Annotated in this window: 51 protein-coding genes; 24 read left to right on the top strand and 27 right to left on the bottom strand. The window is 63.7% G+C overall.

The genetic code is table 11. The features are described 5' to 3' along the window. Positions 1–134 precede the first annotated feature (134 nt). The 3 genes from acs to GY937_24615 all read right to left on the bottom strand — a co-directional run bounded on the left by acs (position 135) and on the right by GY937_24615 (position 5,088). Positions 135–2,090, bottom strand: coding sequence for an acetate--CoA ligase (gene acs, locus GY937_24625; GenBank protein MCP5059901.1), 1,956 nt, complete (start codon positions 2,088–2,090; stop codon positions 135–137). 12 nt (positions 2,091–2,102) lie between these two features. Further along, the gene (locus tag GY937_24620; GenBank protein ID MCP5059900.1) at positions 2,103–3,491 is read right to left on the bottom strand and encodes a M24 family metallopeptidase; all 1,389 of its coding nucleotides are present in this window, start codon (positions 3,489–3,491) and stop codon (positions 2,103–2,105) included. Positions 3,492–3,900: 409 nt separating this feature from the next. Beyond that, positions 3,901–5,088 carry a ribonuclease D gene (locus GY937_24615; protein ID MCP5059899.1) on the bottom strand — a complete coding sequence of 396 codons (1,188 nt, stop codon included), beginning with the start codon at positions 5,086–5,088 and terminating at the stop codon, positions 3,901–3,903. Positions 5,089–5,253: 165 nt separating this feature from the next. Between GY937_24615 and GY937_24610 the strand changes: the two genes are divergently transcribed. The 6 genes from GY937_24610 to GY937_24585 all read left to right on the top strand — a co-directional run bounded on the left by GY937_24610 (position 5,254) and on the right by GY937_24585 (position 10,971). After that, positions 5,254–6,018, top strand: a complete 765-nt coding sequence (locus GY937_24610; protein ID MCP5059898.1) for an IclR family transcriptional regulator — start codon at positions 5,254–5,256, stop codon at positions 6,016–6,018. Continuing rightward, positions 6,015–6,884, top strand: coding sequence for a branched-chain-amino-acid transaminase (ilvE, locus tag GY937_24605; protein MCP5059897.1), 870 nt, complete (start codon positions 6,015–6,017; stop codon positions 6,882–6,884). The genes GY937_24610 and ilvE overlap by 4 nt, the downstream gene beginning before the upstream one ends. A gap of 32 nt (positions 6,885–6,916) precedes the next feature. Beyond that, complete coding sequence (locus tag GY937_24600; protein ID MCP5059896.1) at positions 6,917–8,623, top strand: proline--tRNA ligase; 1,707 nt, start codon at positions 6,917–6,919, stop codon at positions 8,621–8,623. Between the two features lie 15 nt (positions 8,624–8,638). Next, positions 8,639–9,529 carry a flap endonuclease gene (locus GY937_24595; protein ID MCP5059895.1) on the top strand — a complete coding sequence of 297 codons (891 nt, stop codon included), beginning with the start codon at positions 8,639–8,641 and terminating at the stop codon, positions 9,527–9,529. A gap of 75 nt (positions 9,530–9,604) precedes the next feature. Further along, positions 9,605–10,315 carry an antitermination protein NusG gene (locus tag GY937_24590; protein ID MCP5059894.1) on the top strand — a complete coding sequence of 237 codons (711 nt, stop codon included), beginning with the start codon at positions 9,605–9,607 and terminating at the stop codon, positions 10,313–10,315. Positions 10,316–10,374: 59 nt separating this feature from the next. Further along, on the top strand, positions 10,375–10,971 hold the full coding sequence (locus tag GY937_24585; protein ID MCP5059893.1) for a YkgJ family cysteine cluster protein: 597 nt from the start codon (positions 10,375–10,377) through the stop codon (positions 10,969–10,971). Here the strand turns inward: GY937_24585 and GY937_24580 are convergent. Further along, complete coding sequence (locus tag GY937_24580; GenBank protein MCP5059892.1) at positions 10,961–11,320, bottom strand: cytochrome c; 360 nt, start codon at positions 11,318–11,320, stop codon at positions 10,961–10,963. The genes GY937_24585 and GY937_24580 overlap by 11 nt on opposite strands. A 38-nt stretch (positions 11,321–11,358) precedes the next feature. On the opposite strand from GY937_24580, the gene GY937_24575 reads away from it, so the two are divergent. Genes GY937_24575 through GY937_24560 form a run of 4 tightly spaced genes read left to right on the top strand, consistent with a single transcriptional unit; the run spans position 11,359 to position 15,141 of the window. Then, positions 11,359–11,922 carry a CDP-alcohol phosphatidyltransferase family protein gene (locus GY937_24575; GenBank protein MCP5059891.1) on the top strand — a complete coding sequence of 188 codons (564 nt, stop codon included), beginning with the start codon at positions 11,359–11,361 and terminating at the stop codon, positions 11,920–11,922. Positions 11,923–11,941: 19 nt separating this feature from the next. Continuing rightward, positions 11,942–13,636 (top strand): M3 family oligoendopeptidase, encoded by a 1,695-nt coding sequence (locus GY937_24570; protein ID MCP5059890.1) that lies wholly within the window; start codon positions 11,942–11,944, stop codon positions 13,634–13,636. Between the two features lie 9 nt (positions 13,637–13,645). Beyond that, positions 13,646–14,038, top strand: a complete 393-nt coding sequence (locus GY937_24565) for a TM2 domain-containing protein (GenBank protein ID MCP5059889.1) — start codon at positions 13,646–13,648, stop codon at positions 14,036–14,038. A 35-nt stretch (positions 14,039–14,073) separates the two neighbouring features. Then, the gene (locus GY937_24560) at positions 14,074–15,141 is read left to right on the top strand and encodes a mechanosensitive ion channel (protein MCP5059888.1); all 1,068 of its coding nucleotides are present in this window, start codon (positions 14,074–14,076) and stop codon (positions 15,139–15,141) included. A gap of 29 nt (positions 15,142–15,170) precedes the next feature. Here the strand turns inward: GY937_24560 and GY937_24555 are convergent, their stop codons facing one another. From GY937_24555 to GY937_24545, 3 genes are all read right to left on the bottom strand, one after another. Further along, a complete protein-coding gene (locus tag GY937_24555; GenBank protein ID MCP5059887.1) occupies positions 15,171–15,425 on the bottom strand; it encodes a hypothetical protein in 255 nt (84 codons plus the stop codon). An 88-nt stretch (positions 15,426–15,513) separates the two neighbouring features. Next, on the bottom strand, positions 15,514–16,494 hold the full coding sequence (locus GY937_24550) for a hypothetical protein (GenBank protein MCP5059886.1): 981 nt from the start codon (positions 16,492–16,494) through the stop codon (positions 15,514–15,516). Beyond that, complete coding sequence (locus tag GY937_24545) at positions 16,491–17,417, bottom strand: NAD(P)H-binding protein (GenBank protein ID MCP5059885.1); 927 nt, start codon at positions 17,415–17,417, stop codon at positions 16,491–16,493. The genes GY937_24550 and GY937_24545 overlap by 4 nt, the downstream gene beginning before the upstream one ends. A 35-nt stretch (positions 17,418–17,452) precedes the next feature. On the opposite strand from GY937_24545, the gene GY937_24540 reads away from it, so the two are divergent. From GY937_24540 to GY937_24530, 3 genes are read left to right on the top strand one after another with little or no spacing between them, the layout of a single operon-like run. Further along, complete coding sequence (locus GY937_24540; GenBank protein MCP5059884.1) at positions 17,453–18,361, top strand: alpha/beta fold hydrolase; 909 nt, start codon at positions 17,453–17,455, stop codon at positions 18,359–18,361. Positions 18,362–18,391: 30 nt separating this feature from the next. Continuing rightward, positions 18,392–19,141 carry a rhomboid family intramembrane serine protease gene (locus GY937_24535; GenBank protein MCP5059883.1) on the top strand — a complete coding sequence of 250 codons (750 nt, stop codon included), beginning with the start codon at positions 18,392–18,394 and terminating at the stop codon, positions 19,139–19,141. 51 nt (positions 19,142–19,192) lie between these two features. Continuing rightward, positions 19,193–20,002: a mechanosensitive ion channel gene (locus GY937_24530; protein MCP5059882.1), complete on the top strand. Its 810-nt coding sequence runs from the start codon at positions 19,193–19,195 to the stop codon at positions 20,000–20,002. A gap of 22 nt (positions 20,003–20,024) precedes the next feature. On the opposite strand, the gene fdhD is transcribed toward GY937_24530, so the two are convergent. From fdhD to GY937_24460, 14 genes are all read right to left on the bottom strand, one after another. Further along, positions 20,025–20,855, bottom strand: coding sequence for a formate dehydrogenase accessory sulfurtransferase FdhD (gene fdhD, locus GY937_24525; GenBank protein MCP5059881.1), 831 nt, complete (start codon positions 20,853–20,855; stop codon positions 20,025–20,027). A gap of 49 nt (positions 20,856–20,904) precedes the next feature. Then, the gene (locus GY937_24520) at positions 20,905–21,180 is read right to left on the bottom strand and encodes a DUF59 domain-containing protein (protein MCP5059880.1); all 276 of its coding nucleotides are present in this window, start codon (positions 21,178–21,180) and stop codon (positions 20,905–20,907) included. A gap of 51 nt (positions 21,181–21,231) precedes the next feature. Beyond that, positions 21,232–21,684, bottom strand: a complete 453-nt coding sequence (locus tag GY937_24515; protein MCP5059879.1) for an SUF system NifU family Fe-S cluster assembly protein — start codon at positions 21,682–21,684, stop codon at positions 21,232–21,234. Then, a complete protein-coding gene (locus GY937_24510) occupies positions 21,684–22,904 on the bottom strand; it encodes a cysteine desulfurase (GenBank protein ID MCP5059878.1) in 1,221 nt (406 codons plus the stop codon). Before GY937_24510 ends, GY937_24515 begins: the two co-directional genes overlap by 1 nt. Next, on the bottom strand, positions 22,901–24,181 hold the full coding sequence (gene sufD / locus GY937_24505) for a Fe-S cluster assembly protein SufD (protein ID MCP5059877.1): 1,281 nt from the start codon (positions 24,179–24,181) through the stop codon (positions 22,901–22,903). The genes GY937_24510 and sufD overlap by 4 nt, the downstream gene beginning before the upstream one ends. Next, on the bottom strand, positions 24,178–24,927 hold the full coding sequence (sufC, locus tag GY937_24500; protein ID MCP5059876.1) for a Fe-S cluster assembly ATPase SufC: 750 nt from the start codon (positions 24,925–24,927) through the stop codon (positions 24,178–24,180). Before sufC ends, sufD begins: the two co-directional genes overlap by 4 nt. 5 nt (positions 24,928–24,932) lie before the next feature. After that, positions 24,933–26,381, bottom strand: coding sequence for a Fe-S cluster assembly protein SufB (gene sufB / locus GY937_24495; GenBank protein ID MCP5059875.1), 1,449 nt, complete (start codon positions 26,379–26,381; stop codon positions 24,933–24,935). 18 nt (positions 26,382–26,399) lie between these two features. Continuing rightward, entirely contained in the window at positions 26,400–26,840 is a 441-nt protein-coding gene (locus tag GY937_24490; protein MCP5059874.1) for an SUF system Fe-S cluster assembly regulator, read from the bottom strand. A 114-nt stretch (positions 26,841–26,954) separates the two neighbouring features. Then, positions 26,955–27,917, bottom strand: coding sequence for a sulfatase-like hydrolase/transferase (locus GY937_24485; protein ID MCP5059873.1), 963 nt, complete (start codon positions 27,915–27,917; stop codon positions 26,955–26,957). Beyond that, complete coding sequence (locus GY937_24480; GenBank protein MCP5059872.1) at positions 27,827–28,531, bottom strand: sulfatase-like hydrolase/transferase; 705 nt, start codon at positions 28,529–28,531, stop codon at positions 27,827–27,829. Before GY937_24480 ends, GY937_24485 begins: the two co-directional genes overlap by 91 nt. Positions 28,532–28,546: 15 nt before the next feature. Then, entirely contained in the window at positions 28,547–29,023 is a 477-nt protein-coding gene (locus GY937_24475; protein MCP5059871.1) for a hypothetical protein, read from the bottom strand. A gap of 13 nt (positions 29,024–29,036) precedes the next feature. After that, positions 29,037–30,278, bottom strand: a complete 1,242-nt coding sequence (locus GY937_24470) for a hypothetical protein (protein ID MCP5059870.1) — start codon at positions 30,276–30,278, stop codon at positions 29,037–29,039. Next, on the bottom strand, positions 30,262–31,353 hold the full coding sequence (locus tag GY937_24465) for a long-chain fatty acid--CoA ligase (GenBank protein ID MCP5059869.1): 1,092 nt from the start codon (positions 31,351–31,353) through the stop codon (positions 30,262–30,264). Before GY937_24465 ends, GY937_24470 begins: the two co-directional genes overlap by 17 nt. Then, complete coding sequence (locus GY937_24460) at positions 31,350–32,624, bottom strand: aspartate aminotransferase family protein (GenBank protein MCP5059868.1); 1,275 nt, start codon at positions 32,622–32,624, stop codon at positions 31,350–31,352. The genes GY937_24465 and GY937_24460 overlap by 4 nt, the downstream gene beginning before the upstream one ends. 23 nt (positions 32,625–32,647) lie before the next feature. Here GY937_24460 and folK point away from each other — a divergent pair, with 23 nt between their 5' ends. From folK to GY937_24445, 3 genes are all read left to right on the top strand, one after another. Beyond that, positions 32,648–33,160 (top strand): 2-amino-4-hydroxy-6-hydroxymethyldihydropteridine diphosphokinase, encoded by a 513-nt coding sequence (gene folK / locus GY937_24455; protein MCP5059867.1) that lies wholly within the window; start codon positions 32,648–32,650, stop codon positions 33,158–33,160. 116 nt (positions 33,161–33,276) lie between these two features. After that, on the top strand, positions 33,277–33,699 hold the full coding sequence (locus tag GY937_24450; protein ID MCP5059866.1) for a hypothetical protein: 423 nt from the start codon (positions 33,277–33,279) through the stop codon (positions 33,697–33,699). Positions 33,700–33,713: 14 nt separating this feature from the next. Then, positions 33,714–34,103, top strand: coding sequence for a hypothetical protein (locus GY937_24445; protein MCP5059865.1), 390 nt, complete (start codon positions 33,714–33,716; stop codon positions 34,101–34,103). On the opposite strand, the gene GY937_24440 is transcribed toward GY937_24445, so the two are convergent. After that, positions 34,081–34,782 (bottom strand): hypothetical protein, encoded by a 702-nt coding sequence (locus tag GY937_24440; protein ID MCP5059864.1) that lies wholly within the window; start codon positions 34,780–34,782, stop codon positions 34,081–34,083. The two genes, GY937_24445 and GY937_24440, sit on opposite strands and share 23 nt — an antisense overlap. A gap of 150 nt (positions 34,783–34,932) precedes the next feature. Next, positions 34,933–35,487 (bottom strand): PadR family transcriptional regulator, encoded by a 555-nt coding sequence (locus GY937_24435; protein MCP5059863.1) that lies wholly within the window; start codon positions 35,485–35,487, stop codon positions 34,933–34,935. Positions 35,488–35,678: 191 nt separating this feature from the next. Between GY937_24435 and GY937_24430 the strand changes: the two genes are divergently transcribed. The 4 genes from GY937_24430 to GY937_24415 all read left to right on the top strand — a co-directional run bounded on the left by GY937_24430 (position 35,679) and on the right by GY937_24415 (position 42,210). Next, positions 35,679–36,401: a phosphoadenylyl-sulfate reductase gene (locus GY937_24430; protein ID MCP5059862.1), complete on the top strand. Its 723-nt coding sequence runs from the start codon at positions 35,679–35,681 to the stop codon at positions 36,399–36,401. A 182-nt stretch (positions 36,402–36,583) separates the two neighbouring features. Next, positions 36,584–36,991, top strand: a complete 408-nt coding sequence (locus GY937_24425) for a hypothetical protein (protein ID MCP5059861.1) — start codon at positions 36,584–36,586, stop codon at positions 36,989–36,991. A 99-nt stretch (positions 36,992–37,090) separates the two neighbouring features. Then, positions 37,091–39,658: a GAF domain-containing protein gene (locus GY937_24420; protein ID MCP5059860.1), complete on the top strand. Its 2,568-nt coding sequence runs from the start codon at positions 37,091–37,093 to the stop codon at positions 39,656–39,658. Further along, a complete protein-coding gene (locus GY937_24415; GenBank protein ID MCP5059859.1) occupies positions 39,655–42,210 on the top strand; it encodes a GAF domain-containing protein in 2,556 nt (851 codons plus the stop codon). The genes GY937_24420 and GY937_24415 overlap by 4 nt, the downstream gene beginning before the upstream one ends. A gap of 479 nt (positions 42,211–42,689) precedes the next feature. Here GY937_24415 and GY937_24410 read toward each other — a convergent pair whose 3' ends face one another. Further along, positions 42,690–43,340: a carbonic anhydrase gene (locus GY937_24410; GenBank protein MCP5059858.1), complete on the bottom strand. Its 651-nt coding sequence runs from the start codon at positions 43,338–43,340 to the stop codon at positions 42,690–42,692. A gap of 85 nt (positions 43,341–43,425) precedes the next feature. Here GY937_24410 and GY937_24405 point away from each other — a divergent pair, with 85 nt between their 5' ends. After that, the gene (locus tag GY937_24405) at positions 43,426–44,043 is read left to right on the top strand and encodes a LysE family translocator (GenBank protein MCP5059857.1); all 618 of its coding nucleotides are present in this window, start codon (positions 43,426–43,428) and stop codon (positions 44,041–44,043) included. Between the two features lie 80 nt (positions 44,044–44,123). Here GY937_24405 and GY937_24400 read toward each other — a convergent pair whose 3' ends face one another. Then, positions 44,124–44,612 (bottom strand): hypothetical protein, encoded by a 489-nt coding sequence (locus GY937_24400; protein ID MCP5059856.1) that lies wholly within the window; start codon positions 44,610–44,612, stop codon positions 44,124–44,126. A 115-nt stretch (positions 44,613–44,727) separates the two neighbouring features. Here GY937_24400 and GY937_24395 point away from each other — a divergent pair, with 115 nt between their 5' ends. The 3 genes from GY937_24395 to GY937_24385 are packed head-to-tail and all read left to right on the top strand — an operon-like array spanning position 44,728 to position 48,014. Beyond that, complete coding sequence (locus GY937_24395) at positions 44,728–45,756, top strand: LLM class F420-dependent oxidoreductase (GenBank protein MCP5059855.1); 1,029 nt, start codon at positions 44,728–44,730, stop codon at positions 45,754–45,756. A gap of 36 nt (positions 45,757–45,792) precedes the next feature. Then, the gene (bioA, locus tag GY937_24390; GenBank protein MCP5059854.1) at positions 45,793–47,088 is read left to right on the top strand and encodes an adenosylmethionine--8-amino-7-oxononanoate transaminase; all 1,296 of its coding nucleotides are present in this window, start codon (positions 45,793–45,795) and stop codon (positions 47,086–47,088) included. Then, positions 47,085–48,014, top strand: coding sequence for a DUF3179 domain-containing protein (locus GY937_24385; GenBank protein MCP5059853.1), 930 nt, complete (start codon positions 47,085–47,087; stop codon positions 48,012–48,014). The genes bioA and GY937_24385 overlap by 4 nt, the downstream gene beginning before the upstream one ends. Positions 48,015–48,022: 8 nt before the next feature. On the opposite strand, the gene GY937_24380 is transcribed toward GY937_24385, so the two are convergent. Together GY937_24380 and GY937_24375 are read right to left on the bottom strand one after the other, a co-directional pair. Beyond that, positions 48,023–49,006 carry a ketopantoate reductase family protein gene (locus GY937_24380; GenBank protein MCP5059852.1) on the bottom strand — a complete coding sequence of 328 codons (984 nt, stop codon included), beginning with the start codon at positions 49,004–49,006 and terminating at the stop codon, positions 48,023–48,025. Further along, positions 49,003–50,781, bottom strand: coding sequence for a M20/M25/M40 family metallo-hydrolase (locus GY937_24375; protein MCP5059851.1), 1,779 nt, complete (start codon positions 50,779–50,781; stop codon positions 49,003–49,005). Before GY937_24375 ends, GY937_24380 begins: the two co-directional genes overlap by 4 nt. Between the last annotated feature and the right edge of the window lie 321 nt (positions 50,782–51,102).

Raw genomic sequence — 51,102 nt, 5'->3', positions numbered from 1 at the left:
GTCAAGTCAATCCGATACCGCTTCTTCGACATACGGGCCCCATGAATCGGCCCGCGACACGGCGAGAACCGATTGGCTGCGGGGGACGCAGTGCTTAGCATGACAACACTTCCGCCTTTGGTCGATACAAGGGACTAGTCTTCGTCGGACTCGCGGATCTTGGCGAGGACGCTGAAGTCTTCGAGGGTGGAGGTGTCGCCAACTCCTTCTTTGCCGGCGGCGATGTCGCGAAGCAGGCGTCGCATGATCTTGCCCGAACGGGTCTTCGGCAGGGCGTCCGTGAAGCGGATGTCCTTCGGTTTGGCGATTGCGCCGATCTCGCGCGTCACCTGCTTGCGCACCTTGTCGGCCAGGGCCGAGCCTGCTGTCACGTTTCCCTTGGGGGTGACGAATGCGACGATCGCGGTTCCGGTGATTTCGTCGGGGCGTCCGACGACGGCTGCTTCAGCAACGTCCGCATGGCTGACGATGGCGCTTTCCACCTCCATGGTGCCGATCCGGTGGCCGGAGATGTTCATCACGTCGTCGATGCGGCCCATGATCCAGTAGTAGGCGCCCTTGTCCTTGTGAGCGCCATCGCTGGGGAAGTAGACGTCCTTCCACTTGCTCCAGTAGGTCTCGCGGTAGCGCGCCGGATCTCCCCAGATGCCTCGCAGCATTCCAGGCCACGGGTGTGTGATGGCGAGGAAACCTCCGTTGGGCGGTTTCACCTTCTTCCCGTCGTCATCGAGGATTGCCGCGTGAATCCCAGGAAAGGGAAGGGTGCCCGAACCCGGCTTGGTGTCTACGGCACCAGGCAACGGGGTGATCATGATTCCGCCCGTCTCGGTTTGCCACCAGGTATCGACGATCGGGCATTTCTTGTTGCCGATCACCCGGTGATACCACATCCAGGCCTCAGGGTTGATGGGTTCGCCGACGCTGCCTAGCAATCGCAGGGATGAAAGATCGTGGCGTTTCGGGTGCTCGTCACCCAGGCGAATGAAGGTTCGGATGGCGGTGGGTGCGGTGTAGAAGATCGTGACCTTCCAGCGGTCGATCATCTCCCAGAAACGATCCGGGCCCGGATGGGTCGGTACGCCTTCGTACATGAAGGTCGTCGCCCCGTTGGCGAGGATGCCGTAGACCACATAGGAATGGCCCGTGATCCAGCCGATGTCTGCAGTACACCAGTAGGTGTCGGTCTCCTTCAGGTCGAAGATGGCCTTTGCGGTCGTCGTCACGTGGGTGAGGTAGCCGCCGGTCGTATGCAGGATTCCCTTGGGGCTTCCCGTGGTGCCACTCGTATACAGGATGAAGAGCGGGTGTTCGGCGTCTAGCCTCGCCGGCTTGCAATCGGCCGAGGCGTCGGCCATCAGCTCGTGCCACCACTGGTCCCGGCCCTTCTTCATGGCCGTCTTCTCGCCCGTTCGCTGCACGACCACGACGTGTTCGACGCATGCCGCGCCCTTGCAGGCTTCGTCCACTGCAGGCTTCAATTCGAAAGGTTCGCCGCGTCGGAAACCGCCATCCGAAGTGATCACCACTTTGGCACCGGCGTCGTTGATCCGATCTCGGAGGGCTTCCGCGGAGAATCCACCGAAGACGATCGAATGGGGTGCACCGATCCGCGTGCAGGCCAGCATCGCGATCGCGAGCTCCGGAACCATCGGCATGTAGAGGGCGACCCGCTCGCCCTTCTTCACGCCAAGCCCCTTCAGGACGTTCGCGAACTTGCAGACTTCGCGATGTAGCTGGCCGTAGGTGAGGGTCCGCGAATCCCCGGGCTCACCCTCCCAGATGATCGCCGCCTTGTTGCGCCGCCAGGCGTTCTCGCCCTCGAGGTGCCGGTCGAGGCAGTTGTAGGAGACATTCAGCTTGCCGCCTACGAACCATTTGGCGAACGGCGGCTTCCACTGGAGCGTCTTCTTCCAGGGCGTGAACCAGCTGACGTTTTCCTTGGCCATCTTTTCCCAGAAGCGTTCCGGGTTCTTCTCGCCCAGCTTCCGGAGCTCCGCGGCCTTCTTCTTGTTCCAGTTGGCCTGGCGGGAAAACTCCTTCGCCGGTTTGAAGACGCGCTTTTCCTTCAGCAGGGATTCGATATCGGTCATTCTGTCTCCTGGTCAGCTGGGGGTGCCGTCGCGGACCCAGGCCTCCATCTCTTCGGGGCTCTTGGGAATCGCGGCAGTGAGATTCTCGTGGCCATCGGCGGTGATGACCACGTTGTCTTCGATGCGTACGCCGATGCCGCGCAGCGGCTCCGGCGCCTGGTCGTCGTCAGGGGGAATGTAGATGCCCGGTTCCACGGTGAACGCCATGCCCGGGACGAGCGTTCGCGAATGGCCATCCACGGTGTAGTTGCCCACGTCATGCACGTCGAGGCCCAGCCAATGACTGGTGCCGTGCATGTAGTAGCGGCGGAAGCTCTCATCCTCGATGCGTGCGTCCACGTCGCCGTCGAGCAGGCCGAGCTCGATCATCCCGGCGGTAAGCCTTCGCACGGTCGCCTTGTGGATCTCGTCGAGGCAAGCCCCAGGCTTCGACGCCTCGAGACCGATGAGCTGCGCCTCGAGTACGATCTCGTAGACGTCTCGATGGGGTCCGCCAAACGTTCCCCCGATCGGGAAAGTACGCGTCACATCGGAGGCGTAGTTCTCGAGCTCGCAGCCTGCGTCGATCAGAAGCAGCTGGCCATCGACGAGCGACTGGTCGTTCTCCACGTAGTGAAGGATGGTCGCATTGGCGCCGCCACCAACGATGCTGCTGTAGGCCGGGCCCGAGCTGCCGCGACGTCGGAAGGTGAAATCGAGTACCGCCTCCAGCTCGTATTCGTTGCGTCCCCCATGAGCCAGGCGTGCCGCTTCCTGGTGGGCTTCGCGGCTGATGTCCGCGGCCCGCCGCATGATCTCGATCTCGTCCGCACCCTTGTGGAGCCGCATCTCGTGAAGCGCGCTTCGCGGGTCTACGATGTCGTCGGGCGGGTTGATGCCGCGGCGTGAACGCAATCGCATTTCGTGCAGGATCTGGAAGAGCTTCTCGTCGAGGGTCGTGTCCACGCCGGGGACATGGAAGATCCGGCGTGCGCCGCCGACCAACTCGGCGAGTTTGTCGTGGAAGCAATGGTTGGAGTGGGCTTCGTCTGCGGCGTAGTCAGCCAGCGCGCCTTCGGTACCAGGTCGAAAGCCGTTCCAGGTTTCCATTTCCCGATCCCGAGGCTCGACGAAGAGAGAGAAAGCCGGGCCGCCATCGGTGCGGAAGACCGCGATCGCATGGGGGTGATCGAAGCCCGTGAGGTACCAGAAATCGCTGTTCTGGCGGAACGGGTAGTCGGTGTCGTTGGATCGCTGGATCCGTCTCGCACCCTGGATGACCGCGACGCCGCCGTCGCCCATGGCTTCCAGAAACTTCTGACGTCGCTCAGCAAACACGAGGCGGCAGGATAACGCCTGAAGCCGCTGTGAGGGGGTCTGCGTCTGCAGGTTGCACTGCCAATTCAGGCGGCAGGCCCCCATATCGGTGCAACCCCCCGCCTGCGCACCCGTTTCGCCCCATTCGAGCACTCCGTGAGTTCCAGAGTGCATCCTCAGGTGGCACGACCCACGCTGGAACCAGATCGTGCGGGATTTCTGAGGAATGAAAAATCATAAGCAATTACAGCTACTTATGAATTTTTCCGCAGCCCCCGGCAGAGTTGGCACGCAACGTGAATAACCCCTGAGCGTGGAGCCAACTTGGAATGGGAATCGAACGGTCTCATCGGGCGCGCAGACCTTCGAAACCCGAGTTGAGGAGCTACTGAGTCACCAAGGCGCTTTCCCCCAGATTGCACCCCGCCTGGCTCGGTGAATCCAAAGCCCCAAGTTGATCGAAGGCCCTCCGGATGTTCCGGGGGGCCTTTTCCTTTGTTGGGGCGTCTCTGGCCTACTCGTCTCCGAGGGCCGCGACGATCTCGCTGCCGAAGTTGCGCGCGAACCACCCTTTGACGCCGGTGAGCCCCTCCAGATCAGAGCCCTCCTTGGGTTCTGCCCAGGCGATGTTCTCGAGAGTGGCGTTCGGGCACAGGACTCCCGGGTCCATCTCCAGCTCCTTCGCCCGGCCGGTCCGCCAGCGCTTCAATGCAGCAACACGCTTTTCGGTGGCACGGTCCATGCGGCGCCGGACCGGTCCGTTGGTTGCCGCCTTCTTCGGTACGGGGCCATGGTTCTTCTCGGCCCCGCGCGCCACCGCAGCGAGGATTTCCGGGCCGAAGCGGCGCAGGATGAGATCGGTCACGCCCTTCACCTTGCTCAGCGCGGCATCGGTCTTCGGCTTGCGCTCAGCGATCTCCAGCAGCGCCCGATTGCCGAGCACCTTGAAGGGCGGCCGGTCGATTTCGCGGGCGCGTTTGTCGCGCACCAGGAACATCTCGCGCAGCACCGAGAGCGATTTCGGATCGAGCGCCCGCGCACCCTTGATCCGCAGGTAACCGAGGCGATCGAATTCACGCTCGGGCCACTTGCGTTGGGTCAGGGTCTCGAATTCCTCATGGGCCCAGTCGAGCCGCCCGGCCTTCTTCAGTTCCTTCTCCAACAGCTTCGTGACCTGGATCAAATGGGTCACGTCGGCGGCGGCGTAGGTCAACTGGCTGTCCCGTAGAGGGCGAGCCGACCAATCCGAGCGCTGTTCATCCTTCGGCAGCTTGATGCCGAAGTGGCGCTCGATCAACGCGGACAGGCCGATGGCCGGGTAGCCGAGCAGCTGAGCGCTGATCATCGTGTCGAAGAGGTTTGCGAACACGAAGCCGCAGTCGCGTTTGAGTACGAACAGATCGTACTCGGCGGCGTGGAAGATCTTGCGGATGTCCGGTGAAGCCATCACCGGCGCAAGCGGCTGTAGCTCCGCGGGGCCACCGAGTGCCAGCGGATCGATCAATGCGATCCGCTTCTTCGTGGCGACCTGCACCAGGCAGGTCTTGTCGAAGTAGTGGTAGAAGCTGTCGGCCTCGGTGTCGAAAGCGACGACCTTCTGCTTCATCAAGTCCCGAGACAGCGCTTCGAGTTCGGATTGGGTCTCGATGCGCTCGAAGTCCGCCACGTACGCCTCGAATGGTTGGTGGGTCCGGGGGGACACGGTTGCCTGCCCGGGGGAGGAGCGCAGCGCCGGTCCGACGATCCTAGCCGAGGGGCCATTGGGGCGAAAGGATTGACCCGGAGACCGTGTCGGTTTAAGATATGTGCCATTATACGGAATACAGTTCCATATATTGGGATATATTGGATACTAGGTAGCAAACCATTGAATTCGCTGTCCACGGTCGACAAGGCCATCGATCTCCTCCTGGCGCTGAATGCCGCCTCGAAGCCCCAAGGCGTCACCGCGCTTTCAGGTGCCCTGGGCCTCGGCAAGTCGAGCACCCACCGGATACTGGCGTCCCTGGCCCGTCGAGGGCTCGTCGAGCAAGACGAGCGCCGCCGCTACCGGACGGGGCCCGCCCTCGTCGCCTTGGGTCTCGCCCAACTCGAGCGGGATCCCATCGTGACAGCGGCCCGTCCAGAACTGGAGGCGGCCGCCGCGGAGTTGGGGGAGACCGTCTTCCTTGCCGGTCCGAGAGCCGGACGCATTCTCGTCCTCGACCAGGCCCAGGGAGCGGGTTTCCTGCGCGCCGCGCCGCGGATCGGTGAGGCGATTCCGGTTCACGCCACGGCGATCGGCAAGCTCGTGCTGGCCCACGCGCCCGATACCGTTGGCCTCGGGGGCAGCGAGCTGGAAGCCTTCACCGAGCGCACTGCGACGAGCCATGCCGCGCTGGAAGATGAGGTGCGGCGTGCGCGCCTCCGCGGTTGGGCAGAGAACCGTGGTGAGTGGATCGCGGGACTGTCCGTCGTTGCGGTTCCGTTGTGGCGCGCCGAGCGGATGGAAGGCGCCTTGGCTGTCGCGGCGGCTTCCGAGCAGATCGAGAGACTTGGCGCGATGTCGCTCGTGCGCCGTCTGCGCGCAGCGGCAGGGCGCATCGAAGAGCGGCTCGCAGGAACGCGGATGCTCCGGGAGACGCAAGCATGAAGATCTGGCTCGACGGCGGCCTGGTGGAAGAAGCAGAGGCGCGGGTCCCCGTGACGGATCACGGCTTCCTGTACGGCGATGGAATCTTCGAGGGCATGCGGGTCTATCACCGGAAGCTCTTCCGTCTAGAAGATCACCTCAGCAGACTCGAGACGGCGGCGCGTGCGTTGGCACTGGAGATTCCCGGCGGCGTCGATGGCGCTCGCCAGGCCGCTCTCGAGACAGCCCGTGCTTTCGGTCGGGACGAGGCGTATCTGCGTCTGATCGTTTCCCGCGGCGAAGGTTCGCTCGGTGTCGATCCCACGACCTGTCCTCGTTCGAGATTGGTTTGCATTGCCGACGAGGTGCGCATCTACTCGGAGGAGAAGATGCGCGCGGGGATTTCGCTCATCACCTCCAGTTGGAGGCGCCCCGCGGCAGATGTCCTCGACCCGCGCGTCAAGAGCCTGAACTATCTCAACAATGCGATGGCCAAGCTGGAGGCCCGCCAGCATGGCGCCGACGAGGCACTCCTGTTGAACGCCCAAGGCCAGATCGCCGAAGCCTCCGTCGCGAACCTGTTTGCGGTGCGCGACGGCACGCTGCTCACGCCGCCGGCCGTCGACGGTGCACTCGAGGGGATCACCCGTCGGAGCGTCCTCGAGCTGGCCGCACAGGAGGGACTGCCGGCCGAGGAGCGAAGCCTCGGACGCTTCGATCTCTTCGCCTCCAGCGAGGCATTCCTGACAGGAAGCGGCGCTCGCATCGTGCCGGTCGGCTCCCTTGATGGCCGCCCGATCGGGGGCAGTTCGCGGCCCGTGATGGACCAGCTCTCCCTGGCCTTCGGCCGGCTCACGGAGGAGGCGGGGACGCCACTCGGCGGGTAGCTTCCGGCTCTCTCTCACCCAGGAGAAGCGCATTGCGCTGGAGCCAGGCATTCATACCGACCCTTCGCGACGACCCTGCCGATGCCGAGGCGGCGAGTCATCGCCTGCTCGTGCGCGGGGGCTTCGCTCGCCAGCTGATGGCGGGCGTCTATTCGATGCTGCCGCTCGGCAAGCGCGTGCACGACAAGATCGAGCGCATCATCCGGGAGGAGATGATCAAGATCGGTGGACAAGAGTTTTCGCTTCCCGCGCTGCTGCCCCAGGAGATCCTCGAGAAATCCGGACGGTGGGGCGTGGACGTCATGTTCAAGCTCGAAGATCGCCATGGTGCTGGAGCTTGCCTGGGCTTCACCCACGAGGAGATCTTCGCCTGGATCGCTCGGGAGCTTCGTTCCTACAAGCAACTCCCCCAGATCTGGTTCCAGTTCCAGACGAAGTTTCGCGACGAGGAGCGGCCCAAATCGGGCCTGTTGCGAGTGCGCGAGTTCACGATGAAGGATTCGTATTCCTTCGACGTGACACTCGAGGGACTCGACCACGCCTTCCAACAGCATTTCGAGGCCTACCGGCGGATCTTCGAGCGGCTGGGCCTCGATGTGGTAGCCGTCGAGGCTTCGTCGGGTGGAATGGGCGGGAGCGAATCGATCGAGTTCATGGTCGAGACGCCGGCCGGAGAAGACTGGATCGTCTCGTGTGCGGCCTGTGGATATGCAGCGAATGTGGAGAAAGCCACCTCACTTCTCGAACCAGCCGCCGACGAAGCCGGGCCTGCAACGCCCGAGAGATTTGCAACGCCGGATGTGCGAACGATCGAGGAGTTGGCCGCGTTCGAAGGCGGCGCCCCTGCCGACCGCCAGATCAAGACACTCGTCTACACGATCGACGACGCTCCGACCCTGTTGCTCTTGCGCGGCGACCATGCACTCGTCGAGCAGAAGCTGATCGACGGAACGACCGCCGAGACCTTGCGGCCCGCGACGGCCAATGAGATTCGTCAGGCACTCGGCGCTTCGGCGGGGAGCCTGGGCGCGGTTGGCGCCACGGACCTGCGTGTGATCGCCGACCCGGCTCTGCAGGGCCGGACGAACATGACGATGGGCGCCAACGAGGATGGCTTCCACCTGCGCGGTGTGTCCGTCGAACGGGATATCCAGGTGGGTGAATGGATGGACCTCCGCGAAGTCACGGAAGGCGAAGCCTGCCCGATGTGCGAGGCGGCTCTCGCAGTTCGCAAGACGGCCGAGGTCGGCCATATCTTCAAACTGGGCACGGTCTACACCGAGGCACTCGGAGCCGGTGTCCAGGGCGAGGACGGAAAGAACGTCCCCATCATCATGGGTTCCTACGGGATCGGTGTTGGCCGGGCGATGGCGGGGATCGTCGAGAGCTGGAACGACGAGAACGGCATCATCTGGCCGATGAACGTGGCCCCCTACGAAGTGGTCGTGACGATCGTCAATCCGAAGGATGTCGAGAGTTCCGAGGCCGGCCAGCGCATCTACGAGAGTCTTATTGGAGACGGGGTCGATGCCCTTCTCGACGACAGGAAAGAGCGGCCGGGCGTGAAGTTCAAGGATGCCGAGCTCGTCGGCATTCCCTACCGCCTGACGGTCGGCCCGAAGGGCCTGGCCGATGGCAAGGTCGAGCTCTTTCGGCGGCGCGGCGCTGAAAAGCGCGACGTCGATGTCCACAAAGCGGCCGATATCGTTCTCAACGCAGTCATGGAAGAGAGGCGCTGAGGTCGGCGCTCGATCATGCAGGTGCATCTGGTCGACGGCCACGTCTACATCTTCCGGGCCTATTTCTCGATGCCGGAAATGTTGGCGCCTGACGGGACGCCCACCCAGGCGGCCTACGGTTTTGCGAACACGCTGCTCCGGTTCCTCTCCGAACGGAGACCGACTCATCTGGTCTGCTGCTTCGATTTCGGCATGAAGTCATTCCGAAACGACGTGTTCCCCGGTTACAAGACATCCAGAGAGGATGAAGTTCCGGAGGATCTCGCGCCCCAGTTCGAGATGTGCAAGCAGGTCGCCCGGGCGCTCGGCCTGCCGGTCTTCGAGGCTGCGGGCTACGAAGCGGATGACGTCATTGCCACGTTGGTGGATGGCCTGCTGTCCGAGGATTGCGGTGTCGAGGTCGTCAGCTCGGACAAGGATCTCTCTCAACTCGTGACCGAGGATGGCCGCGTGCGCCTGCATGATCTGCAACGCGAGACGACCCTGGATGCCGATGGGGTGCGCGAGAAGTTCGGTGTCGATCCCGCACAGATCCCCGACTACCTGGCTCTGCTGGGCGACAAGGTGGACGATCTTCCCGGCGTGCCGGGTTATGGGAAGAAGAGCGCGGCGGTGGCGCTCGGAGCCTTTGGCAGCATCGACGGAATACCGGACAAGCTTGTCGGTTGGGACGGCGTGACGGTCCGGGGTGCCACGCGCCTGGCCCGGGAGATCGCGGCCCACCGCGAGCAGGCTTTGCAGGTTCGCGAGCTGGCGACGGTCGTCCGGAACGTGCCCGGGATCCGATCCGATCTTGGCGACCTCGCCTGGGAAGGTGCGCCCGCTGGGGCTTTCGAGGCCCTATGCAGCGAACTCGGCTGGGGGCGCATTGCAGAGCGCGTTCCAAGGCCGCCTCGGAGTCGCTGAAAAACCTCGCTTCTCCAGAAATCGGGGATAGAATGGCACGCGCCGTTTTTGACCCCACTCTTCTGGAGGACCGACATGGAGATCATCACGACGAGCGAGGGATGGGAGTTCCTGTTCCGCTGGTTCCACTTCCTTGCCGGCATCACCTGGATCGGCGTCCTCTACTACTTCAATTTCATCCAGACGCCGTTCTTCGGCAGCGAGCTCGGCGGCGAAGCCAAGAGTGCGATGACCCGAGGGCTCGTTCCCAACGCCCTCTGGTGGTTCCGCTGGGGCGCCATGTTCACGTTCATCACGGGATGGCTGCTGATCTTGATGTACCTGGGTATGGGTCCGTACGACCTCGGGACACCGCTGATTACGAAGATCCTGACCGGCGGCGTGATGGGCACGATCATGTGGGCCAACGTCTGGTTCGTGATCTGGCCGGCTCAGCAGGTCGTGATCAAATCCGCAGAGCAGATCGCTGCCGGTGGCGAAGCGATCCCCACTGCCGCCGCGGGAGCAGCACGCGCTGGCCTGGCCTCTCGAACCAACACGATGTTCTCGATCCCGATGCTCTTCTTCATGGGCTCGGCACGGCATCTGAGTACGTTCCACAACGGCGAGAACGACACCGTGTACTGGATCACCGCTTTGGTGATCATCGGCCTGCTCGAGCTGAACTGCCTGATCGGTACGGGCCAGGGACGCCAGAAGTACCTCGGCAGCGTTTCCGGCACGATCCATGCCGGCGTCGCGGCGACGGTGGTGCTCTACATCGTTGGAGTCGCACTGAATAGCTAAGGGACGCTTGCGGGGACGTTCTTTCCGATGTTTCCGCTATTCAAGGGGGGCATGCCCCCTTGAATAGCGGAAACATCGGAAAGAACGTCCCCGCTTCCGTGCGGCGCGCCTGTGGCAGCTGCTCACTTTGCTGCACGGTCCTTCGGGTCGACGAGTTGCACAAGCTCGGTGGGACTCCATGCCCGCAGCTCAGCACCTCCGGGGGCGGTTGCGGGATCCATCCGACTCGGCCGCCGATCTGCCGCGCCTATCGTTGTCTCTGGTTGCAGGGCGGCCTCGAAGAGGACGACCGTCCGGATCGCCTCGCTGCCGTTACGGATCTCTTATCCGAAGGTGGCACGACCCGGCTGGCGATTCGCGAAGCCTATCCCGGTGCGTTCGATAGGACACCTCGTCTCCAGGAGATCGCAGGCCGGTTCCGGCAGACGATGCCCGTCCGCGTCTCGAGCACACGAGATGTTCTAGACCCGGACGCGCCCTACCGGATGCTCCTGCCGAACGGAGACACCCATGACGTGAACGGCGAATGGACCCGCGTGACTCGTGCGGATGGCCAGACAGAACGCCTGCGCCTGCCTTGGATGGAACGCGGAGTTCGCAAACTCCTCGTCGCCATTCGCCGCTTTCGCCAGCGGGGTTCGCTGCCTAGGGATTGAACGTCGCGAGATAGGCTTCGATCGCCGGCAGGTCCGCTTCCAGGTGAGGAAGCGGAATCATCCCCCTGGTGTCGCGCTTGGGTACGTAGCCGGGCGGATACTCGTTCCTCAGCACCTTCGCCTGCAACAACTCGAGAGATGCACCGGCCACTTCCGGGCCGACGGGGCCCGGTTGGCGGGGATCTCGAGCGTGGCAGGCCGTGCAAACGGATTCGAAGACGGCCTGCCCTTTTCGGGCGAGCGCCGCCGCGGGATCGTCGGCCTCACCACCGCATGCGGACAGGCCAGGCAATGAGAAAACCAGCGCGACCCGGAGCAGGGAAGATCGAAGCGGTTGCAGGCGGACCATCAGCAGCCGGATCCTAGCCTCCGCTACGCTGGGCGGCGATGGCGAGCCCGGTACCTCCTGCAGCGGCCCGTTGGTGCACACGGGCCAACGCTCTTACCGCATTGCGGTTGGTGGCGGCCCCACTGCTTGCCCTGGCGATCTGGGAAGGCCACACAGGCCCGGCTCATGCGCTCTTCTGGTTGGCCGTGGGAACGGATCTGCTCGATGGCCGGGTGGCGCGCCGCTACGGCGAGGTCACGCCATTCGGTGGGCTTCTCGATCACGCAACGGACGCGACGTTCGTCTCTGCTGGGTTGTTGGCAGTTGCCTGGCGCGGAGAGATCCCGATCTGGCTACCCGTCCTCATCGTGTCAGCCTTCGTCCAGTACGCCTTCGATTCGCGGGCGCTGGCTGGGCGCCTGCTACGCGCGAGCTTGCTAGGGCGCTGGAACGGGATCGCCTACTTCGTGCTGCTCGGCATCCCTGTCGTCCGCGATGGACTCGGTCTCGGTTGGCCGCCGGCCTCCTGGGTTGCAGCGATCGGATGGGCACTCATCGTAACGACCCTCGTTTCGATGGGTGATCGCATCCTCGCGCTCCGCCGCACTCCCTTTTCTTCTTAGTTCCCCGGAGGCCTCTGCCATGTCCGCGCCGCATTTCTCCGCCATGCAAGCCGCTCGGCCCGACGCTGAAACCCTGGCGATGGCCTACGAGGATCTGGAGCAAGCCTGGGCAACGGCAGCCGACGAAGAGGGTAGGCGCGCGATCATCGAGCGATGGGATGTCCTCCGCAGCCGATTCTCCACCTGGTACGAGTTGGCGCAGGCTCGCTTCACCCAGAACACGGGTGACGAAGCTGCGCGTATCGAACGCGAACTCTCGGACGAACTCGAGCCTCGTTCGACGAGCCTCGAGGTGGGTTTTCTGCGTCTGTTGCTCGAGGGTCCACATCGTTCGGAGCTCGAAGCCTGGCTCGGTGGGCACGCTCTGGCTCTCTGGGACCTGAAAGTACGCGCTTACGATCCAGCCATCGAAGAAGCTCGGGTGCGTGAGGCGAAGCTCGCTGCCGAGTACACGGATCTGATCGCTCAGGCGAAAATTTCGTTCCGCGGTGAGACGTTCAACCATGCCAGCATCGTGAAATTCGCGCAGGATCCAGATCGAAGCGTTCGGAAGGAAGCGGCGATCTCGCGCTGGGCCTGGTTTGAAGAGCACGGCGAGGCCTTCGACAGGATCTACGATGATCTGGTCCGCCTGCGCCATGAGATGGCCACGACATTGGGCCATCGGGATTTCGTCGAGCTCGGCTACGAGCGCATGAAGCGGGTCGACTACGGCCGGGAAGACGTAGAACGCTTTCGCGCCGAGGTGCTCCAGCTCGTGGTGCCGCTCTGCGAACGTTTGATGGTACGGCGGGGCGAGACGTTGGGGCTCGACCGGATGATGTTCTGGGATGAAGCGCTGGCCGATCCCCGAGGCAATCCGAAGCCGTTGGGCGATGAGGCCTGGACGACGGATCAGGCGGCACGCGTCTTTTCCGAGACCCACGAAGAGCTGGGTCGGTTCTATGAGATGATGGGGCAGCGCGGGCTGCTCGATCTCGTCACGCGCGAGGGGAAAGCCGCGGGTGGCTATACGACCTTCTTCGAGGAGTTCGAAGTGCCGTTCGTCTTCTCGAACTTCAACGGCACGTTGAGTGATATCGACGTTCTCACTCATGAGATGGGTCATGCCTTCCAGATGTGGTCGAGTCGAGAGTTGTTTCCGATGGAATATCGCTCGCCAACCCTTGAGGCCTGTGAGATCCACTCGATGAGCCTCGAGCATCTGGCGTGGCCTTCGATGGAGCATTTCTTCGGCGACGCAGCCGAGCGCTATCGCCGCATTCATCTCGAGGGCGGGCTCACGTTCCTACCCTATGGGGTGGCGGTGGACCATTTCCAGCATCTCGTCTATGAGCATCCAGAGGCCAGCCCCGCCGATCGCCATGGGATGTGGGCCGAGATGGAGCGCACCTACCTCCCGTGGCGTGCGAACGGCGGCATCCCCCGGCTGGAGAGTGGGGGGCGCTGGCAGGCCCAGCTGCATATCTACGGCGCACCGTTCTACTACATCGACTACACCCTGGCGCTGACCTGCGCTCTGCAGCTCTGGGCCTGGGCGGATCGCGACCGCCCCGCGGCGCTGGAGGCCTATATGGGATTGTGCCGTCGTGGCGGAAGTGCCCCTTTTCAGGCCCTGGCGCGGGGCACTGGCCTCACGAGTCCCCTTGATCGTGGATGCCTCGCAGAGGTGGTGGGCCACGCGGCCCAGCGATTGGGCCTACAAGACGGGTAGACTCGCGGGATGAGCGAACGCGGTGATACCCATCTCAAGTCCATCGGCTACCTGCTCTGGATCTTCGGCTTTCTCGGGGCCCACCGGTTCTACTACGGCCGGCCTGTCACGGGGACGATCTGGCTCTTCACTTTCGGCCTGCTGGGCATCGGTTGGATCGTGGATCTGTTCTTGATTCCCGGTATGGATCGGGAGGCCGACTATCGTTTCGCGGCCGGAGATATCGATTACAACCTGTCCTGGATCCTGCTCACGTTCCTGGGGGTCTTCGGCGTGCACCGGATGTACATGGGAAAGTGGCTCACCGGATTGCTCTACCTCGTGACACTGGGATTCTGTGGTCTGGGCGTGCTCTACGACTACTGGACGCTGAATGACCAGATTACGGTGATCAACGCATGAGATCGCTCGTCCCGGTCACCGGTTCATAGACGTCCATGTTCAACCTGGAAACCATCACCGAAACACTCGCTACGGCGGTTCCGCTCCTGGCGAGCGTGAGCCTCGCAGTTCTGCTGGTGTTGGGCGGGCGCTTCTTGCTGCTTCGTCGGCGCCACGTCGGTCCGGTGCTCGAGTTCGCAGGCCAGGTGTGGACCCTGCTTGGCATCGCCGTCGTGTTGGTCGTGGCCGTCCTGTCCGCACCCGTCGAGGCGGAGACCCGGGGCCAACTCCTCAGTCTGCTGGGCCTCACGCTCACGGCGATCTTCACGCTTTCATCGACCACCTTCGTCGCCAATGCCATGGCGGGCCTGATGCTGCGAGCCGTCGCAAGCTTCCGCCCAGGCGATTTCATCCGCGTCGGTGGTCAATTCGGCCGGGTAACCGAGGTGGGCCTCTTCCATACCGAGCTTCAGACCCGGGATCGGGATCTGGCGACTCTTCCCAATTTGCATCTCGTGAACCAGCCCGTCACCGTTGTGAGCAGTTCCGGGACAATCGTTTCTGCCGACGTTTCCCTGGGCTTTGACATCTCCCACGATCGCGTCGAGAGCCTTCTCTGCCAGGCAGCGCAGAGTGCTGGGCTCGATGAACCCTTCGTACACGTCATCGAGCTCGGCGATTTCTCGGTCCACTACCGGGTCGCCGGTTTCCTCGAGGATACGCGTACGCTGCTCACGACCCGGTCCGACCTTCGCGAGCAGATGCTCGATAGCCTGCACCGGGCCGATATCGAGATCGTCTCGCCGACGTTCATGAACCAACGCGTTCTTCCGACGGAGCAGCGCTTCATCCCCAACGAGAAGCCGAAGCCGCGCGCTGCCGATCCCCGTGCACCCGAAGACCGGATCTTCGACAAGGCGGAGGAGGCCGGACGCCAGGAGGACCTACGCGAGGAACTGGAAGAGATCGAGGCAGAGATTCGCCAGCTCGAGGAACAGCTACCGGGTCTGGAGGGCGGCGATCGCTACCGCCTGGAGCGCAGCATCGCCCTTCGGAAGCGCCGCACCAACGAGATCGAGGCACTTCGAGCCACCAGTGGCGGAACGGATAAGGAAGATTCCTAGGCGTCTCGCGGGCGAAACGATTGCCGAAGCTAGTTTTCGACCGCCACCCAGCCCTTCTCCTTCATGCACTGCAAGAATGTACTGCCCAATCCCTGGTGGCCGTAGCGGGGAGAGGGTTCGCTCTCCTCGCCCATGGCAGCGGCGATGCAGGCATCGCGTTCGAGTTCGAGTTGAGCCGCGTCGGCGCCGGGCTTTTCCCAGTGGCGCTCCGGTTGGGAAGCAGACGCACAGCCGAGCCAAGCCAAAGCCAGGACTGCGAGAATCCAAGCGGGGACATGGACCATGGAGGAACTCCTAATTTGGGGACGTTCCTTGCAAATCTGCAGGGTCGTCCAGGTGGCTGAATTCATGATGGGTTGCGACGCGGCCCGACTATTTTCCAAAGAGTTCCCGGTTGGCGCGGCGCAGGAAGAGGAGGCCGATCCCGGCGTTGAACAGGACGAAGAAGTTGTGCTGGACGAAGCCGAAGGCGGTCATCTGGCCTTCGTTGCCAGGGAAAAGCGTGGGCCAGAGGGTGACGGCCGCGGCCCGGAAGGGACCCGGGATCAGGGTTCCGAAGAAGATCACGGGCAGGACGCCTAGCATTTCGATCAGTCCGATTTCCACACCGAAGAGCGCGGCGGCCTTGGAATAGACCCAGACGGCAGCCAGCAGGGCCGGGGAGCGAAGCACGATCACCATCAGGTACTGCCACCAATCCGCCTGCTGGAAGGCGGTGAAGATCTGGCGTTGCCGAAGGGCAAACCCCGACATGCGCTCGCTGCGAAACAGGTAGACGACCGAAACGAAGACGATTCCGGCGACGACCGCAACGATCGGAATTCCGTGGAAGACCTCGGGCACCCGATCCCATGAGACCGTACTGCCCACCAACGCCCAGGTGAGCAGGTAGTAGAACTCGCAGAACATGATGAAGAGCATGCATCCGCCCACTTGCCATGCGGGGACACCATCGCGGCGGTTCAGGTAGAGGGCGATGGCGCCCTTGCCGACCTGTTCGTTCAGGATCGAGATGATGTAGGTGCTGGCGCGTACCGGGAAGAGATCGCGATAGGGAACTCGCGTGTTGAACCAGGCGAGGACGCGCCATAGGATCAGCGTGTCGATCAGGAAGTAGAAGAACGAGTACGGCACCATCAGGGCGAGCCAAAGGCCCCAATCGACGGAGGCAAAGATCTCGGCCAGGTAGGCGCCGGCGGAAAGGCCTTTGCGTCCGGCCTCGCCGGCGATCCGCGAGTAGAGGTAGCCGAAGCAGGAAATCGTGATTGCCCAGGGAATGAGACGCTGCGCCCAGCCGTTCTTTCGCGTCTCGACTTCCTGAACTTCGGGGGCTTCGAGCGAAGGGTCGGTCATCGAGGCTCCTCTTGGACGGCGGTGGCGAATGTATGCTCGAGGGTGTCGGCCAGGGGCGTGAGCTTCAGGCCGAGGCGACTGCAGGCAGCGCCGGGATCGATATCGTCGTCGTGCTCGAGCACGCCTAGCATGGCTCGGGTGATGGGTGGCGTGGAGGAGACGCGTTCAAAGAGCAGGGCCATTCCGCGCAGAAATGCCAGGGGGAAAGGCACGATTCTGGGGTTCCTTCCGAGCAAGGCTGCGACGCGCATGACGAGTTCCCGGTGGGTGAGCGATTCCGGGCCCGCGAGATCGAGGCCTCCGCGGTTGCTGCCGTGCTCGTTCGCTGCGAGCAGAATGGCTGCAACGATGTCTCGGGCGTCGATGGGCTGTTCCCGTGTCGCTCCCCCGCGAGCCAGAAAAGTGATCGGAGCGCTGGCTTGCGCAAGCAGGGCGCCGGCTGCGATCTCATTCGGACCAAGCACCATCGGAACACGCAGGGTCGTGGCCGGTGTCGCGCCCGAGCTCAGGATCTCTTCGGCACGTGCCTTCGAGGCAAGGCAGGCGTTTCGCGAGTTGGGATCTGCGCCAAGGATGCTCATGTAGACGATTCGTTCGGCACCTGCTTTCTCGGCCGCGCGGGCGAGCACCTCGCAGGTTCGCTCATGGGCGTCTTCGTAGCGCGCTGTCCGGTTCTCCTTCAGAATGCCCACCAGGTGGACCCAGGCGCTGCAGCCCTCGCCAGCGGCCCGAAGAGCGGGCTCGTCCGCGTAGTCGAGGATATGCACCTCGGGACGAAACGCTTCCGGCAGTTCCGCGAGGACGGAGGCCGCGCGCTCCGATCGAACCGCCGCCCGGATGGGCCTTCCGCCACCTATGGCGTGAATCAGATCTCGGCCGAGGTGGCCGTTGGCGCCAGTTACGAGCAGGGGGGCGGCGGACACGTTGGGACCATACCACGAGAGCTAAGCTGGGCGGCATGGCACGCCTATCCCTCTTCGCCTCCCTGTTCCTGGCCTCGGCCTGTGCACTTCTCCCGCCCGGGTTGCCGGATCCAGTGAGAACGGATCTGCGTGTGTTCGATCCGACCCATCCGCCGGAACTGGTGGAGACCCGCTTCGAGAGCCATGGCGACCCGATGAACGCGATCATCTATGTCGCCCAGGGTGCGGGCCCGCACCCGACGGTGATCCTGTTGCATGGCTTTCCCGGAAACGAGCGCAACCTGGACCTCGCTCAGGCTTTCCGGCGCGCGGGCTGGAACGCGGTGTTCTTCCACTACCGGGGGGCCTGGGGAAGCGATGGCGTATTTTCATTCGGCCACGTCATAGAGGACGTGGCCAGCGTCGTGGATACGGTCCGGTCCGAGGGGTTTGCCGCCGCCCATCGCATCGATCCGTCGCGGATTGTCCTGGTGGGCCACAGCATGGGCGGTTTCGCAGCATTGGTGTCGGCGGCGGATCTTTCGGCCGTTGCCTGCGTGGCATCCCTGGCCGGTGCCAATCTAGGTGCATTCTCGAAGGCTGCTGCCGATCCAGAGCAGCAGGCAGCCATCGCCGCATCACTCGATGGCTGGGCGGGGCCGATCCGCGGGTTGTCGGGGGCAGAGCTGGTCGCAGAGCTCGGCGATACGCCGGGGCGCTTCGATACGATCGGCCGGGCGCCCCTCCTGGCCCGCATGCCGGTCTTGTTGCTCGCAGGAGCGAGAGACGAAGTCACGCCGCCGGGCATTCACCATGAGCCAGTGGTCGCCGCGTTGCGTGCGGCCGATGCGCCGCGCTTCGAGTCCAGGGTGCTCGAACGCTCGGATCATTCGTTTTCGGCGGATCGGATGGCGCTGGCTGGGATTCTCGTCGATTGGCTTCGCACGAGCTGCGAAGCACCTTGATCTTCGGCTAGCCGCTACGTTCCTGGCGCCGTGTTCCCCCTTCGCGACGACAATCCCACGCTTCGGGCCTCCGCTGCGACGATGGTGCTGATCGGCGCCAACGCAGCGGCCTGGGTCCTGCTCCAGGGCCTCGGAACGGAGCCAGCACTCGTGCGCTCGATCTGCGAACTCGGCGCGATCCCAGGCGAGTTGCTCGGCAACCTGGCGCCCGGAACCGAAGTTCTGCTCGGCCCCGGCCTCGCCTGTCGAATCGAAGCGGAACCGAACTGGCCAACCGCAATCAGCTCGATGTTCCTGCACGGCGGTTGGTTCCACCTGCTCGGCAATATGTGGTTCTTGTGGTTGTTCGGGGACAACGTCGAAGACGCCATGGGCCGCGTCCGCTTCGTCGTATTCTATTTGCTATGCGGCCTGGCAGCCGTCGCGGCCCAGATGGCGAGCAACCCCAACAGCGCCACTCCGATGGTAGGCGCCTCCGGAGCAATCGGTGGAGTCATGGGCGCCTACGCGATCCTGTATCCGAAGGTGGGTGTTCATATTCTCCTGGTCCTCGGATTCTATGTGGACCGGGTCGTCGTGCCGGCGTGGTTGATGCTCGGCTTCTGGTTTCTACTCCAGGTCATGGGTGGACTTCCGGCCCTCAGCAGTGAAGGGGGCGGTGTCGCCTTCTGGGCCCACGTCGGCGGTTTCGTGGCCGGAGTTGTACTCATTTTCCCTTTCCAGAACGAGCATCGGCTGGCCGCGCACCGAGCTCTCGTTGCAAGGCAATCGTGGCGCTAGGACAGATGGACGGTCCTTCGCCAATCAACACTGGATGAAGGAGAAGCCCAGATGAACGAAACGCTCGAGACGATTCGCGAAGCCGCCCTCGCCTGGACACCCGATCTGGTGGCGGCTGCCGCCATCCTGGTGATCGGGTGGTTCGGCGTGAAGCTCGCTCAATCCCTGCTGCGGCGGGGCATGAGACGCGCTGGTGTAGAGCCCACCCTCATTCGCTTCAGTGCAAGCCTCGTCTACATGGCGCTGATGGCAATGGTGGTGATCTCGGCTCTCGGCCGCCTGGGCGTCAACACTACGTCGTTCGCGGCAGTGATCGCCGCCGCGGGGCTGGCGATTGGCCTGGCCTTCCAGGGCTCGCTTTCCAACTTTGCCTCGGGCGCTCTGCTGATCATGTTTCGGCCCTTCGAAGTGGGCGATTACGTGGAGGTGGCAGACGTCAGTGGGACGGTCGAAGAGATCCAGGTCTTCAGTACCATCTTGAAGACGCCCGACAACCGGAAAGTGATCGTTGGAAATGCTTCGGTTACCAGTGCGAGCATCACGAACTACGCCGCCTACGACACGCGGCGGGTCGACATGGTTTTCGGCATCGGATATGCGAGTGATATTCCGGCCGCTCGGCAGGTGATCGACAGTATTCTGGCGGACGACGATCGCGTGCTCGCGGATCCCGAATGGACCATCGCGGTTTCCGAGCTTGCAGACTCGAGTGTGAACTTCGTCGTGCGTCCCTGGGTCGCGACCGCAGACTATTGGGCCGTGAATTTCGACGTGCACGAGAAGATCAAGACCCGTTTCGATGCGGCGGGAATCTCGATCCCTTTCCCCCAGACGGATGTGCACCTGCACAACGTGGCGTGATCACGGGTCCACGTCGCTCGGGTCAGCTCGCGAGAAGCCTGTCCCGAGCGCCGTAGCCATTCAGCCGATCTTCGCGAAGAAAGGCGACGAGCAGCATCCCGGATTCCAGGGCCAGATCGACGGCCAAGGACGTCGGAGCCGATACGGCTGCGACCACGGGGATCCGAGCGGCCAGGGCCTTCTGAACGATCTCGAAGGAGATACGCCCCGAGACGAGCAGAGTATGGCCCATGAGAGGGAGGCGGTCGTTCCGGAGCGCCCAGCCGATGGTCTTGTCGACGGCGTTGTGGCGGCCGACATCCTCGCGGGCGACCAGCAGCCGGCCTTTGCGATCGAAGAGGCCTGCCGCGTGCAGGCCGCCGGTTTCCTCGAAGACGACCTGCGCGGCGCGAAGCCGCTCCAGAAGTGGGAGGAAGTGACGGGGCTCGAAGCAGGTCGGGTCATCGAGAGCCGGAGCCACGCGAAGCGCGCTCTCGAGACTTCCCTTGCCGCACACGCCGCAGCTCGAACTGGCGACGAAGCTTCGCCGCAAAGACTCGAGATCCACCTGGGATTCGTCGGCGAGGTTCACGCGGACCACGTTCGCATCGTCCTCGCCCCCGCTCTGATGGTGCACGGATGCCAGGGCCTTGCGAGAGGACACGATTCCCTCGCTGATCAGGAAGCCTGACGCGAGCTCGAGATCGTGCCCGGGAGTACGCATGAGCACGGCCAGCTGCGTGCCTCCAACCTGGATTTCCAGGGGTTCCTCATGGGCGACCCGGTCGGACGAAGCTTCGAAGGCGTGGTCGCGGAGCCGGGCCAGCTCGACTCGCCGACTGCCCTCGCGGACCGCATCGTCTCGCACGCTCATGATCTTGGATTCGGCGACTGGAGAAGAGCGAGGCGTCGGGGCCGGCGCCTCATTCCATGCCGAGTTCGAGCTTGGCCGCCTCGGACATCATCGACGGACTCCAGGGCGGCTCCCAGACCAGATCGAGCATCACATCCGTCACGCCCTCGACGGCACGCGCCTTGGCTTCCACCTCGGGCGGCAGGGTCTCCGCTACGGGGCACATCGGCGAAGTCAGCGTCATGACGATCCTGACTTCGCCGGAATCATCCGATTCCACTTCGTAGATGAGTCCGAGTTCGTAGATATCGACCGGGATCTCCGGGTCGTAGACCGTGTGGATCATCTCGACCACGCGTTCTTTGATTTCTTCAGCGCTGGCCACCGGGGCCCCTCCTCATTCGGTCTTCGCGGTCTCGCCGCTGTCTTCGAGCGCGGATTTCAGCGTATGCCAGGCAAGCGTCGCGCATTTCACCCGCATCGGGAATTCGCGAACGCCTGCAAAGACGGCGAGCTTCCCCACGCCCTCCGTGGCCGGCTCGTCCAGGGCGGGGCTCGTCACCAGGTCGTGGAAGGAATCGAAGAGTGCGAAGACTTCCTCCAGTGGCTTGCCCTTGATGGCCTCCGTCATCATCGATGCCGAAGCCGTCGAGATGGCACAGCCGGAGCCCTGGAAGCCCGCGTCGGCGATCGTTCCGTCCTCCACCTGTAGATAGACCGTTACCTTGTCCCCGCATAGCGGGTTGAACCCGTCGGCGTCATGGTTTGCGGGGTCGGGCACACGGAAGTTCCTCGGCTTCTTGTTGTGGTCGAGGATCGTGGTCTGGTAGAGCTCGCGCAGATCGTCCATCAGCGAAACATCTCGATGGCCTTGTGAAGACCCTGTGCCAGATGGTCGAGGTCTTCGGAGATGCTGTAGAGGCCCAGCGAAGCGCGCGCTGTCGCCGGAACGTCGAAGCGTTCCATCAGGGGTTGCGCACAGTGGTGGCCCGCCCTGATTGCGATGCCCTCCATATCGAGGATGGTGCCGAGATCGTGGGGATGGATTCCATCCACGACGAATGAGAGAACGCCGGTCTTGTCCGCGGCCGTGCCGATCAGGCGAACCTCGGGGATCGCTTCGAGGAGCTTCGTTCCGTAGGTCGTGAGTTCCAGTTCGTGTCGTTCGATCTCGTCCATGCCCAGGCCGCTCAAGTAGTCGATGGCGGCCCCGAGGCCGATGGCACCGGCGATATCCGGCGTGCCGGCTTCGAATTTGTAGGGAGCAGGCTTGAAGGTGCTCTTCTCGAAGGAGACGGTTTCGATCATGTCACCGCCGCTCTGGTAGGCGGGCATCGCCTCGAGCAGTTCGGCGCGGCCATAGAGAATGCCCACGCCGCTCGGGCCATAGAGCTTGTGGCCCGAAAAGACGTAGAAATCGCAGCCCAGCTCCTGGACATCGACGCCGAAGCGGGGAACGGCCTGCGCGCCGTCGAGCAACACCGGGATGCCGCGCTCATGGGCGATGTTGATGATCTCGCGCACCGGGTTGATCGTACCGAGGGCGTTGGAGACGTGACTCACGGCAACGAGCCGGGTGCGATCCGAAATCAGGCTTTCGAAGGCATCCATGTCGAGTTCGCCGGCATCGTTGATCGGTACGACCCGCAGGCGCGCATTCTTTTCCTCGCAGAGCAGCTGCCAGGGCACGATGTTGGCGTGATGTTCGAGCGTGGTGATCAAGATCTCATCGCCGGTGTTCAGGTTCTGGCGTCCCCAACTCGCTGCGATCAGATTGATCGATTCGGTCGCATTTCGGGTAAAGACGATCTCGCGGCTCTCTGCGGCACCTAGAAAGGCCGCCACTTTTCCGCGTGCATCTTCGTGCATCCGCGTTGCTCGTTCCGAGAGCTCATAAACACCCCGGTGGATGTTCGCGTAGTGATTTTCGTAGAAATCGCTGATGGCGTCGATCACGGCGCGGGGCTTCTGGGCGCTGGCTGCCGTGTCGAGATAGACGAGCGGCTTTCCTCGACTCGTTCGTTCGAGAATCGGGAAATCACTGCGAATGGAGTGGGGGTCGAAGCTCATGCGGCCTCTACCGCGGCTTCGAGCCGCTCGATGAAGAGAGCGCTCATCCCTTCTGCCAGCGACGGCTCCGGGAGGGCCGACAGGACTTCCGCGGCAAAGCCCCGCGTCAGCATGGCACGGGCGTGGTCTTCATCGATGCCACGGCTGCGCAGGTAGAAGATGGCTTCTGCATCCAGGCGCCCGATCGTAGCGCCGTGACTGCACTTGACGTCGTCTGCATGGATTTCGAGTTGGGGCTTGGTGTTGATCTCGGCTTTGTCGGAGAGCAGGAGATTCGGATTCGATTGTCTGGCGTCGCTCTTCTGTGCGTCGGGCCGCACGATGACCTTGCCGCGGAAGACGCCGCGGGAATTCTCGGCCAGGACGCCCTTGTAGAGTTCGTCGCTGGTGCAGTGGGGCACTGCGTGGTCCACCCATGTGTGGTTGTCGACCAGGCCGGCGCCGCGGCCGAGGTAGAGCCCGTTCATCGTGCATTCAGCGCCTTCACCGGCCAGGACGACCGAAAGGTCGTTGCGCACGAAGCAACCGCCCAGGCTGATGGTGTGGGTACTCAGGCGTCCGTTCCGCTCGACACGGCCCGCGACATGGCCGATGTGGAAGCCCGCATCACCTGCGCGCTGGAGGATGATCAAATCGAGGGAGGCATTTTCGGCGACCTCGATCTCGACGACCGAGTTGGCGAAGTGGTGTCCCGCGACGAGGGATACGTGATCGAGAATGATCGTTCCGCGGCTGCCCGGATCCGCGTCGATCAAGACGCGCGGGTGGCTCGCCGCATCCTCGGAGCCCTGGGCGAAGACGAGATGCACGGCGCGTGGATCGTCGCCGTGGACGTGGACTCGGGCGCCATCGCTAGCCAGGGCGCCGTTCAGGGCGACGAAAGGATGGGCCTTCGCATCTGCCAGTTGGCCTAGCAAAGCGGGAGGAGCCGTGGCCGCCGCGAGGGCGGTCACCTCCGAAGCGCCCGGCGAGCCGTGGAGCTCGGGATGGTGGTGTCCGTCGACGAAGACTTCCAGCCCACAGGCGAAGATGGGCGTGGCGACACCTTCGATCGCGTCGCGAGACGGGGTGAGCCTTTCGTGGAGAGCGGCCCATTCGATGCCGGCCAGGGGTGTGACGTTCGTGTAGCGCCACTCCTCCTGCTTCGTATCAGGAAGACCCTGGTCGGAAAACGCAGCAATGCCGGCCCGGCGCAGTTCGCCGAACACGGGGCTCGGAGCTTGATCCCCGGCTTGAACCAGGAAGCGCTCCGCGGCGCTCTTCAACGCGTCACTCACGCGCGAGCCTCCTCGATCCAGCCGTACCCCTTCTCTTCGAGTTCGTGCGCCAGTTCCTTGCCGCCACTGCGAATGATGCGTCCTTCGGAGAGCACGTGAACGAAATCGGGAACGATGTAGTCGAGCAAGCGCTGGTAGTGCGTGATCAGCAGCATCGAGCGCTCCGGGCTGCGCAAGTGGTTCACGCCCGTCGCCACGACGCGAAGGGCGTCGATGTCGAGGCCCGAATCGGTTTCGTCGAGAACCATGAGCTTCGGCTCCAGGAGCAGCATCTGAAGCACCTCGTTGCGCTTCTTCTCTCCCCCGGAGAATCCTTCGTTGATCGGCCGGCCCATCAGATCCTTGGGCATCTCGACGATCTTCATCTTCTCCTTGACGACGGTGAGGAAATCCATGGCGTCGAGTTCCTCTTCGCCCCGATGAGCGCGGATCGCGTTCAGCGAAGCCTTGAGGAAGTAGTTGTTCGTCACGCCGGGGATCTCGACTGGATACTGGAAGGCGAGGAAGATTCCGTCTCTCGCGCGCTGCTCCGGTTCCAACTCGAGCAGGTTCTTCCCCTGATAGAGAACGGAACCCTTCGTCGCTTCGAAGGCCGGTCGGCCCGAAAGGACACCGGCCAGGGTGCTCTTTCCGGAGCCATTCGGGCCCATGATGGCATGCACCTCACCCGGGCGAATCGTGAGGTTTATCCCTTTCAGGATCTCCGCTTCTCCCGCTGTGGCATGGAGGTTCTCGATTTCGAGCATCGTCACTAACCCACACTCCCTTCCAACGATACGCCTAGCAATGCCTGGGCCTCCACGGCGAACTCCATCGGGAGTTCGCGGAGCACCTCCTTGCAGAAGCCGTTCACGATCATCGAGATCGCGTCCTCCTCGGAAATTCCGCGTTGTCGGCAAAAGAAGAGCTGATCTTCCCCGATCTTGGACGTGGTGGCCTCGTGTTCGAGGGTGGAAGACGCGTTCTTGACCTCGAGGTAGGGGAAGGTGTGCGCGCCGCATTTGTCGCCGAGCAAAAGGGAATCGCACTGACTGTAGTTCCGCGCACCATGTGCCTTCGGGCCGATGCGTACGAGGCCGCGATAGCTCTGCTGGCCGTGTCCCGCGGAGATACCCTTCGAGATGATCGTGCTCTTCGTGTTCTTGCCGATGTGGATCATCTTCGTGCCGGTGTCGGCCTGTTGCCGGTTGTTCGTCAAGGCGACCGAGTAGAACTCCCCCACGGAATCGTCGCCCTGGAGGATGCAGCCCGGATACTTCCAGGTGATGGCAGAACCGGTCTCGACCTGGGTCCAGGAGATCTTCGAGCGCTTGCCGCGACAAGCGCCGCGTTTCGTCACGAAGTTGTAGATGCCGCCCTTGCCATCCTTGTCGCCCGGGTACCAGTTCTGGACGGTCGAGTACTTGATCTCGGCATCGTCCAGTGCGACCAGTTCCACGACGGCCGCGTGCAGCTGGTTTTCGTCGCGCATCGGTGCCGTGCAGCCCTCGAGGTAGCTCACGTAGGAGCTCTCTTCGGCAATGATCAGGGTGCGCTCGAACTGGCCCGTTTCCTGTGCATTGATCCGGAAGTAGGTCGAGAGCTCCATCGGGCAGCGCACTCCCTTCGGGATGTAAGCAAACGAGCCGTCGCTGAAGACAGCGGAGTTGAGGGCAGCGAAGAAGTTGTCCGAATAGGGGACGACCGACCCGAGGTATTTCCGAACGAGCTCCGGATGATCCTTGACCGCTTCAGAGAAGGAACCGAAGAGGATGCCCTTCTTTTCGAGTTCGTCCTTGTAGGTCGTTGCGACCGAGACACTGTCGAAGACCGCATCGACGGCGACACCCGAAAGGCGCTTCTGTTCCTGAAGCGGGATTCCCAGCTTGTCGTAGGTTGCGAGAAGCTCCGGATCGACCTCGTCCAGGCTCTCGAGCTGCTTCTTCTGCTTGGGAGCGGCGTAGTAGTACATGTCCTGGAAGTCGATCTCCGGGTAGGAGATATTCGCCCAATCCGGGCGGTGGCCCTCCGCGAGCATCTGTTGAAAGCGCTTGAAGGCCTTGAGGCGCCATTCGAGCAGCCACTCGGGTTCATCTTTCTTGGCAGAGATGATCCGGACGATCTCCTCGGAGAGCCCCTTCGGAATACGCTCCTCTTCGATGTCCGTGACGAAGCCGTATTCGTACTCGCGCTCCGCGAGTTGTTCGATGGTCTCTGACATGGGGTTCCGGATCCTGTGCTAGGCGATGGCCAGAGTGGTTCGGTGGCGGGGAGGCATGTCGGCGGCGAGCTCGGCCAGGCTGACCTGAGTGAGCGTGGTCTGGATGGCGCTGTTGATGCGTTGCCAGGGCGCGCGCAGGCCGCAATGCGATTCCTGATCGCAGAGGCCATCGGCGGTGACACATTCCATCAACGCGATCGGGCCTTCGAGGGCCTCGACGATCTCCGCCACGTTCACGGTTTCCGGCTTCCTCGCGAGCTGGTAGCCGCCCCGAGAGCCGCGCTGAGAAACCAGCAGGTCCGCGCTTGCCAGGGATTTCAACATCTTGCTCACGACCGGTAGCGGCAGCTCGGTGGCTTCCGACATTTCACGTGCCGTCAGCGTCGTGCCGCTGGCCTCCTGCGCGAAGCGGACGAGCAGGACGATCCCGTAGTCGGTGAGCTTGGTGATTCGGAGCATGGGTTGGCTGGCCTGGGGGGCTCGAGGAGGAGCGAAATATATCGGACCGATTCAGTCCTGTAAATATCGGACCGTCCCGGTTCTAGTTGAGCCACCCAGAATCCCCCAGGGGACTCACATATAGCCGAGTGCCTCGAGCTGGCGGCGGGTCTCGGGATCCAGCGCTTCCGAGTCGGAGGGGGTCAGGGTCGGCTGGGGAGCGACAGCGTCTGGGCGGGGGCCGGGAAAGCGCTCCAGCCAGGCGTCGAGCTCGCGTCGGAGGGCGGCGGCTCGCTCCGGATCCTCGGCGAGGGCGTCTCGAGCTTCTCCCGGGTCGGCGTCCAGGTCGTACAACCGCTCACCGCCGCGCCGCACGACGAGCTTGTGCCCATCGCGGCGGATCGCCCAGACGGGCGTATCGAGCTCGTCCGCGCTGCGGCTTCCAGCCGGATCGATACGGCTGAGCATCCAGGCTTCCGGGTAGACCTCGGCGTAGGTCGCTTCGCGGGGTTGCCGCGCATCGGGGAGGAGGCTCTGGGCGGGGCTGTCGTCCTGCTCGAGGCCCGCCCAATCGATCAAGGTCGCGTGCAGGTCGAGGGTCTGGTGGGCTTCCCGGATCCGCTCGCCGGCGGGAAACACATCCGGAGCCCGTGCGATGAACGGCACCCGGATCAGCGCATCGTTCAAGTCGAATTGATGGCCCCAACGATCGGCTTCCCCAAGGTTGTCACCGTGATCGGATGTGACGATGAGAAGAACGTCGTCGAGCTCCACGTGGCTGCGGATCACCTCGAGGATCCGACCGATGGGCCGATCCTGATAGCGAACACCGCTGCGATAGAGCGCCCGTGTGGCCGCAACGCGCCAGGGTTGCCTCGGCGGGTTCGAATGCCAACGCACCGGGTGGTATCCGCGCATGGCACGGATGCCCCGGAGCCAGCTACCCGGGCCCTGAACGCCGCGATCACGCAGCGGTGGGAGGTAGGGATTGTGGGCTTCGAAGGGATTCAGGAACAAGAAGAAGGGACGATCCGCATCGAGCTGGCCATCCAGGTGTCGATCGCGGTCTCCGCTTCCGAGGCACCCCGGTCGATCCACTGCTCCCAGCCGAGACCGCAGTAGCGCATCGCTCGTGACAGCAGGAGTTTGTCCCGGTGGAGGTGGTTCACTTCTTCGAAATGCTGAAAACCCTGCACGATGTTCGCGACCCGCAACCAGCTGTTCGAGGAAATGGCAGCGGTCTGGTAGCCCGCAGTGGCGAGCCGTTCCGCTGTCGTTTCGAAGGCGGCATCCAGTCGGCGCGGCGTGCCGTTTCGCACACCGTGGGTGCGCGGGAAATGCCCGGTGAACATCGATGCGTGGGAGGGCGCAATCCACGGCGAGGTACTCACGACCTGTTCGAACACACTGCCTCCTGCGGCCAGGCGATCGAGCACAGGAGTCACGCCAGGGCCGGCGTCGTAGGCGCCGAGTGCGTCCGCTCGTGTCGTGTCGAGCAGGAGAACCACCACCGAGCGCGGCGCCGGCCTCGGGTGGTCCGGTTTCGATGGAGAAGGGGAGGGCCAGGTGACGAGGAGACCGAGCACGAGGACGAGCAAGCCATCCAATGGGACGTGGCCCGGGCGTAGTCGGACGAGCAGGGTGAGGCAGCCGATGCCAGCCGCAAATCCCGCAAGTACGGGGGCCGGATGAGCGCCTAACAGCGGAAACAAGTCGGCAGCAAGGACTCAGGCAAGGACACCCGCCCACAAGAATACGTTCGTCCGAGCCAGCGACGCTTCTGCCCATCGCTTCGGTAGCAACTGGCGCGTTGCAGCGCTGACTAGCGTGAATACGAAGGACGGAACGAGCAGGCTCAGCCAGGTGACCCTGCCGAGGAAGCGGAGGTGCAGCTCGCCGCCCAGGAAAAAGAGCAGGCCAAACGAGAAGAACAGCGCGAACAATCCAGCTGCCGCCCCAAGCAGGCCCCCGCTGGTCATCGGCCCGAGCCTGGGGATACGCGGCCAGAGAAGGCCGATTGTGCCGCCGGTTGCTGCGCCGAAGAGCCCCATCAGTGTGGTGGCGGCCACTGCCTCTCCCGAGGTCGGAGGGAACCGGACGAGCGCCACATCCATCAACGCGGCCAGCGTCATCCCAAATGCACCGGCTCCAGCCGCACCGATCCCTGCGTGGGCGAGCCCTTTGTCCTGATCCCGTGTGTTCACTGCATCCCGCTCACTACACCTCGATATCGGTGAAACGGACCAGCGGCCACAGCACACCTTGCCCATCATGATGCCAGCCAAGAGGAGGCGCCTGCATTCGCCCTAGCGGGGCGATGCGCGAAGGCGCCAGCGGCCCCAGGGCCTCGAGGATCCGGGCCTTCTCGTCGGGCCCGGCGGCCAGCCCCACGGCAGCCAAGCGGGGAGCGAGGGGTGCCAGGCTGGTTTGCAGGGAGGCAAGATCGGGCACCGGATGCAGGCGGAGGAAGCGATGCAGCGGCGCCGGACCCGTCAAGGAAGAGCTTTCGATGACGAGGGTCCAGCCCTCGCCGACGTGCAGACGCACGCGCTCATTCGACGCTGCACGAAGCTCTGCACCGTCACGTTCCTGGGCGAGCGTCGCTCCGGCTTCAGGCGAGATCGTGCCACGAGGTAGCTTTTGAGCCACTTGCCCGAAGGCCCGAACCAACTCGGCTTCGAGGGAGGCCGGTACCTCGCCATCTGGAGCAAGCACCCAGGCCGCGATCGGTGAGAGGCAGCCGAGTTGATCCCACAATGCCACGTCGAGTGCGAGCGCGTCCGCCACCTGGGCCGGGTCGGCTTCGGCGCCGATCACCGCCACCGACAAACGATGCCCATGACCCACGAAGCGCGTTCCCGGATCGATTCGCCCGGCAATCTCGGCGAGCGTTTCGTCGGAGCCCGTGGCGACGACGCATTCCGCTCGAAGGAACGCATCCAGCGCTTCCCGCTCGTCGCGAGAGATCGTGGTCAGGGAGAGGCATGCGCCGAGTTCCGGATCCAACCGGTTCAACGCAGCGGCGATGGTCGCGGCGGTCACGGAATCGTGTCGGCCGCTGCGGGCAAAGACGGGGGATCCGACGACCAGAGGTGCGACGAGCGAGAGAATGCTCGGCATCGGAAGCGCGCCTCCGAGAAGCACTGCGGTGGAGTCGAAGCCGCGGGCGCGTTGGGATGCATCCTCGCCCAGTTCCCTACGGACGAGGTTGCGCAAGGCTTCGCCCGTCCAATTCGCGAGGGCCAGCTCGAGGCCAGCTCGCAAGTTCGCTGGGTGGAATCCCGTGGCTTCGGGCAATGTGGTCGCGAGGTGTCGACGAATTTCCGAGCTCGGAAGCGCGAGCTCATCCAGGAGCATTGCCAATGCTCCCAGGTTGGCCTCCTGGTCCCGTGCGCCCAGGGCGCGGCCCGCTTCGCGAAGCCTGGCCCAGGTGTTCTGTATCTCAGGGGCGCGCGGCACTGAGCATCTCATCGGCCGCGATCGAGCAACCGCGGGCTTCGGCTCCTCGGGCCCTCCCAAGGACTTCGAACCCGTCTCCCTGGGTCGTGCCGAGGTCGGCGGTCTGGATCGCGAGGATGCTGCCGATGTTCGCGAGATCGAGGATCCGGATCACACCGGCTTCGCCCCTTCCTACTTCGTTTCCTCTCTCCGGATCGACCATGCGGACGCGTACCCAAGGCGGGATGCGTTTTCGCCTTGGCTCTCCCGGTCGGGACAGGACGGTGTCGTAGAACTGACTTGCCAACTCGGTCATCCCGTACTGATTGACGATGCGCTCAGTCGGTACGCCCAGACGATCCGTGATCCAGGCATACAGGGCGTCGCGATCCATGCTTCGCGCACGGCCCTTGAAGCCCCCGGTTTCCATGATGCGGGCGCTCGGCGGTAGGACGAGGTGTTGGCCGGAAGCCGCCATTGCGTCGAGCAGGTGTACGAAGGCGAAGGCTGTACCGCATAACAAGATCGGCAAATCGCTCTTTGCGGATGTCTCCAACCCGTCCTTCGTCATCTGCTCCCGGAGTTCACCGTCCTCGACGAGGAAGCGGCTCTCGGTGTCGCCGCGTCGCTCGTGCATCACGCCCAACATGTGGGAAAGAGAGGAGTCTGGAGCTTCTGCCGGAGAGGGCACCATGCTGAGCATCCGAACCGGGAGTTCGTCGGGCAGGTCCGGGAGCATGCCTCGTTCGAAGCTGGGCACGAGAGAAGCCTCGTACGCTTCCAGGCTTTCGAGGTGGAGCTCGCCGCGACGGTCGGTCGCGGTTCCACTCGTACGGAAGACGTGGCGCGTCCGCTCCTCGGGGAAGCTCGCGAGGCGAAGCTCCTTGAACGCCCCGGTCGGGACCGCCGGAATTTCCGTCCAGCTTCGAATCGTGTCGGGTGTCCGGCCGCGGCCCTCGCAGAAGCGGCGATAAGGCTCGCAGTGAGCGAATTGATGGGCGAACACGGCGAGAGCCAGACGCAGGAAACGTTCGTCGTCCCGCTCGTCCGGGGTTTCACGCATCCACCGCAGCACCTCGGCCTCCGGCGCCGTCATTGCAGCAACCGGGCAAGCGTGTCGAGACCGGCCTCGAGAGCGGAGCGTCCAATCGTCAACGGAGGCGTGATCGAAAGCACGTCGCCGCGGTCACCCGAAGGCAACAGGATGAAGCCCTCGGCCAGGGCTTCATGGGTGACCCGTGCGGCACGATCGGGCTCCAGGCATTCGACACCGATCATCAACCCGAGACCTCGGCATTCGCGAACCGAGGCCAGGCCGGCGGTCGATCGGGATATCCGTTCGAGGGCCCACGCGCCGAGTTCGGACGAGCGCTTGGCGAGGCCCTCTTTTTCGAGGACGGCCAACGAGGCCAATGCCGCGGCACATCCGGGCGGGTGCCCGAGAAACGTCTGCGTGTGGAGGGCTTCGCCATGGGAGAGCGGCCAGGCGTCCATGACCTCGGCGCGGCCTATGCATGCTGAGATGGGCATGCCGGAAGCCAGGCCCTTGGCGACGCACAAGAGGTCGGGAACGACGTTCTCGTTCTCGCAGGCGAAGGTGCGGCCTGTTCGTCCGAAGCCGGTGTACACCTCGTCGGCGATCAGCAGCCAGCCTCGCTCATCGCAGAGCCGGCGCAGGCCTGCAAGAAAACCGGCCGGCGGGATCCGCTCGCCACCGCGGCCTTGAACCGGCTCGACGAGAACTGCGCCGATCTCATCACCGCCCTTCTCTGCGCTGCGGACCACATCATCCAGGTCGCCGAAGCGCGCGAAGAACGTCCGGTTGGGAATGCGTCCCGCGAAGGGTGCGCGGAAATCGTCGCGCCAGGTGGAATCCAGAGCGCCCAGAGCCAGCCCGTGGTAGCCGCCTTCGAAGGCGATCACTCCCGGGCGGCCGGTCGCGAGGAGTGCGGTCTTGAGGGCGGTTTCGACTGCGTCGGAGCCCGACGAACTGAGGACCGTGCGTGCCGGTCCACCGCCGGGGAAGAGGGCGGCGAGCGCTTCGAGCAGCTCGACCTTCACGGCGGGAGGATGCACATCGCCCATCGCGTGCATCAGGCGACCCGCCTGGTCGGCAACGGCAGCGGCGACGAGAGGGTGGGCATGGCCAGCATTCGCCACGCCAAAGCCGCCGCCGAGATCGACGAAGCGGTTGCCATCCACATCCCATACGTTGGCGCCCTCGGCCTTCTCCCAGAAGATCGGAGGTGTCGGTGAGAGGCAGGTGACGTTCCGGCTCTCGACCCGCGCCAGTCGCAGGGCGAGCGCCCGGGAGCTGGGTCCGGGAATCTCCGTGCGGAGCTCCGGAAGCGAGGTTTCCGGCTGCATGGCCGGATACTCTAGGAGCCCTGATGGCACGCGTCTTCATCGGGATGGGATCGAATCTGGGGGACCGGGAGGCCAGGCTTTCCGAGGCCCTGGAGGCGCTCGATCGGATCGACGGGTGCCGCCTGGCCCGAGCATCGCGGCTCTACGAGACCGCGCCCGTAGGGGGGCCGCCCCAAGGTCCCTACCTGAACGGGGTGGCGGAACTCCGGAGCACGCTCTCCCCCCTGGCCCTGCTCGAAGCCCTCCAGGCCATCGAAGCCGCCGCAGGCCGCTCGAGGGAGGGACCGAAGGACGGCCCGCGAGTGCTCGACCTCGATCTCCTTCTCTACGACGATCACGTGCTCGAGACTGATCAGCTGATCCTGCCGCATCCCCGCCTGCACCTTCGCGCTTTCGTCCTCGAGCCCCTGGCCGAGCTGGCGGGGGAGCTCGTTCATCCCACCCGCGGCGCCACCCTGGGCGAGCTGGCCGAGCGCGTGCGCGATCCGAAGGCCGTCCGGCCCTGGGCATCGATACAACCAAAGGAATGCTCCTGAATGCGAGATCCTGTTGCGCACGTGCGCCCAGAAGCGCGCCCTTTTTCTTCGATCGATGCAATCAATTCGGGTTCTCGTGCGTACCCTCAACTGAAACCCCCTGGGAGGAGTCTGGGATGCAACGGCTGGGTATGAGTTTGATCGGATTCGTGGTTCTTGGGCTGTGCGTTGGAACGAGCCCTGCCTGGGGAGGGGATGATCCATCGATCCAGGGAAAGGAGCGCGAGGGCATCCAGGCGGCGATGGGAGCATTCATCGATGCGCAGAAGGGGAAGGATGGGTCGATGCTTCACTACGACCCCGTGGTCGGAAAGCTGACGAAGCTCCGGCTGGTCGAACTCCACGACGGGATCGTCAAGAAGGGCCACTTCTTCGTGAGCTGCGCGGATTTCGTGGATGAGAAAGAGCGACCCTACGATCTGGATTTTCTCGTGGTCCCCACGGATACCGGTTTCCGCGTCAATCAGGCGATCGTTCATTCGGAAGATGGTGAGAAACGGAAATACCAGGTCGAGCAACGCTGGCCCGGGCTCTTCTAGAGGTTTCGCCGTCCTTGTCCGATGAGCACGAGATGCTGCTGATCCGCGGCTATCGCTACGGCCTCTCGTTGACCCATGATCCCGACCAGGCCGAGGATCTACTTCAGGATGCCTGGGTCTCCGTGCTCAAAGCTCGCGGGCCGCGCGAAATCGGATACTTATTCGCGAGTATTCGAAGTCGCTTCGTCGACCGATACCGGCGCAAGAGCATCGAGCTGGTGGAGCCCCTTCCGCCTGACGAACTCGAACGGATCGCGGACGACGAGCGAGGCTGGAACCCGGAGATCCATCTGGACCGAGAAGGGCCTCGTCTTCGGCCTGGCGTCCACGCGTGCATCGAAGCCCTGAACGCCGCTCGGGAAGGAGCGGGAGAGTTCCTGGCTAGATCGCGGTCGGTAGCCTGACGATCAGCGAGAGGCTCTGGGGGTCGATCCGCGCAACATGCCAAGCGCCACCTCGTTGGATGACCTGCTCGTGCAACGCTTCGAGCAGCACCCGGTCACGAGGTCGTGCAGCTCTGCCCGCATCCTCGAGCGAGACGACGAACTCATCGGGGACGTCATCGCAGGAAACCTCGAGTCGCAGGACGGCCGAGTTGCCCGCCGCATCGAGTTCGACCCGAAGCTGGAGTTCGCATGCGCCTTGGGTTTGATCGGCCGCAAACGAAATCAGCCCCATGACCAGGAGCTCGAGCTCATGTTCGGGGGCGGCGACGACTACCAGATCATCCGGGGCATCGATCTGCAGCGAGTTCCGGCTGCCGATCGCTTCGCGGAGCCAACGCTCGAGATCGCGAACGACGCGCACGAGATCCGAGCCCGCTTCGCCACTCGATTGGGCGGGATCGCTTCGGTATAGCAGCGCCTGGGTCAGGCGAGCGCAGCGATCGATCGAGGTGAGGATTGCCTGGCAAGCTTCCACGATCGCCGGATCTTCCTTGTAGTCTTCGTGGAGAAACCCCGCTTCTCCTACCGCGATGGTGAGCGCATTGTTCATCGCGTGAGCCGTGCCCATGGCGAGGCGCCGCATCACCGCTAGACGTGCGATCTCCGCCGCCGGCAGACTCCGGTCTTCATTCCTCATGGCGAGCGCATCGGCGAAACAAGTTTCAGGCCGTAGGGGGGAAACCCTGACTTGGAAACAACACGGCCCCGGGCACTGTGCCCGGGGCCGCGTGGGGGTGATGGGTGGCGGGTCGATGTCTCACCCCCGAGAAACCGTTTCCTGGCGGGTTCAGTCTTTCTGGCGCCTCTCGTGCGTCTCGATCTGATGGGCGACGCCCGCACGAAGCTCCTGCAGGAGTTCGACCTGCAACTCTGTATGGGCCAGGCTGCTCTCGCGCATGAAACGCACGAAGAAACTGTCGAACGCCTTGGGATCGTGGAGCTCACTACGCAGTCGATCTGCGTTCCCACGGTTCTGCTCGATCGCCTTGTCGATCCAGTCGAGGGCGTCGCGCATGTTCTCGGGCTTGGCGAACAGCAGCTTCAAGAAGAGCGGTACACGCGTGTTGCCATCGCTCTCCGGCGGCAGCCGTCGCCAGGCTGCGAGTTCTTCACTGCCAGCCTTGGTGATCTCGTAGACCTTCCGGTCCGGGCGACCCTCGGGACTGGCTTCCATGCGGTGGGTCAGCAGCCCTTCCTCTTCGAGCCGGTGGAGGTTCGGGTAGATCGCGGCGAGGTTCACGGGCCAGAAGCTCGAGATGCCTTCGTCCAGAACGCGCTTCAGCTCGTAGCCGTGGGTAGGCTTGTATTCGACGAGTCCAAGGATGGCGTGGCGAAGTGACATACAGGAATCTGCAATATGATAAACCATCATATGCAAATCAAGAATATCGAATCGGAATTCTGCGAATTGAAGATCGATATGCTAAGGAATAGCTTCGGTGCTCCCGAATTGTGTGCCCGAGGGGCAGGCTGTCGATGTCCGCAACGGTCTCTGTGCTATCCCGACAATCCGAAACTGCTTTGAATTCCAGTATGTTGAATGATATTCAAAGTGGGCGCCTGGAGTCCTTGAACGCCCATGAAATCTTGACTTGGGCTATCAAGAATTTTCATCCTCGGCTCAGTCTTTCCTGCTCGTTCGGAAATCCTGAAGGGCTCGTCCTCCTCGACATGATGCATCGCATCGAGCCGAGTTCTCGCGTGTACGTGCTCGACACGGGCAGGCTTCACCAGGCGACCTACGACCTGATCGACCGGGTTCGCGATCGCTACGACAAGAATGTCGAGGTGGTCTTTCCCGAGGCCCAGGCCGTGCAGACGATGGTGAATGAGCACGGCATGAACCTCTTCTACGAGTCCCTCGAGAAACGGCAGTTGTGTTGCCGGCTACGGAAGGTCGAGCCGAACCGACGTTTCCTGGCCGACCTCGATGCTCATGTCACCGGGTTGCGCCGCGAGCAGAACGTCACGCGAGAGGACGCAGCGAAGGTCGAACTCGATGCGGATGGGCGGTTGGTCAAGATCAACCCCCTCGTCGATTGGTCATCCGACGACGTATGGAAGTACGTGCGCGCCAACTCGGTGCCGGTCAATCGCCTCCACAGCGAGAGCTTCCCCACCGTCGGTTGTAGCCCCTGCACCCGCGCGGTTCAGCCGGGCGAAGACCCGCGGGCCGGTCGTTGGTGGTGGGAAAGCCCGGACACCAAGGAGTGTGGGCTGCATGTCGAGGACGAGTCGGACGGCTCTGGAATCTGACTCAGCTTCCATCGGTGCAATTCGCTTGAGGTGGATCGGGCCCGGGCGCGCCGTCATCTCCCGTGGCTCGGCAAGACTGAACCCACGCGCCGGCAACTTGGGCGCAGGTTCCGCCTCTTTTTCGCCTCACGGGTAAAGCCTTCAAGCCCCGGCGCCGATATCGAAGGGTGAGGAGTTGCCCCATGCCTTCGAGCCCCTTGAATCCGTCTGCTCGTTCCCGCTTTTCCTGGCTGAATGCAGGCGGCGGTTTCTGTCTCGCAGCGATGCTCGTCCTGTGGTCGCCCGGCGTGCAGGTGGCGGGGGCCGAGGGAGCGCCCGCCCGGCCCCAGGCGAGTCAGCCGATCGCTCCCGGCGCACTTGGCGGTCTCTCGAGTGAAGCCGAATCCTGCGAAGTGGACGCCCCGGAGGGCGCCGATCTCGCCGCTCAGATCGCCGATGTCATGGCGGCTCTCGAGGCCCAGGCGGAAGCGGACGGGGAAGACGTCGTCGTCTTCAATGGCGCAGGCAGCAACTACCGGACCGACGACGATGTCCTCGCGGAGATCCGACGCATTCGTGCCGAGGTGAAGCGCGCCCAGGCGGCTCCCTAGCCCCAGTTCGATCCTGCTCGGGTCGAGAGCTCGAAGCGGGAAGTCGCGCTGGCCAGCCCCGCGTGAGCTAGGCTCCCCTCGGAGTGCCCAGAGGGTGACATGAGCCCCGGCTCGACGGCCCGATTTAGACGCCTGACCGCGGCCCTCGTATTGTGCTGGGCCCTGCTGGCGCTGTTCGCGGGGGTTCGCTCGCAGCTTCGACTGCGAGACGCGCCCCTGCCTCCGTTCTCGTTCTCGAGCGCAGCTGGCTGGCACGTCATCCATGCGGTTTCACCCGAGGCCGAGGCGGCGGGTCTTCGCAACCGGGACCGGTGGATCTCGATCGATGGCCAGCGGGTGGATGAATGGCTGGCCCGCGGCAGTTCGCATCTGCGGGAGGGTGCGGCGAACCAGTACGGGATCCAACGCGTGGATGGCAGCCGCCATGACGTGATGCTCGTTCCGCGCCCGGCAGGACTGCCCCCCTTTCCGAGCGAGCGCCTCATTCGCGTGGCGGTTCCAGCGGTGGGCCTGATCTATCTGGTCATCGGAGCGATCGTCTTCCAACTGCGAAGTGCTCGCGAGGAAGCCTGGGCACTCATGCTCTTCTGCAGCTCGACCGCGGCGATGCTCTTTCTCGCTGGCACATTGGATCCCGTGAATTGGAGTCTGGTGGCGATCACGGTGCCCTTGATGGGTGCTTCTTCGTTTCATCTCTTCTCGGTCTATCCAACGGTGCCCCGCTGGATCGCAGGGCGTCCACAAATCCGGCCCGCCATCTACGGGGCCGCTTTGCTCCTGGGTGGGCTTGGTGTCGTCTCGCCCTACATCTCGGGCTTGATGCCTCTCGTGAATCCAACAATGACGTTCTTCGCGTTGGCGATGGGCATGCTGGGCGTCGGAATCGTCGTATCCGAACGAGCCCGGTTGCCCAGAGGGCTCGTTGCCGACCGCTCGACGATCGCCGTGGTCGGCGCGCTCGTCAGTTTCATCCCGGTCATCGTCGCGATCATCCTTCACGCGACAGTCGGGACCCGTCTCCCCTGGACGCTCGCTCTGCTCGGCTTCTTCATGTTTCCGTTGGCCCTGGGCTACGGAATACTGCGCTCCGAGATCCTGGACATGCGCTTGTTGGCTCGAAGTTCGGCGGCCTACGGCGCGGTCACACTTGGCATCACGGGTGCCTTCGCGCTCTTCATCACGTTCGCGGACGCATTGGTGGGGCGTTTCGATATGGACGCGCGATCGCCGTTGGCCTCGGTCGTGTTCCTGTTCTTTGCGATCCTGGTCTTCAATCCGCTGCGCGGCCGGCTCCAGAACATGGTCGACCGGATTTTCGATCGCGATCGCGTCGCTTATCGGGATGCAGTCCGCGAAATCTCCGAGGCGATGGTTTCGATGCTCTCGGTACGCGAGATAGTGGAGCGTATCCTGATCGCCGTGACCGATACGATGGGAGCAGAGCGCGCCCTGGTTCTTCTGGTCGGAGAGGCTGGCGAGACGTTTCGTACCGAGGCCGCGCGCGGCGATTGGGATGAGGATCTGGAGCCCTTCTCGATCGATGCCGAGCATCCCATCTGTCGCAACCTGTGGATGCGGCGCACCGAGCTGGCCCGGGTGGATTTCGATGAGGAAGCGGATCCGGACCTCCGCGAGCAGTGCCGCGATGTGTTCGACACGTTGGAGGTGGAGCTGTTGGTGCCCATCCTCTTCGGCGTCGATCTTCTCGGAGTGATCGCCGTCGGACGTCAGCTCACAGCTGAGAGGCTCGGTCCGGATGAGCGGGAACTGCTTCGGACCTTGGCAAACCAGAGCGCGATCGCGATCGAGAACGCCCAGGCGTTCGACGAAATCGCCAAGCTGAACGAAACGCTCGAAGTCCGGGTCGACGAACGTACGCGAGAACTGCGTGAGACTCAGGCCCAGTTGGTGCAGAGCGAAAAGATGCGCAGCCTGGGCCAGATGGTGGCCGGCGTGGCCCATGAGCTGAACAACCCGATCGGCTTCGTTCATGCGAACCTTCAGCTCCTCGACGGCTACGTCGAGAGGTTGGTCTCCTCGAGTTCCGATGCGGAACGCCGCCAGAAATCACGACAGGCCATCGAGAAGCTCCTGGGCCGAAGCCGTGAGGGCACGGATCGCGTCAAGCAGATCGTCCAGGATCTCCGCACCTTCTCGCGCACGGATCATGCGGACCTTCAACAGGTCTGCCTCAACGAGGAAATCGATCGCACGCTCACATTGATGGAGCCGCGCCTGAAGGCCGGGGTCGAGGTGGACCGTGACTATGAGGAACTACCGCAAGTCCGTGGGTTCGCGGGGCAGCTGAACCAGGTGTTCATGAACCTGCTCATGAATGCATGCGATGCGATGGAGGGTCGCGGAAAGATCACCATTCGTACGCGGCCCGAAGGAGATGGAGTCCGTCTCGAGTTCGGGGATGACGGCCCGGGGATGCCCGAGGAGGTCAAGAGCCAGGTCTTCGATCCATTCTTCACGACGAAGCCGGTGGGCCAGGGAACGGGCCTCGGGCTCTCGCTCTCGCACGGGATCGTCGAGAGGCATGGAGGCACGATGGAGGTCGAATCGGAGGCGGGTGTCGGAACGACCTTCGTTCTGCACCTGCCCTTCGAGCCGCCGGCAGAAGCGCTCGAACAGGCGGGTGCCAATGCCGAGGGCGCCGCATGAGCCCGGACGCGACCAGACGTTTCAGACGTACGACGTCTGCCCTGGGCGTCGTATGGGCCGTCAGTGCGTTCGTGCTGGCGATCTGGGGCCAGTTGGCGACGCCCCGGATCGTAGATCCGCCCCTGCATACGAGCACGATCGGAAGAACGGCCATCGTCAACGACGTCTCCGACGAGGCGCGCGCTCTCGGCGTTCGCGAGGGCGACCGGGTGCTCGAGGTGGATGGCCTGGTCGTCCAGGAGTGGTACCGCGAGCGCGGCTGGGAGCGGATCGTTGCCGGAAAGCCAGTGACCTACCGGATCGAAACGGGGACGGGAATCCTCGATCTTTCACTCCAGCCGCGTGCTCGTCGCTCTGCCTATCAGAGTTTCACGATCCCGATCTTTGCCGCCCTGGCCGTCGCTGGCTCCGCCTATTTGTTGCTCGGCCTCTTTGTGTGGAGCTCGCGAGCGGATCACGCCGAATCATGGGCTTTCCTGCTCTTCTCTTGCGCGATGGCGACAGCGCTATTCGGCGGCGTGAACACCTATGACGCGCCGTTCGGTTACGAGCGCATGGTCATCACCATGCCGTTGATCGGCGCGTCGATGTTCCATCTCTTCACGATCTATCCATTGGAGCCACAATGGGTCTCCCGGCGACATCGGCTTCGCCTCATTCCCTACCTGTTGGCCCTGGCGATTGCAGTGGCGGTGATCTTCGAGCGACCGCTGGGGATTCCGCCGGGTTTGCTCGCGGGCCTGGGATACGGACTGGGCGCCGGGGGCTGCGCCATCGCTTTCCTGGTGTTGGTGCACGAGCGATACAAGAGGCGCGGTTCCGGACAGACCGCAGCTGCGGACCTCGTGCTCACGGCTGCTCTCGTGAGTTTCGTTCCCGTCATGTTGGCGTTGCTCGCACAGACGATGGTCTCGTTGCCCTTCCCGATGTCCCTGGCGATGGTCTGGTTCGTGGTTTTCCCCGGCGCGATGGCGTACGGCATCGTGCGGCGGGGCCTCTTCGACATGCGGGGCCTGGCGCGATCCTCCGCGGCCTACGGTGCAGCCACACTTGCCATCACAGGTGTGTTCGCAGGCTTGATCACCGGTGCAGACGCGGCCTTCCGGCAGTTCAACGTCACGGCCAACTCGCCGCTCTTCTCTGTCACGTTCCTGTTCTTTGCCATTCTCGCTTTCAACCCCCTGCGCGACCGTCTGCAAACCCTGGTCGATCGGCTCTTCGATCGGGATCGGGCCGCCTATCGCAATGCCGTACGCGAAATCTCGGAGGCGATGGTTTCGATGTTGTCACTCGAGGAGGTCAGCGATCGCCTGCTGCTTGCTGTGACGGATACGATGGGTGTGGAGCGGGCCATGGTACTTCTGCTAGGCGATGATGAGCGATCCCTCGTGCCCGTGGCGTGGCGAGGAGATTTCGACGAGGAGGCGACTGTTCTCGAGTTGCCGATCGATCACCCGGTCGGCAAGCATCTCTGGATGCGCAGGCAGGAGCTGGCCCGCACGGATTTCGATGACCTCGCCGATCCGGAAACCCGCGAAGAATGCTGGGATGTCTTCGACCTGCTGCACGTCAAGTTGCTGGTGCCGATCCTGTTCGGAGTGGATCTGCTCGGCTTGATCGCCGTAGGAGAGAAGCTCTCGGGGGAACGCCTTGGACCCGACGATCGGCAACTGCTGCGGACGCTGGCCAATCAGAGTGCGATTGCGATCGAGAACGCCCAGGCGTTCGACGAGATCGCCAAGCTGAACGAGACCCTCGAAGCTCGGGTCGAGGCACGCACGAATGAACTCCAGGAAGCACAGGCACAGCTGATGCAGAGTGAGAAGCTTCGAAGTCTCGGCCAGTTGGTCGCTGGCGTGGCTCACGAGCTGAACAATCCGATCGGCTTCGTGCACGCCAACCTCCAGCTACTCGACGATTTCGTCAAGAAGCTGGTGCTGGCGCAGGAGGCCGGTGCAGATTTCCAGAAGCCCCGGGAGGCGATTCGAAAACTGCTCTCCCGCAGCCGCGAAGGGACCGAGCGAGTCAAGAAGATCGTGCTCGATCTGCGAACGTTCTCCCGTATGGATCAGGCCGAGATCGCAGACGCGAATCTGAACGAGGAGATTGAACGCACGCTTGCATTGATGGAACCGCGTTTCACGGATGGCATTACCCTCGAGCGGGAATTCGGCAAACTTCCGAAAGTGAGGTGCTATCCGGCTCAGCTCAACCAGGTGTTCATGAATCTCGTGATGAACGCCTGCGACGCACTCGATGGCGAGGGCACGGTACGGATCGTCACGCGCTCGATACCGGACGGAGTGATTCTCGAGTTCTCCGACGATGGCGCGGGAATTCCGGACGATGTGCTCGGGCGCATCTTCGAGCCGTTCTTCACCACCAAGCCCGTGGGTCAGGGAACCGGACTCGGCCTCTCGATCTCCCACGGCATCGTGGAACGACACGGGGGAACGTTGGACGTGGAAACCGACCCCGACGGAACCCTCTTCCGGATTCACCTACCCCTGGTCGCAAAGGCCTCGGAAGAAGAACCGCCCGCAACCGGGTAGCTGCGACGAGAGGTCGCTTTGCTTCTCATGCGTTGAGCTGAGTCGCCGGGGCTGGGTACAGGCCGGGCGGAATGGCTCGGCCGAGGGTCGGGTGGCCGCGTAGAGGGTTGGACAGGGTGTTGCCCTTCGCGGCTTTCGCCGCAGGGCAACCAATGCGCACGCCAAAGGGAACCTATGCCTGCGCCTTATTTCCGCCCGACCTGCACCCAGCCCCGGCGAAGCGAACCTGGTTGCTTGCACGGCTCGTCGCGGGGCGGGGGGCGGCCAGCAAGGAAATAAAGCGCAGGCATCTCGTCTGTTGGCCGTGTACTCGTTCGCTAGCGGCGAGAGCCGCGTAAGCGAACCCACGTCCACGTCTTGCGCGGCCCCCAGAGCCCCGGCCGAGCCATTCCGCGCTGGCCGCCCCCCGCCCCGCGATCCACCACGAGAAGCGAAGCGGCATCCGAATCAATGAGGGCGGTTGCAGTCCCCCCCCATGCCTAGGTGTCCAGGCGGTAGATCTCCCGGACCATTTCGAGCGTCTTTTCGAATGGGATCTCGAGATCGTGCAGGATTCCGTCTTCCAGCGCGTAGACCCAGCCATGAACGATGGGATAGCCGAGCTTTTCGTAGCTCTTCTGCACGAATGCTGTCTTGATCACGTTGATGCATTGCTCGTGGACATTGAGTTCGACGAGTCTTCGGGTTCGAGCGCGTGGATCCGAGATGGCGTCGAGTTCGTCGCGATGAAGACGGTAGACGTCCCGGATCTCATGCAGCCACCCGTTGAGCTGGCCTAGATCCGAAGACTGCATTGCGGCATCGACGCCGCCACATCCATAGTGGCCGCATACGATCACGTGCTGCACTCCCAGGTGCTCTACCGCGTACTGGATGGTCGAGTGCACGTTCTTGTCCGTGTTGGGGACGATGTTCGCCACATTGCGGTGAACGAAGACCTCGCCGGGATCCAGGCCCATGATCTCGTTGGCCGGCACACGGCTGTCGGCACAGCCGATGAAGAGGAACGCCGGGGCGTGCGTTTGGGAGAGCCGCTCGAAATAGTTCGCGTCGTTGGCTGTCTTTTCCGCGACCCATTTGAGGTTGTTCGCGAAGATCTTCTCGTACAGTTCTGTGGTTCGTTCGCTCATATCGATGCTGCGCAATATACCGGGCTCTCGCAGGCGGGTGAAGGGCGCAAAGCTCGCTCCCGCCCGATTTCGCTAGGCTTCCGTCATGCCTCTCGAGACCTGGCTCGCATTCTGCGTGACCGAGGCGGTGCTCTGCTTCACCCCGGGGCCAGCCGTGTTGTTGGTCGTTTCCGTCTCGCTTGCCCGCGGCGCAGGCGGAGGGTTCGGCGCTGGGCTGGGCATCCTGGCATCGAATACGCTCTATTTCGTACTCTCGGCCCTTGGCATCGGCGCGGTGATCGTTGCATCGCACCAGCTCTTTCACCTCATCCAATGGGCTGGCGCGGCCTATCTGATCTATCTAGGCGCCCGCGCGATCTTCTCGCGGCACCGATCCGTGGCGCAACACGAAGAGACTGCACGCCTTGGCCGTTCGTTCAGCCGGGGCTTCATCGTGCAGAGCGCAAATCCGAAGAGCCTTGTCTTCTTCACGGCGCTGGTGCCTCAGTTTCTCGATCCGGAACGCGCACTGGGAGCCCAGGTGGCCATTCTCGGCGTGAGCTCTGTGGCCATCGAGATACTGGCGCTCGGCGTGTATGCGGTTGCCGCCGCTCGTGCCAGGGAGATCGCAAGTGGTGATTGGGTGCATCGCCTCGAGCGCATTGGCGGCGGCTTTCTCGTGGCCGCCGGGCTTCGGCTAGCGATCGCCTCCCGTTCCGATTGAGGAGATTCGAACGCGTTTGACACGCGTCTTCCTGAGCGTGTGTTCTCGAATCGACAGCAGGGCTGGGGGATGCCCGGTTCCTACCAGAAGCGCGTGATCTCGCCCTGGTTGCCGGCCGTCTCGGGCACCTCGTCGTCGACACGGAAGAAGAGCGGAAAGATCATGTCGGCGCTGGTCCCAAGGGCTGCTGCGAGACGTTCGGCTTCTCTCTCGGAGAACGCCGGGAGGTTGCGATTGAACGAGTACTCCTCGCCGAGATGGAAGATGCCGAACGCGTGAGGCTCGAGGAGGAATCCCCAGAGGCGCGCTCCATCGGCCGCCTCGAATCGGGCGGCAACCACCATGTCCTTGCGATCACCGAGCTCGGCAAGATCGAGGACCGGGTACAACGGTACGGGCCCGCAAGATTCGAAGAGCTCGATCTGACGGTCGAGTTCTTCCTCTGACACACCCCAGGCAAGCACACGCTCCCGGTCGAGTTCTGGAGCCCAGGGGCTCCACACGGGGTGGCTCGCCAGCGCATCCGCAGACACGCTTTCAATCAGCTCGAAATCGTCGATCGTTCGCATGACATCACCCGCTAGGCAGCCTCGGTGCGCCGCCGCCCAAGCTTTAGTGGGCCACCCGCCCCGCTCCAGCGGGGTGCTAAGGTGAGCCTCCCACACGCCCCCGAAGGAATGCAGAATGCGAATCGGTCTCAATATCGGCTACTCCGGGCCCCGGCTCCAGATCGATATCGAGCGCGTCAAGCTTGCGGAATCACTGGGGTTTGACTCCGTCTGGACGGCAGAGGCCTATGGCTCGGATGCGATCACATCGCTGACCTGGATCGCCGCTCAGACCTCGAAGATCAAGCTCGGTACGGCCATCCTCCAGATGCCGGCTCGAACTCCCGCCATGACCGCGATGACGGCCATCAGCCTCGATCAGCTCTCCGGCGGCCGTTTCCTGCTAGGCATCGGACCCTCCGGCCCGCAGGTGGTCGAAGGATGGCACGGGGTTCCCTACGGAAAGCCGCTGACCCGCACCCGTGAGTACGTGAAGATCCTGCGCGACATCTTCGCCCGGGAAGGACCGCTCGAACACAAGGGCGAACACTACGAGATTCCCTATCAGAGTGAGGGCGCAACCGGGCTTGGCAAGCCGCTGAAGAGCATCCTGCATGGTCGCGCGGACATTCCCATCTTCACGGCCTCGATCGGAGCCGCGGGCATCGCCTGCAGTGGAGAGGTCGCGGATGGCCTGATTCCGGTCTGGATGAATCCCGAGCGCATGGACCTGATCACCCCACATCTGGAGAAGGGCTTCGCCAAGGCCGGCGGTGGGAAGAACATGGACGGCTTCCGCCTCGCACCGTTCGTGACGGGTATCCTGGGAGACGATCTCGACCAATGCCGTGGACCCATGCGTGGAATGATGGCGTTGTACATCGGCGGCATGGGCGCGCGGGGGAAGAACTTCTACAACGACTACGCGACCCGGCTCGGCTACGGCGAGGCAGCGACGAAGATCCAAGACCTGTACCTGGATGGCAAGAAAGCCGAGGCGATGGCCGCAGTACCCGACGAGTTGATCGATGAGGTTGCACTGGTCGGTCCGAAGGAGCGGATTGCAGAGCGGCTCGAAGCCTGGAAGGCTTCGCCGGTCACGGACATGCTGATCAGCGGGGGCCAGCCGGAGTTGTTCGAAGTCCTGGCAGAGAACCTGCTCTAGCCCGACCGTTCCGGCGGAAGAGCTTTCGGAGAACCCATGGATCGGGATCGCATCGTTGCACTCGACAAGCAACGCGTGTGGCACCCCTACACGCCGATGGATCGTTACCGTGCCGAGGTCGATCCGATCGTCGTGGCACGGGCGGAGGGCCCCTACCTCTGGGATGTGGACGGCAGCAGGCTGATCGATGCCAACTCCTCCTGGTGGGTGGCTTCCCTCGGCCACAACCATCCGCGGCTGGTCCAGGCGCTGAAGGATCAGGCCGATCGAAACTGCCATACGGCCCTGGCAGGCATGACGCACCGGCCGGCAAGCGAGCTGGCCGAGCGTATTTGTGCCGTTGCCCCGGACGGTCTCGAACACGTCTTCTACAGCGACGATGGTTCGACCGCCGTCGAAGTCGCCCTTAAGGTCACGCTCCAATATTGGGCGCAAGCAGGGCAATCCAAGCGTAAGCATTTCGTGGCGCTTCAGGAGGCGTTCCACGGCGAAACCCTCGGCGTGACCGCCATCGGCGGTGTCGATGTCTTCCGGGCGCCGTTCAAGGGGGCGGTGCTCGAGAACTTCTTCGTGCCGACGTCCACCCAGGCAGGAGGGCTCGAACCTGCGGTCACGGCCTTGCGATCGGTGCTCGACACCCATGGCCATGAGCTGGCGGCGGTGGTGGTCGAGCCCGTCGTGCAGGGGGCGTCCGGCATGCAGATGTACGACCCCGCCTACCTGCGCGAAGCCCGGGCTCTCTGCGATCGCCACGACGTCTTCCTGATCTTCGACGAAGTCTTCACGGGCTACGGACGCACGGGGCCGATGTGGGCAGCGGAACACGCGGGGGTCCTGCCCGACATCCTGTGCACGGCCAAGGGCTTCAGCGGCGGGATGCTGCCGATGGCCGCCACGTTGGTCACGCCGCGGCTCTTCGAGGGATTTCTCGGTGAGGCGGATCGCGCGTTCTACTACGGGCATTCCTTTTGCGGCAACCCGCTGGGTTCCGCAGTCGCCGTCGAGGTATTGAAGGTCTACGAGGAGGAAAAAATCCTCGACCGGGCCAAGCCGAAGGCGGAGCGGATTGCCAAAGCCTTTCGAGCCCTCGAAGCGCTGCCGGCCGTGGCACGCACCCGAAGCCGGGGCATGATCGGCGCACTCGACCTCGCCGGCGACGATGGATACCTCGCCAGGGCCGGCTGGCGCATCTACGACGAGGCTCGGCGTCGAGGTGCATATCTGCGGCCGATGGGCAACGTCGTGTACGTGGCTCCCCCCTTGAACATCGAGGACGATGTCCTGGACGAGCTGCTCGGCATCGTGGCCGATTCGATCGAGGCGGTTTCGTGAGGGGCGTCACCGGCCTGGGGTTGGTTTTGCTGTTGTCGGCCAATGTCGCGTCCTCTGCCGAACCCAAGCCCGGTACCAACGGCTTCGATCTCTCTGCGGCAAAGGTCCCCAAGGACCAGATCTTCGGCGGAGGCCCGGGAAAAGATGGAATCATGTCGGTCGACGAGCCGACCTTCGTGCCCGTGCCCGAGGCAACATGGGTGAAGCCCGATACCCCGGTCCTGGCCGTCACCGTCGGCGATACGACGCGTGTGTATCCAGTGCATCTCATGGAGTACCACCAGATCGTGAACGACCGATTCGGCGAGCTGCCGGTCGTCGTGACCTACGATCCATTGGCCGGAGTGCCGCGCGCCTTCGATGCGACCGTGGCCGGTGAGAACGCCAGTTTCGGTGTATCGGGCCTGATCCACAATCATGGTTTCCTGCTCTTCGACCGGAAGAGCGAGAGCCTCTGGCAGCAGTTCAACGGGCGGGCTTTGAGCGGCCCTCGCACGGGTACGACGTTGCGCCCGCTCCCGATCCGACAGGAAACCCTGGGAGGGATCCTGGCTCGCCATCCTCGCGCGAAGGTCCTGACCCGCCCTGCGCTGAAGGTGCACGACTACTCCAGGAGCCCGTTTCGGCGCTATTGGGATCTGAACAAGCTCTTGTTTCCGGTCGCAGCGGAGGATCGCAGCTATCACCTGAAGGAAATGGTCCTCGGCGTCACCGTCGACGGCAAGCAGCGCGCCTATCTAGGCTCGGTAGCCACGGCCGCCGGCGGAAAGGTAGAAGACGAGTTCGGCGGAAAGCAGATCCGCTTCGTCTACGACCCAGACAGCGCAACCTTCGCCTACGAAGTTCCGGAGGGTGTCCAGGTGGTCGAGGCGTACTGGCTGGCGTGGAAGGCCTTCTTCCCCGACACCGAGGTGTGGCACCCGTAGGGGAGCCGTCACCCCAGGAGGCCGGCGGCCGTAAGCGATTCGGGGCCCGTATGTGCATGCGCAGCGTGCAGAAGGGCCTCGAGCACGCGGCGGTTCAGCGGGGTGGCCACGCCGTGTTGGACACCGAGGTCGCATATTCGGCGATGGTAGGCGTCGGCTTCGGTGGGAAGGCGCCGCGTGAGCGCAGACCAGACCTGGTTGTAGAGCGGAATGGGCCGGGCGCTCGTGCCTCGTTCCAATGAAGCGCGCTGGTACGCGATCTCTTCGTCGAGCGACCGGTCGAGGCCATCGCAGGAGCCGGTTTCGATTGCCGCCGCGGCCAGGACGGTGCGGGCTTCTTCGAGCAGGCCGACCTTGATCTCGACGAAGTCCCTGCCGGCGTGGTCTTCGCGACGGATGAGAGCGTTCGGTGTGCTCATCAGGTTGACGCAGAGCTTCAACCATTTGTCCAAGGCCACGCATTCGGAGACGCCGCTGCGAATGTTGCCGCGCTCGAGGAGCGCCGCGATCGCGTGGGCGTCCGGGCTGGGTCCGCTCGGGTGCAGGCCCAGGATGGCCCGGGAGGGCCGGTCGTAGAGGAAACGAACACGGGCATCGCCCGTGCGCGTGCAGGTCTCTCGCCATACGCCCCCCAGAACCGCCGAGTGGTGCCGGGCCGCAACCGCCTCGTGGATGACGTCGTTCTGGAAGGTGACGAGCGGTGCCGCTGGTGCGCGCCCCGCGACCAACTTCGCGGCGGCATCGACCCCTTCACCCCGCGTGCACAGGAGCACGGGCTGGTCGGGCCACGCTTCTGCGTGATCGGCGCAGCGAGCTTCGACTTCGACTTCGAAACGCGTGCCGTCCGCCGGATGCTCGGCGACAAGGCCGGCTGCCAACGCGCGTGCAGCGGCTTCGCGGCGGGTGAGCACCAGGACCCGCACTCCCCCCCGGGCGAGGCGCGCAGCCAGGGTGAGCCCGACCGAGCCGGCACCGAGGATCGTAAGGCTCATCTCCGCACTCCGAGGGTTGCAGTGGTCTTGATCCGTTCACCTCCGCGCTCGACCACGAGTTCGATCCGGTTGCCTGGGCGCTCGGCATGGAGGAGGGTCGCGAACTCGGCCAGGTCACGGATGGCCACACCGGCGAACGAGACCAATACGTCACCCGCTTGGAGCCCGGCGCGCTCCGCCGGGCTGCCAGGCCGAACTCCGGCCAGACGGACCCCGACGACGGGCTCGCCGCCGAAAGCCGGAATCGTACCGAGTTCGGGGCCGTATCCCCGCCCTGCTCCAGCTGCGGCATGTGCGGTGACCGGTTGGCCTTGGAACGTCATGCGCGGGGCATTTGCTGTTTTCCGCGCGACGCTGGCGACCAGTTCGCTCACACGAGCCAGGCCCGGAACGTAGATGTCTTCAACGACGTCATCGGGAGTATGATAGGTGGAGTGGACGCCAGTGAAGAAGTGCAGGACCGGGACCTTCTTCACATAGAAGCTGGTCTGGTCCGATGGCCCCGTACCGCGGCCTTCGTAGGCGACCTCCAGCGCCAGAGCGTCGGCTTCCTTGTCGAGCAGTGGTTTCCACTCGGCGGCGCTCTCGCTGCCAAACACGATGATTCGGTCGTCGCGCAGCATTCCGACCATGTCCATGTTGAGCATGGCGACGGGCGCGGGCAGAGCCGACGGGCGATTCCCGACGAAGTGGGCAGAGCCAAGAAGCCCGATCTCTTCGGCGGTGAACGCGACGAAGACGACGGTCCGTCGGAGCACGGGGCCATTCGCCAGGCTTCGCGCCACGGCTAGAAGGGCAGCACTTCCTGAAGCGTTGTCGTCCGCGCCGGGGTGAAGTTGGCCGAGTTTCGACGGAGCAAGAGAGCCGAAGCCGCCAAGCCCAAGGTGGTCGTAGTGTGCACCGATTATCACGGCTTCGTCTGCGAGCGCGAGATCGTTCCCCGCCAGGACACCAACGACGTTCGAGACGTCATCGCGAGTGCGTTCGATCGAGACTTCGCCACGCAGTTCGAGTTCGAGAGCAATGGATACGTATTCGCCGGCGCCGGCTGACTCGCTCAAGGCCGCGAGTTCCTGTCCGGCTTGGCGAAGCAACCGCTCCGCTTCGCGACGAGCGAGGCGCAAGGCAAACAGGCCAACGGTTCCGACGCTCGGATCGCCAGCGTGGGTGGCGGCCGGGAATCCGGTGGATTCCGTTTCGGGTACGAACACCACACCGATTGCGCCGCGGCTGCGCGCGGCAACGATCTTCGAGCGGCGCCGCAGAAAAGGCACACCCTGAGATCCGGCCAGGGCACCCTCGTCAGGCTGCCCTTCCAGCACCATGACGAGTCGGCCCTCGACATCGAGATCGGCGTAGTCGTCGTGTCCCTGGTCTTCCGCGGCGATGCCGTAGCCGACGAAGGCGACACGCCCTTCGAAACCACCTGACTCGCTGATCATGAGCGGTGCCAGAGAGCCTCCGGCTTCGAGCTTCCATTCGCCCTTCTGCAGATGCGCGCCAGTCGCCCGAATCGCAACGACCGTTTCGAAGGATTGGAGGAAGCTCCCTCCACCCGCACCCGGAGCCAGTCCGGCTTCTGCGAACCTCTCTGCCAACCAGTTCGCCGCGGAAGCCAGCCCGGCGGTTCCCAGCCCGCGGCCCTCGCGTTCCGGTGCTGTGAGCCAGGCTACATCCGTGGCGAGCCGTTCAGAATCAAGGGAAGTCGGGAGCCCGGTGGGGGAGGCGCAGCCAAGCTGAAGAAGAAGGAGCGATGCGAGCCATCGACGTGACATGGCCGAGCACCATAGCCCTTGGCCTAGCAGGCTGCGGAAAAACCTCTCCCGTCGCCTGGCACGCGTCTTTCCGGCCCACTCTTCGTTGCGAAAGCTTGCTGGGCCTCGCCCCAGCTGCGCTTCCGCGCCTCGATTGGACCGGAAATCCACGCACCCAGCTCGGTCCGGAGTTCTTCCGCAACCTGCTAGCCTGAACTATGCACGAAAGTTGGCTGAGAAGCTGGCTTTCCAATGTTTCAGCGTGCCGCGCGGCGATTGACGCTGACGGATCTCGTTTTGGGTGGTCGATGCCCATTCCGTGGCGCGAATGCGGAGTGTGCT

The organism is bacterium (assembly GCA_024228115.1).
Lineage (GTDB): Bacteria > Myxococcota_A > UBA9160 > UBA9160 > UBA6930.
Note: the sequence above shows the minus strand (reverse complement) of the source record. Positions and strands in the feature narration are given on the sequence as shown.

Bases quoted from the DNA above. Each gene is read 5' to 3' on its own strand.
- GY937_24575 (MCP5059891.1), top strand. From the start codon at position 11,359: ATGGCGAGCCCGGTACCTCCTGCAGCGGCCCGTTGGTGCACACGGGCC.
- GY937_24595 (MCP5059895.1), top strand. From the start codon at position 8,639: ATGCAGGTGCATCTGGTCGACGGCCACGTCTACATCTTCCGGGCCTAT.
- acs (MCP5059901.1), bottom strand. From the start codon at position 2,090: ATGACCGATATCGAATCCCTGCTGAAGGAAAAGCGCGTCTTCAAACCG.
- GY937_24620 (MCP5059900.1), bottom strand. From the start codon at position 3,491: ATGGGGGCCTGCCGCCTGAATTGGCAGTGCAACCTGCAGACGCAGACC.
- GY937_24530 (MCP5059882.1), top strand. From the start codon at position 19,193: ATGAACGAAACGCTCGAGACGATTCGCGAAGCCGCCCTCGCCTGGACA.
- GY937_24570 (MCP5059890.1), top strand. From the start codon at position 11,942: ATGTCCGCGCCGCATTTCTCCGCCATGCAAGCCGCTCGGCCCGACGCT.
- GY937_24540 (MCP5059884.1), top strand. From the start codon at position 17,453: ATGGCACGCCTATCCCTCTTCGCCTCCCTGTTCCTGGCCTCGGCCTGT.
- GY937_24410 (MCP5059858.1), bottom strand. From the start codon at position 43,340: ATGAGCGAACGAACCACAGAACTGTACGAGAAGATCTTCGCGAACAAC.
- GY937_24415 (MCP5059859.1), top strand. From the start codon at position 39,655: ATGAGCCCGGACGCGACCAGACGTTTCAGACGTACGACGTCTGCCCTG.
- GY937_24555 (MCP5059887.1), bottom strand. From the start codon at position 15,425: ATGGTCCATGTCCCCGCTTGGATTCTCGCAGTCCTGGCTTTGGCTTGG.
- GY937_24435 (MCP5059863.1), bottom strand. From the start codon at position 35,487: ATGTCACTTCGCCACGCCATCCTTGGACTCGTCGAATACAAGCCTACC.
- GY937_24405 (MCP5059857.1), top strand. From the start codon at position 43,426: ATGCCTCTCGAGACCTGGCTCGCATTCTGCGTGACCGAGGCGGTGCTC.
- GY937_24400 (MCP5059856.1), bottom strand. From the start codon at position 44,612: ATGCGAACGATCGACGATTTCGAGCTGATTGAAAGCGTGTCTGCGGAT.
- sufC (MCP5059876.1), bottom strand. From the start codon at position 24,927: ATGCTCGAAATCGAGAACCTCCATGCCACAGCGGGAGAAGCGGAGATC.
- GY937_24375 (MCP5059851.1), bottom strand. From the start codon at position 50,781: ATGTCACGTCGATGGCTCGCATCGCTCCTTCTTCTTCAGCTTGGCTGC.
- GY937_24430 (MCP5059862.1), top strand. From the start codon at position 35,679: ATGTTGAATGATATTCAAAGTGGGCGCCTGGAGTCCTTGAACGCCCAT.
- ilvE (MCP5059897.1), top strand. From the start codon at position 6,015: ATGAAGATCTGGCTCGACGGCGGCCTGGTGGAAGAAGCAGAGGCGCGG.
- GY937_24580 (MCP5059892.1), bottom strand. From the start codon at position 11,320: ATGGTCCGCCTGCAACCGCTTCGATCTTCCCTGCTCCGGGTCGCGCTG.
- GY937_24560 (MCP5059888.1), top strand. From the start codon at position 14,074: ATGTTCAACCTGGAAACCATCACCGAAACACTCGCTACGGCGGTTCCG.
- GY937_24590 (MCP5059894.1), top strand. From the start codon at position 9,605: ATGGAGATCATCACGACGAGCGAGGGATGGGAGTTCCTGTTCCGCTGG.
- GY937_24420 (MCP5059860.1), top strand. From the start codon at position 37,091: ATGAGCCCCGGCTCGACGGCCCGATTTAGACGCCTGACCGCGGCCCTC.
- folK (MCP5059867.1), top strand. From the start codon at position 32,648: ATGGCACGCGTCTTCATCGGGATGGGATCGAATCTGGGGGACCGGGAG.
- GY937_24465 (MCP5059869.1), bottom strand. From the start codon at position 31,353: ATGACGGCGCCGGAGGCCGAGGTGCTGCGGTGGATGCGTGAAACCCCG.
- GY937_24440 (MCP5059864.1), bottom strand. From the start codon at position 34,782: ATGAGGAATGAAGACCGGAGTCTGCCGGCGGCGGAGATCGCACGTCTA.
- GY937_24550 (MCP5059886.1), bottom strand. From the start codon at position 16,494: ATGACCGACCCTTCGCTCGAAGCCCCCGAAGTTCAGGAAGTCGAGACG.
- GY937_24395 (MCP5059855.1), top strand. From the start codon at position 44,728: ATGCGAATCGGTCTCAATATCGGCTACTCCGGGCCCCGGCTCCAGATC.
- GY937_24565 (MCP5059889.1), top strand. From the start codon at position 13,646: ATGAGCGAACGCGGTGATACCCATCTCAAGTCCATCGGCTACCTGCTC.
- GY937_24380 (MCP5059852.1), bottom strand. From the start codon at position 49,006: ATGAGCCTTACGATCCTCGGTGCCGGCTCGGTCGGGCTCACCCTGGCT.
- GY937_24520 (MCP5059880.1), bottom strand. From the start codon at position 21,180: ATGATCCACACGGTCTACGACCCGGAGATCCCGGTCGATATCTACGAA.
- GY937_24425 (MCP5059861.1), top strand. From the start codon at position 36,584: ATGCCTTCGAGCCCCTTGAATCCGTCTGCTCGTTCCCGCTTTTCCTGG.
- GY937_24450 (MCP5059866.1), top strand. From the start codon at position 33,277: ATGCAACGGCTGGGTATGAGTTTGATCGGATTCGTGGTTCTTGGGCTG.
- bioA (MCP5059854.1), top strand. From the start codon at position 45,793: ATGGATCGGGATCGCATCGTTGCACTCGACAAGCAACGCGTGTGGCAC.
- GY937_24510 (MCP5059878.1), bottom strand. From the start codon at position 22,904: ATGAGCTTCGACCCCCACTCCATTCGCAGTGATTTCCCGATTCTCGAA.
- fdhD (MCP5059881.1), bottom strand. From the start codon at position 20,855: ATGAGCGTGCGAGACGATGCGGTCCGCGAGGGCAGTCGGCGAGTCGAG.
- GY937_24490 (MCP5059874.1), bottom strand. From the start codon at position 26,840: ATGCTCCGAATCACCAAGCTCACCGACTACGGGATCGTCCTGCTCGTC.
- sufB (MCP5059875.1), bottom strand. From the start codon at position 26,381: ATGTCAGAGACCATCGAACAACTCGCGGAGCGCGAGTACGAATACGGC.
- GY937_24460 (MCP5059868.1), bottom strand. From the start codon at position 32,624: ATGCAGCCGGAAACCTCGCTTCCGGAGCTCCGCACGGAGATTCCCGGA.
- GY937_24515 (MCP5059879.1), bottom strand. From the start codon at position 21,684: ATGGACGATCTGCGCGAGCTCTACCAGACCACGATCCTCGACCACAAC.